The sequence below is a fragment of the Mucilaginibacter sp. Mucisp86 genome (assembly GCF_047324315.1).
Classification (GTDB): Bacteria; Bacteroidota; Bacteroidia; order Sphingobacteriales; family Sphingobacteriaceae; genus Mucilaginibacter.
The window spans coordinates 1,498,751-1,556,421 of sequence record NZ_CP168503.1; the positions used below are offsets into that span (position 1 = coordinate 1,498,751).

General features: G+C 41.7%; 40 protein-coding genes and 1 tRNA gene (1 of these 41 cut by a window edge). 21 read left to right on the plus strand and 20 right to left on the minus strand.

Annotation, left to right across the window (positions count from 1 at the left end; translation table 11 throughout):
* Nucleotides 1–150: 150 nt before the first annotated feature.
* Together ACEN9X_RS06140 and ACEN9X_RS06145 are read right to left on the minus strand one after the other, a co-directional pair.
* On the minus strand, nt 151–2,580 hold the full coding sequence (locus ACEN9X_RS06140; protein WP_413669557.1) for an FtsX-like permease family protein: 2,430 nt from the start codon (nt 2,578–2,580) through the stop codon (nt 151–153).
* A 410-nt stretch (nt 2,581–2,990) separates the two neighbouring features.
* Entirely contained in the window at nt 2,991–5,771 is a 2,781-nt protein-coding gene (locus ACEN9X_RS06145) for an ABC transporter permease (protein ID WP_413669558.1), read from the minus strand.
* Nucleotides 5,772–6,298: 527 nt separating this feature from the next.
* On the opposite strand from ACEN9X_RS06145, the gene ACEN9X_RS06150 reads away from it, so the two are divergent.
* Nucleotides 6,299–8,797, plus strand: a complete 2,499-nt coding sequence (locus ACEN9X_RS06150; RefSeq protein ID WP_413669559.1) for a M1 family aminopeptidase — start codon at nt 6,299–6,301, stop codon at nt 8,795–8,797.
* A 133-nt stretch (nt 8,798–8,930) separates the two neighbouring features.
* On the opposite strand, the gene pyrH is transcribed toward ACEN9X_RS06150, so the two are convergent.
* The 11 genes from pyrH to ACEN9X_RS06205 all read right to left on the minus strand — a co-directional run bounded on the left by pyrH (nt 8,931) and on the right by ACEN9X_RS06205 (nt 19,065).
* A complete protein-coding gene (gene pyrH, locus ACEN9X_RS06155; RefSeq protein ID WP_413669560.1) occupies nt 8,931–9,635 on the minus strand; it encodes a UMP kinase in 705 nt (234 codons plus the stop codon).
* Between the two features lie 125 nt (nt 9,636–9,760).
* A complete protein-coding gene (gene nagA / locus ACEN9X_RS06160) occupies nt 9,761–10,885 on the minus strand; it encodes an N-acetylglucosamine-6-phosphate deacetylase (RefSeq protein ID WP_413669561.1) in 1,125 nt (374 codons plus the stop codon).
* 183 nt (nt 10,886–11,068) lie between these two features.
* Complete coding sequence (gene tsf / locus ACEN9X_RS06165; protein ID WP_413669562.1) at nt 11,069–11,920, minus strand: translation elongation factor Ts; 852 nt, start codon at nt 11,918–11,920, stop codon at nt 11,069–11,071.
* Nucleotides 11,921–12,092: 172 nt separating this feature from the next.
* Nucleotides 12,093–12,935: a 30S ribosomal protein S2 gene (gene rpsB / locus ACEN9X_RS06170; RefSeq protein WP_413669563.1), complete on the minus strand. Its 843-nt coding sequence runs from the start codon at nt 12,933–12,935 to the stop codon at nt 12,093–12,095.
* A gap of 18 nt (nt 12,936–12,953) precedes the next feature.
* On the minus strand, nt 12,954–13,340 hold the full coding sequence (rpsI, locus tag ACEN9X_RS06175) for a 30S ribosomal protein S9 (RefSeq protein WP_090529485.1): 387 nt from the start codon (nt 13,338–13,340) through the stop codon (nt 12,954–12,956).
* Between the two features lie 25 nt (nt 13,341–13,365).
* Nucleotides 13,366–13,803, minus strand: a complete 438-nt coding sequence (gene rplM / locus ACEN9X_RS06180; RefSeq protein ID WP_091220406.1) for a 50S ribosomal protein L13 — start codon at nt 13,801–13,803, stop codon at nt 13,366–13,368.
* Between the two features lie 276 nt (nt 13,804–14,079).
* Entirely contained in the window at nt 14,080–14,454 is a 375-nt protein-coding gene (locus ACEN9X_RS06185; RefSeq protein WP_413669564.1) for a hypothetical protein, read from the minus strand.
* Nucleotides 14,455–14,706: 252 nt separating this feature from the next.
* Nucleotides 14,707–15,492: a hypothetical protein gene (locus ACEN9X_RS06190; protein ID WP_413669565.1), complete on the minus strand. Its 786-nt coding sequence runs from the start codon at nt 15,490–15,492 to the stop codon at nt 14,707–14,709.
* A 993-nt stretch (nt 15,493–16,485) separates the two neighbouring features.
* Nucleotides 16,486–17,268, minus strand: a complete 783-nt coding sequence (locus tag ACEN9X_RS06195) for a hypothetical protein (protein WP_413669566.1) — start codon at nt 17,266–17,268, stop codon at nt 16,486–16,488.
* Nucleotides 17,268–18,521 (minus strand): MBOAT family O-acyltransferase, encoded by a 1,254-nt coding sequence (locus ACEN9X_RS06200; RefSeq protein WP_413669567.1) that lies wholly within the window; start codon nt 18,519–18,521, stop codon nt 17,268–17,270. Before ACEN9X_RS06200 ends, ACEN9X_RS06195 begins: the two co-directional genes overlap by 1 nt.
* Nucleotides 18,522–18,992: 471 nt before the next feature.
* A tRNA-Phe gene (locus ACEN9X_RS06205) sits at nt 18,993–19,065 on the minus strand.
* A gap of 206 nt (nt 19,066–19,271) precedes the next feature.
* On the opposite strand from ACEN9X_RS06205, the gene ACEN9X_RS06210 reads away from it, so the two are divergent.
* Together ACEN9X_RS06210 and ACEN9X_RS06215 are read left to right on the plus strand one after the other, a co-directional pair.
* Entirely contained in the window at nt 19,272–20,570 is a 1,299-nt protein-coding gene (locus tag ACEN9X_RS06210) for a 4Fe-4S dicluster domain-containing protein (protein ID WP_413669568.1), read from the plus strand.
* Nucleotides 20,571–20,677: 107 nt separating this feature from the next.
* Complete coding sequence (locus ACEN9X_RS06215; RefSeq protein ID WP_413669569.1) at nt 20,678–21,475, plus strand: (Fe-S)-binding protein; 798 nt, start codon at nt 20,678–20,680, stop codon at nt 21,473–21,475.
* Here ACEN9X_RS06215 and ACEN9X_RS06220 read toward each other — a convergent pair.
* Entirely contained in the window at nt 21,470–21,952 is a 483-nt protein-coding gene (locus ACEN9X_RS06220; protein ID WP_413669570.1) for a hypothetical protein, read from the minus strand. The genes ACEN9X_RS06215 and ACEN9X_RS06220 overlap by 6 nt on opposite strands.
* A gap of 45 nt (nt 21,953–21,997) precedes the next feature.
* On the opposite strand from ACEN9X_RS06220, the gene ACEN9X_RS06225 reads away from it, so the two are divergent.
* Both ACEN9X_RS06225 and ACEN9X_RS06230 read left to right on the plus strand, forming a co-directional pair.
* Nucleotides 21,998–22,483, plus strand: a complete 486-nt coding sequence (locus tag ACEN9X_RS06225; RefSeq protein ID WP_413669571.1) for an ABC transporter ATPase — start codon at nt 21,998–22,000, stop codon at nt 22,481–22,483.
* Between the two features lie 118 nt (nt 22,484–22,601).
* Nucleotides 22,602–23,000 carry a hypothetical protein gene (locus ACEN9X_RS06230; RefSeq protein ID WP_413669572.1) on the plus strand — a complete coding sequence of 133 codons (399 nt, stop codon included), beginning with the start codon at nt 22,602–22,604 and terminating at the stop codon, nt 22,998–23,000.
* Nucleotides 23,001–23,057: 57 nt separating this feature from the next.
* Here ACEN9X_RS06230 and ACEN9X_RS06235 read toward each other — a convergent pair whose 3' ends face one another.
* The gene (locus ACEN9X_RS06235; protein ID WP_413669573.1) at nt 23,058–23,744 is read right to left on the minus strand and encodes a PAS domain-containing protein; all 687 of its coding nucleotides are present in this window, start codon (nt 23,742–23,744) and stop codon (nt 23,058–23,060) included.
* An 88-nt stretch (nt 23,745–23,832) separates the two neighbouring features.
* Nucleotides 23,833–25,122: a BamA/TamA family outer membrane protein gene (locus ACEN9X_RS06240; RefSeq protein WP_413669574.1), complete on the minus strand. Its 1,290-nt coding sequence runs from the start codon at nt 25,120–25,122 to the stop codon at nt 23,833–23,835.
* A gap of 193 nt (nt 25,123–25,315) precedes the next feature.
* Here ACEN9X_RS06240 and ACEN9X_RS06245 point away from each other — a divergent pair, with 193 nt between their 5' ends.
* Entirely contained in the window at nt 25,316–26,107 is a 792-nt protein-coding gene (locus tag ACEN9X_RS06245; protein WP_413669575.1) for a CHAD domain-containing protein, read from the plus strand.
* Between the two features lie 3 nt (nt 26,108–26,110).
* Here the strand turns inward: ACEN9X_RS06245 and ACEN9X_RS06250 are convergent, their stop codons facing one another.
* Nucleotides 26,111–28,897 (minus strand): substrate-binding domain-containing protein, encoded by a 2,787-nt coding sequence (locus tag ACEN9X_RS06250; RefSeq protein ID WP_413669576.1) that lies wholly within the window; start codon nt 28,895–28,897, stop codon nt 26,111–26,113.
* Between the two features lie 352 nt (nt 28,898–29,249).
* On the opposite strand from ACEN9X_RS06250, the gene ACEN9X_RS06255 reads away from it, so the two are divergent.
* The 11 genes from ACEN9X_RS06255 (at nt 29,250) to ACEN9X_RS06305 (ending at nt 48,055) form a co-directional block, all read left to right on the plus strand.
* The gene (locus tag ACEN9X_RS06255; RefSeq protein ID WP_413669577.1) at nt 29,250–30,575 is read left to right on the plus strand and encodes a sugar porter family MFS transporter; all 1,326 of its coding nucleotides are present in this window, start codon (nt 29,250–29,252) and stop codon (nt 30,573–30,575) included.
* A gap of 12 nt (nt 30,576–30,587) precedes the next feature.
* The gene (locus tag ACEN9X_RS06260) at nt 30,588–31,499 is read left to right on the plus strand and encodes a carbohydrate kinase family protein (RefSeq protein ID WP_413669578.1); all 912 of its coding nucleotides are present in this window, start codon (nt 30,588–30,590) and stop codon (nt 31,497–31,499) included.
* A 29-nt stretch (nt 31,500–31,528) separates the two neighbouring features.
* Nucleotides 31,529–34,669, plus strand: coding sequence for a SusC/RagA family TonB-linked outer membrane protein (locus tag ACEN9X_RS06265; RefSeq protein ID WP_413669579.1), 3,141 nt, complete (start codon nt 31,529–31,531; stop codon nt 34,667–34,669).
* An 18-nt stretch (nt 34,670–34,687) separates the two neighbouring features.
* Nucleotides 34,688–36,394 (plus strand): RagB/SusD family nutrient uptake outer membrane protein, encoded by a 1,707-nt coding sequence (locus ACEN9X_RS06270; RefSeq protein ID WP_413669580.1) that lies wholly within the window; start codon nt 34,688–34,690, stop codon nt 36,392–36,394.
* Between the two features lie 108 nt (nt 36,395–36,502).
* Nucleotides 36,503–38,032 (plus strand): glycoside hydrolase family 32 protein, encoded by a 1,530-nt coding sequence (locus ACEN9X_RS06275; RefSeq protein ID WP_413669581.1) that lies wholly within the window; start codon nt 36,503–36,505, stop codon nt 38,030–38,032.
* A 420-nt stretch (nt 38,033–38,452) separates the two neighbouring features.
* Nucleotides 38,453–39,016, plus strand: coding sequence for a dihydrofolate reductase family protein (locus tag ACEN9X_RS06280; protein ID WP_413669582.1), 564 nt, complete (start codon nt 38,453–38,455; stop codon nt 39,014–39,016).
* A gap of 92 nt (nt 39,017–39,108) precedes the next feature.
* Nucleotides 39,109–42,405: a hypothetical protein gene (locus ACEN9X_RS06285; protein WP_413669583.1), complete on the plus strand. Its 3,297-nt coding sequence runs from the start codon at nt 39,109–39,111 to the stop codon at nt 42,403–42,405.
* The gene (locus ACEN9X_RS06290) at nt 42,398–44,320 is read left to right on the plus strand and encodes a DUF3857 domain-containing protein (RefSeq protein WP_413669584.1); all 1,923 of its coding nucleotides are present in this window, start codon (nt 42,398–42,400) and stop codon (nt 44,318–44,320) included. The genes ACEN9X_RS06285 and ACEN9X_RS06290 overlap by 8 nt, the downstream gene beginning before the upstream one ends.
* A 4-nt stretch (nt 44,321–44,324) precedes the next feature.
* Nucleotides 44,325–46,292 carry a DUF3857 domain-containing protein gene (locus ACEN9X_RS06295; RefSeq protein ID WP_091220318.1) on the plus strand — a complete coding sequence of 656 codons (1,968 nt, stop codon included), beginning with the start codon at nt 44,325–44,327 and terminating at the stop codon, nt 46,290–46,292.
* Between the two features lie 309 nt (nt 46,293–46,601).
* On the plus strand, nt 46,602–47,426 hold the full coding sequence (locus ACEN9X_RS06300) for a family 16 glycosylhydrolase (protein ID WP_413669585.1): 825 nt from the start codon (nt 46,602–46,604) through the stop codon (nt 47,424–47,426).
* Between the two features lie 230 nt (nt 47,427–47,656).
* The gene (locus ACEN9X_RS06305) at nt 47,657–48,055 is read left to right on the plus strand and encodes a response regulator (protein WP_413669586.1); all 399 of its coding nucleotides are present in this window, start codon (nt 47,657–47,659) and stop codon (nt 48,053–48,055) included.
* Nucleotides 48,056–48,306: 251 nt separating this feature from the next.
* On the opposite strand, the gene ACEN9X_RS06310 is transcribed toward ACEN9X_RS06305, so the two are convergent.
* The 3 genes from ACEN9X_RS06310 to ACEN9X_RS06320 all read right to left on the minus strand — a co-directional run bounded on the left by ACEN9X_RS06310 (nt 48,307) and on the right by ACEN9X_RS06320 (nt 50,699).
* Nucleotides 48,307–48,726, minus strand: coding sequence for a hypothetical protein (locus ACEN9X_RS06310; RefSeq protein WP_413669587.1), 420 nt, complete (start codon nt 48,724–48,726; stop codon nt 48,307–48,309).
* 136 nt (nt 48,727–48,862) lie between these two features.
* Nucleotides 48,863–49,138, minus strand: a complete 276-nt coding sequence (locus ACEN9X_RS06315; RefSeq protein WP_413669588.1) for a hypothetical protein — start codon at nt 49,136–49,138, stop codon at nt 48,863–48,865.
* A gap of 76 nt (nt 49,139–49,214) precedes the next feature.
* On the minus strand, nt 49,215–50,699 hold the full coding sequence (locus ACEN9X_RS06320) for a glycosyl hydrolase family 28 protein (RefSeq protein ID WP_413669589.1): 1,485 nt from the start codon (nt 50,697–50,699) through the stop codon (nt 49,215–49,217).
* A 590-nt stretch (nt 50,700–51,289) separates the two neighbouring features.
* Here ACEN9X_RS06320 and ACEN9X_RS06325 point away from each other — a divergent pair.
* The 4 genes from ACEN9X_RS06325 to ACEN9X_RS06340 form a co-directional block, all read left to right on the plus strand.
* Nucleotides 51,290–53,170 (plus strand): glycoside hydrolase family 97 catalytic domain-containing protein, encoded by a 1,881-nt coding sequence (locus tag ACEN9X_RS06325; protein WP_413669590.1) that lies wholly within the window; start codon nt 51,290–51,292, stop codon nt 53,168–53,170.
* Nucleotides 53,171–53,172: 2 nt separating this feature from the next.
* Entirely contained in the window at nt 53,173–54,195 is a 1,023-nt protein-coding gene (locus ACEN9X_RS06330) for a substrate-binding domain-containing protein (RefSeq protein WP_413669591.1), read from the plus strand.
* Between the two features lie 277 nt (nt 54,196–54,472).
* Nucleotides 54,473–54,616 (plus strand): hypothetical protein, encoded by a 144-nt coding sequence (locus tag ACEN9X_RS06335; protein WP_413669592.1) that lies wholly within the window; start codon nt 54,473–54,475, stop codon nt 54,614–54,616.
* Nucleotides 54,617–54,624: 8 nt separating this feature from the next.
* Nucleotides 54,625–57,671, plus strand: partial view of a two-component regulator propeller domain-containing protein gene (locus ACEN9X_RS06340; protein ID WP_413669593.1) — the 5' portion only. The gene runs 1,156 nt beyond the window's last position; 3,047 of the gene's 4,203 nt are visible here — the first part of the coding sequence; it begins with the start codon at nt 54,625–54,627; its stop codon lies off the right edge, out of view.

The following is a 57,671-nucleotide window of genomic DNA, read 5'->3' on the forward strand; positions in this document are numbered from 1 at the left end:
CGACCGCGTTGCATGGCGTTTATGCATTGACAACGAGATTGCCGCGTCGCACCCACGCACTACCCGACCGGCGCCTCGCAATGACATGACTTATTATCTCTTTTTAATTCCGAAATCTTCCTAACCTCTAATCTCCAACCTCTAACCACTCTACTCTGCCTTCAAACTCTTCACCGGGTTCATCCTCGCGGCTTTTATGGCTTGTGTACTTACTGTTAACAGGGCTATTATTAAAGCCAACACCCCAGCCAGGGCAAACATCCACCAGCTTACAGGCACCCGGTACTCAAAAGCCTGCAGCCATTTGCTCATCCCCCACCAGGCTATCGGGGTAGCAATAATAAGGGCTATCAAAACCAGCTTTACAAAATCTTTCGATAACAGTTGTACTATGCCGGTTACACTCGCACCTAATACCTTGCGTACACCTATCTCTTTACTGCGCTGTTCGGCACTAAAGGCAGCCAGACCGAACAAGCCGAGGCATGAAATTACTATGGCCATCAGGGTAAAGGCATTGATAATTTGAGATAGCGTAACCTCGGTTTCGTACTGCTTTTGCACTTCGGTATCTAAAAACGAATATTCAAATGGGGCGTCAGCTACGTCTTTACGCCACAGAGCTTCCATTTTGCTCAGTAATGACTTATAGTTTTTACTGTCGGTTGATACCACTATTATATTAAAGCTCCGCGGATCGTTGCGGTAAACCAGCATAAAGGGCTTAACCTGCATATGCAGCGAGTTATAATTGAAATCTTTCATTACGCCTGCCACCTCTACAAAAGTTACCGGATCAGGTGCATATTGAGTATATAGGCGGGTGCCCGGGGCCGTTTGCGGGTTCAATCCCAAACGTTTACACAGCGTTTCATTGATAAGCACGCGGGTGGTGTCACCTATCCTGAAATCCCTGCCGGCAATAATTTTGATGCCGTTGGCTTTAGCAAAAAACTCGTCAGTTTCTATATTTTGCGCATCGGTGGCCGTGGTCATGTTGCCTCCGGCTGTGTAAACCCCATGATCATGCGGTACAAATTGGCTCAGGTAATTATCGGCCTTGCTTACTATTTTTACCTCGGCTAAGCCTCGTAAGTCGTTGGCAAAATCATTCATTTTGCCTTGCGTGGTATTGGTATAAAAATTAAAAATGAGTTTTTGGTCGGGATTGAAGCCCAGATCTTTGTTCTTTACAAAATTGAGCTGACTGTATATCACAATAATACCCGTTATCAATACAATTGATAGTACAAACTGAAATACCACCAACGATTTACGGATCCCCCCTGCCGAAATATGATTGGTAAAATTGCCCTTAATAACCTTGATGGCCTTAAATGCCGAAAGGTAAAACGCAGGATAGCTACCAGCTACCAAACCCGTAACCAGTATCATACCCGCCAACATTACCCAAAGTTTATAATTACTGAAAAACGTAAGTTTGATATCGCTGTGCGTTACATGGTTTAAATAGGGCAGTAATACCACTAATAAAGGCAATGCTATTGCTACTCCCATTAGCGTAAGCATGAACGATTCACCTAAAAACTGTTTCATCAAATCGCCCTGACCCGCACCTATTACTTTGCGTACGCCTACTTCTTTGGCACGTTTTGACGCACGTGCGGTTGATAGGTTCATAAAATTGATACAGGCCACCACCTGGATCAGCACGGCCACCAATATCATAATATATAAAAATGACGGATCAAGCGTTTTGGTCAATTCATGTTCGTGCCCTGGTGTAGTATGAATACTGGTTACCGGTTGCAGGTGCAGGGCCTTTTTCATGCCGATGGCTTTTAGCTGATCGGCACCATATTTATTCAAAAATTCAGGCAGCTTTTTTTCCAGGGCAGCCGCATTGGCATCGGGCCGAAGTTTTACATAAGCATACAAAAAGTTATTACCCGCCCAGGCATTGTTACGCCTTACATATTCACCTGCACCACCGCTGTTCATGGCCATAAACATGTTGGTTTTAATATGCGATTGGCCCGCGCTTTCGTCAACAACACCAGTAACCTTAAAATCATGCTTTCCGAAAGCATTATCCATCAATATCATTTTACCTATTGGATCCTCGGAACCAAAAAGCTTATCGGCAACCGGTTTCAGCAGTACAAGCGAATAAGGTTCATTCAGCACTTTACCAGCATTACCGGCAACAAAATGATAGTTAAACATCTCGAAAAAAGTCGAATCGACATACACAGCATTCTGTTGGTAAAACGACTTTCCCTTGTATCGTAACAAATGCTCTTTAGCGCCCAGGCCTTCGGCATCTACTACACGGGTAAACTGCAAAACCTCGCCAAAATCATTTTTCATGGCCGGTGCAATAGGCGGCGAACTTGCAGCCCCATCGTGCTTATCGCCGGTTAGCTCAAGCGTTGTAGTGATGCGGTACAAATCTTTAACATCTTTATGCTGCTTATCATAGCTGTACTGTTCCTGTACATAAAGCAAAATGTAAAGGCAGCACAAAGTACCTGTAGCCAGGCCCACAATGTTGATAAGGCTGAATGTTTTGTTTTTCAACAAAAACCGCCATGCTGTTTTTAAATAACTTTTTAACATACTATTCGTTCAATGGTTCACTTGTTCATTATTACTTTCAACCATGTCGTTGCGAGCGATAGCGCGGCAATCGCACGGAAGCAGAGCCCCTTTGTATAGCATGAGATTACTTCGTCGTTCCTCCCCGCAATGACATAAATGCTATTTATAAATTCCGAAATCGAACATCCGAAATCTCAAATCAATATTGGCGTTACCTTCGGCCCGGGCTTTACGCTCATACTGCGCAAGGCCTTAGCCACATGGCCGGTATCCGCTTCAATCCCTAACGCTGTCTGAACCGGGATTTGGGAGTATTTTGTTGATTCGCGCGATTTTCTGCCCTGATCAACAAATCCTGTAATCCGGCAAATCCAATAAATCCAGGTTCAGACAATTCCGAAATCGAACATCCGAAATCCCAAATTCTATTATTCCGTTTTCAAACTCTTCACCGGGTTCATCAACGCGGCTTTAATACTTTGATAGCTTACTGTTAGCAGCGCGATCATAATTGCTGCTACACCGGCGAGGGCAAACATCCACCAGCTTAATGGCACACGATAAGTAAAATCCTGCAGCCATTTGGTCATTGCATAATAGGCTATAGGTGTTGCTATCACAATGGCAATAAATACCAGTTTTACAAAATTCACAGATAACATAGTGGTGATATTACCAACGGTTGCACCCAACACCTTACGTATCCCGATTTCCTTGCTGCGCTGCTCGGCCATAAAGGCGGCTAAAGCAAACAGACCAAGACAGGCTATAATAATGGCCAATACCGCGAAACTGGTAAAGATGCGGCCCATACGCTGCACATCGGCATACATACTGGCAAAACGCTCGTCCATAAAAGTGTACCTGATGGGCTGATTGGGTGCAAACTGTTTCCAGGTTGCAGTGATTTGGCCGAGCGCTTTTTTTACATCGCCGGCTTTTATTTTTACTGATACTATTGATTCGCTTGGACTTAAGTGCATCACCAAGGGTTCAATACCATCGCGCATGGAATTAAAATTAAAATCCTGTACCACGCCGATAATGGTTTTAGCCGGCCCGTAGTTAACTATCTTCTTTCCTACCGGATTTTTAAGTCCGAGTTTGTTAGCCATCATTTGATTAATGATCACCGCCTGCGAATCGGTTTTCATATCGGGGATAAAATCGCGGCCGGCTACCAGTTTAATACCCAGTGTTTTGAGATAATCATGATCCACATCCCAAAACTGACCGCCTACAGTCGGGTCGATCTTTTCCCTTCCCTCAATATAAAATTGGTTGCCATTACGTTTGGTGCCCGATACCGGGAGAAAATCGCTGATTGAAGCGCTTTTTACGGTAGATAGCTTCAGCAATTCATTTTTAAACGGTTTCACCTGGTTATCGAGCGTGTTGGTACCTTGTATCATCACCACCTGGTCTTTTTCAAAACCTACTTTTTTGTTAAGCAGGTACTGCATCTGGTTATAAATAACTACAGTACTGATGATGAGGATAATAGATGTAGCAAACTGGAAAACTACCAGCACATTCCGCAATACCGAACTTTTACTTCCGTTACTTAAATTGCCTTTAAGTACTTCGGCAGGTTTAAAGCCCGACAAGTAAAACGCAGGGTAAATGCCCGCCACAATACCAATTAAAAATGCCGATATCAATATAACCGGCACTAACCACCAGGCAGCCCATGGCATAACAAGCGATTTGGATGCCAGTGTATTAAAATATGGCAGCAAGGCCCAGGCGAGGATCAAGCCTAATACAAACGAGAAAAAGCTATACAATAACGATTCGGACAAAAACTGCCGAATCAATCCGCTTCGCTGCGAACCAACAACCTTGCGTAAACCCACTTCCTTTGCTCTGTTAGCCGATTTGGCTGTGGACAGATTAACAAAATTGATGCAGGCAATAACCAGGATAAAACCTGCCACAGCTCCAAACAACCATACAAAACGGATATCCCCGTGCGACATGCCATCATGAACATCATACGAACGCAGATTGATATCCTGTACGTTCTGTACCATCAAATTAAACATACTCATTACCCTGCTGGCCCGTTTATCGCCGTTACGTGTCATATTGGGGATGTAGTAATTTTTCAGGATGCCATCGTTAACCTTTTTACTAAACTGCGCTATGTTGGTGCCGGGTTTCAGCGCCATGTATATATGGTAGTTATTGGCATCCCAGGTAGCCTGTTCGCCATTCCAGAATTCAACACCGGCAAGGGTGATGAAAAACTTAAAGTCGTGCAGATGCGAATTGCCGGGGATATCCTGCATTACCGCAGCTATTTTAAAAGGCCTGGTTTTGTTATTATTAAGGTACATCACCTTACCTACCGGGTTTTGGCCCGGGAAATATTTATCAGCCTTGCTTTTTGAAATTACCATGCTCAATGGCTCGCTTAAGGCATGTTTTGGGTCGCCGTAAACCATGGGCAGGTTCAAAATATCTATCAGGCCCTGGTCGGCATAGGCAAAACCTTCTTCGTGGGTATTATCGGCCTGGTCTGCACGCTTTAACTCATTGGCACCTGCACCCCAAAACAGCGAATTTGGCATTAAGCGACCTGATTTCTCTACTTCCGGATAGTCCTGTTTAATCACCTTGGCCATCACCGAAGGCCAGTCAACACCTTTTTCATCTATCGAGCCATCGTGGTAATGCCCAAGCAAACGGTAAACATTAGCGGCATTAGGGTAGCTTTTATCAAAGCTTAACTCATCGCGAATGTAAAGGGCAATTAAGAGGCAGGCCGCGATACTAAACGCAAAGCCGCCGATTTTAATAGCAGCATACATTTTTTGTTTACTCAGCTGCCTTAAGGCTACCTTCAGGTAATTTTTGATCATGGCTATATTGTTTGAAAACGGTTTATGTTGTCTTGATTTTTTGATGTTATAATTGTGCTGCGGGGCTTTCACCTGTTTGGCGGAAAGCGAATCCCCTGTTGCGGCTTCTGATGGCTTTTCCTCCTCAATATCTTTAATTTTTGCCTTGATTTTGCTGAACAAAGCCGAACCATTGCCCGCCGGCTTTTCCTCTCCGTCATCCCACCATTTCGACATTAACTTTAAGTGGCTATGCAGTTCAGGATTTTTGGCCAGCAAAGCGTTTAGCTCCTCCAGTTCCTTTTCCGAAGCTTCGTTGGCTAACTTCTTTGAAGCCAGGTTCCAAACGCGGTCATCTAAGTTCATATCTCAACAGGCATTTAGTTTATCAAAAGGCAGTACACTACTGTTTTGGTAGATAAAAGCCATGCCACTTATGTAAACAATTAAAAATCAGAATTTTATATAAAACAATCTACAATAACTGTACGAAAGCGTACATCTGGTGTTCGGTTTTAAGCAGAGTTATTCTTTAGCATGAGCGGGTATAAAAACATCCACTACAACCAAATATTTTTAACAAAAACGGGGTTAACACTCATTTTCTGTTAAAAATCTGATTGTCATTTATTTAGCTAATAAAAACCCAAATTTATGTTAACCCTGTTAACCCCTCTGCTGCCTGCTGGCCCAGGTATTGTACAACGGTTAAATTCCGGCTTATTTGTGCCTTCCATCCTTAAAGTCTGTCAAAAAACCAGTCACTCCCCGTAACATAATACCGTCCTGCGCGTCATAGGTGATTTACGCACAAAACATTTTCGCTGCGGGGATGTATATTTGAAAATTAACTATCCTTACAGCTTGTAAAAAGCAAACTTTTTGTACTATATATGACTGATCGCAAATTAATTACAAAACTCATGCTGTCGTGTGTGCTTACCACAGCTATGGCAACTGCTTACGGGCAGCAAACACCTCCCGCCGAAAACCCGGCTCTAAAAATTTACCGGGCCGTACCAACCAAAATCAACGACCTCATTCACACTAAACTTGATGTTCGTTTCGATTACAAAAAACGTTACCTGTATGGCAAGGAATGGGTTACGTTAAAACCCCACTTTTACCCAGCCGACAGCTTAAGGCTTGATGCCAAAGGCATGGACCTTAAAAACATTTCGGTAGTAAAAAACGGCAAAAACGTTCCGTTAAAATTCACTTATCAGGATAGCCTTTCTGTAGCCATTAAACTGGACAAGGTTTACCACAACAACGAAAACTATACCATTTACATTGACTATACTGCCAAACCCAATGAGCTGAAAGAAAAAGGCAGCGCGGCTATTAACGATGCCAAAGGTTTATATTTTATTAACCCCGATGGCACCGAGAAGGATAAACCAACCCAAATCTGGACGCAGGGCGAAACCGAAAGTTCATCAGCCTGGTTCCCTACCATTGATAAGCCAAGCCAAAAAACTACCGAAGAGATCTCGATGACCGTACCGGCAAAATACGTGACCTTATCAAACGGTAAACTAACCGCTCAAAAAACTAACGCCGATGGTACCCGCACCGATACCTGGAAACAGGAATTACCGCATTCGCCATATTTGTTTATGATGGCCGTTGGCGATTTTAAGATCTATAAAGACAAATGGAAAGATAAAGAAGTAAGTTATTACCTTGAGCCTAAATACGCTCCTTACGCTAAAGAAATCTTCGGTTTTACACCGGAAGCTATCGACTTTTATTCAAAAACTTTAGGCGTCGATTTCCCGTGGGTCAAATATTCACAAATTGTAGTACGCGATTACGTGAGTGGCGCTATGGAAAATACGTCGGCTACCCTTCACGGCGATTACGTACAGGCTACCCACCGCGAACTGATAGATGCTAACTTTAACAATGGTCGCAGCACCATTGTTCACGAACTTTTCCATCAGTGGTTTGGCGATTATGTTACCGCCGAAAGCTGGAGCAACCTTACCGTAAACGAATCATTCGCCAACTTTAGCGAAACCATCTGGGCCGAGCACAAATACGGCAAAGACGAGGCCGATGCTCATAATTATGCAGATATGCAAAGCTATCTGCGTTCGCAGGGTGCAAGCACTAAAAACCTGGTGCGTTTTTATTATGCCGATAAAGAGGATGTTTTTGACGCCGTAACCTACCAAAAAGGTGGCCGTATCCTTAATATGCTCCGTAACTATTTAGGAGATGCCGCGTTTTATAAAGGACTCAACATTTACCTGAAAACAAACGCTTTCAAAAACGGCGAAGCACAGCAATTACGTTTAGCGTTTGAAGAAGCCAGCGGCCAGGACCTAAACTGGTATTTTAACCAATGGTATTACGGTGCCGGTCACCCGATATTGAACATTAGTTACAAATGGGATGAGGCCACCAAAACCGAAACTGTTTACCTGAAACAAACGCAGGATGGGCAAACCTTTAAACTGCCTATGGCTATTGATATTTACCAGGGTGGCAAAAAGGTGCGTCATAAAGAATGGATGAATGACAAGGTAGATTCAATCAGCTATCAACTGGCCGGCAAACCAGACCTGGTGAATGTTGATGCCGATAAAATCCTGCTAACCAAAAAAACTGACGCAAAAACCATTGATGAGTTTTCATTCCAGTATTTCAACGCTCCTAATTACCTCGACCGCTTTGAGGCAATAGATGCTGCTGCATCAGATCAAACCCGCCCGCAAGCGCAAAAGATCCTGATTGCTGCTTTAAAAGATAAATACTATGGCTTGCGCATCAAAACCATCAGGGCATTAAACCTTACTAAAGATGATGTGCGTAATGCAGCTCAGCCAATATTGATCTCATTAGCACAAACCGATAATAACACGCTGGTAAGGGCTGCTGCTATTACTGCTTTAGGTAAATTGAAGGCAAGCGGTAATATGACCTTGTTTACACAGGCTATGTCAAGCGAATCATATGCAGTGCAAGGAGCTGCTTTAAATGCTATAGCACAACTTGATCCGGCCAAAGCGTTAAGCTTAGCCAAAGGCCTCGAAAAAGACAATAAAGGCGCGTTAACAACCGCTATTACCAACCTGTACACCGCTAATGGTAATGATGCCGAGTGGCCATTTGTTTACCATGCATTTACAGAAGCCGGCATCCAGGAAAAATTCAATACGCTTAAAAACTTCGCCGATATGACAGCTAAGGTTAATAAGCCCGAATATGCTCAGCAAGGTATTGACCAACTGAAAGAGGCCGGCATTAAATTTAAAGTTTACGGTGCAGCACCTTTTATAGTTACCCAGTTGGAAGGGATCAAAGCCTCACGTACTACCATGAAAGATGATGCATCGGCAAAAGCTGCTGATGACGCCATCAAAGCTGTCAATGACGCTAAATAAGAGTTAGCCGCTAAAAATAAAAGGACGCCCGGTAAAAGGCGTCCTTTTATTTTTAGCTTAAAGCCCAAAGCTAAAGGCTGAAAGCTCTAAAGGATTAGTGTTTTCACGCTTTTCGCCTTCGGCTTTCAGCTCTTTATTTCACCAGCGTACCAATATCTTCGCCTTTGGCAATTTTCATGAAATTGCCTTCTTTGTTCATATCAAATACGATGATTGGCAGTTTGTTTTCCTGGCACAGGGTGATGGCAGTCATATCCATTACGTTAAGGCCTTTGTCATATACTTCCTGGAATGTGATCTCATCGTAACGGGTTGCTGTCGGGTCCTTTTCCGGATCGGCAGTATAGATACCATCAACGCGGGTACCTTTCAATACCACGTCGGCTTTAATTTCAATTGCACGTAATGAAGCGGCAGTATCGGTAGTGAAATAAGGGTTGCCTGTACCTGCACCGAAGATTACGATCTTGCCCATCTCCAGGTGGTGCATAGCACGGCGACGGATGTAAGGCTCGCAGATCTGCTCCATTTTGATGGCCGATTGCAGGCGGGTTTCCACGCCAATACTTTCTAAAGCATTTTGCAGCGCCATACAGTTAATCACTGTTGCAAGCATCCCCATATAATCGGCCTGGGCGCGTTCCATGCCCGATTTTTCGGCACTCAATCCCCTGAAAATATTACCGCCCCCAACAACTACCGCAATCTCAATACCGGCATCATAAACGTTTTTAATGTCATGAGCATACTGCAAAACCTGGTTATTATCAATACCATATTGTCTTGCGCCCATCAGCGATTCGCCCGAAAGTTTCAGTAATATTCTTTTGTATTTCATTTGGTGTGATTTGCTAATAATAGAAATAGATGAAACCTGCTTTTGTTGATATCAAGAATTGATAAAGCTCTGTTCATACGGGAGTAGTTCGCCAAAAATAGCGAATAAATTTCAGTGTTAAAATTTTATGTTGTCTTTGTTAAAAAATTGCCGCTTAATATTGTTTCAAGCACCTCAAAATCAGCATTAAAAACAACAAGGTCGGCATCAAAGCCTTTTTCGATTTTACCCTTCTTTGTTTGTGAAGCCAGCTCGGCAGGATATAATGATGCCATGTTTACAGCCTCGACCAAATCAATACCAACCTTTTTTACGCAGTTTTCTACCGCTTTAAGCATCGTAAGGCATGAGCCTGATAGCGTACCATCGGGCATTGTATACCTGTCGCCCCTTAGCTCGTGCTGGTAAGCACCTTCTTTAGTTGATGTAACCGCATCGGTGATCAGGAAAAGCTTATCACCAAGTTCGCGTTTAGCTAAACGCACCATGGCAAAATCAACATGGATGCCGTCAGCCACGATACTGGTATAAGGCCTTTCTTCAAAAATCGCGGGGATATAACCGGGCTCACGGTGGTGCATAGATGGCATAGCGTTAAACAGGTGTGTAACTGCCTGCACCGGTTTCTTTAAAAACGATTTCCCTTCGGCATAAGTAGCATTACTATGCCCCGATGATATGATAAGGCCCTGCTCATATAAATAATCAATCACTTCCTGGTCCTGCAGTTCGGGGGCTATGGTGATCATTTTAATTACGCCATCAGCTTTTTCAATCCAGCTTTTGACCTCGGCCAAAGTAGCCTTTTTGATAAACTTTTCGGGATGGGCACCTTTTTTGGCAGGGTTTAAATAAGGTCCTTCCAGATGTAATCCCCAAAAAGCACCTCTACTCTTTTCGCGATAGATCTTAGCGGCTTCAATACCGGTTTCTACAATATCATTGGTGTTGGTGCCGATAGTGGCAAATACACCAATGGTTCCCTGGTTCAGCAAATCATTCTCTAACTGCTCAAGTGCCTCAACAGTTGGCGTACCGGCAAAAAGTTTACCGCCGCTGCCGTAAATCTGCAGGTCAATAAATCCGGGGGCAAGGTAGGCACCGTTGAGGTTTTTCTTTTCGATATCTCCGGGGATGGTGGTTTCCTCAATAATATCGGTGATGACACCGTTTGAAATTAAAACGGCTTTGCCTTCGGCGATGGTACCGGCCGAGATGAGTTTGAGGTTGTGGAGGGCGAGGGTAGACATGATTTAATAATTACGTATTTAACCATTATGTCATTGCGAGCATAGCGTGGCAATCGCCAACTGTGCATGAACGCCCCGTATAGCGTGCGATTGCTTCGTCGTTCCTCCTCGCAATGACATGATTTTGAAGGCGAACCAACAGGGCAAAAAAAATCCCCCGATTTTCATCGGGGGATAATATAATTAAGCTCCTAAAGCTACTCGCTTAAAGGCGGTTACTGTAAGGCCTTTTTCAACCGAGTCAAGGAACTGTGAAATGCTCTTAGACGAGTCTTTCACAAACTCCTGGTTTAACAGGGTTGAGTCTTTGTAAAATTTGTTCAGTTTACCGGCAGCAATTTTTTCAACCATTGCTTCTGGTTTACCTTCTGCACGGATTTGCTCTTTAGCAATTTCAAGCTCGCGCTCAATTACTGAAGCGTCAACACCATCTTTATCCAAAGCGATAGGGTTCATGGCAGCAATTTGCATAGCTACGTCTTTACCTGCATCTTCGGCACCTGCACTATCAGCGCTTAATGCTACCAATACACCTAAACGGTAGTTACCGTGGATGTAAGCAACAACTTTCTCGCCGTTAACTACTTCATATTTAGATACGCCGATTTTCTCGCCGATTTTACCTGTTTTTTCGATGATCGCATCACCTATTTTAACGCGGGCAGTTTCAACATCAATTTCAAGAGCGTAAAGTTCTTCAATTGAAGCTGGTTTTGCTTCAACAGCTTTGTTAGCAATTTCGTTAGCAAAAGCAATGAACTCAGCGTTTTTAGCTACGAAGTCAGTTTCGCAGTTAAGTTCGATGATAACACCGGTTTTAAAATCTTCAGAAGTACGTGCAATAACAACACCTTCGTTTGATTCCCTGTCCTGACGGCTTGCTGCAACTTTAGCACCTTTTTTCCTTAAAAAATCGATAGCTGCTTCAAAATCACCGTTAGTTTCGGTTAATGCTTTTTTGCAATCCATCATACCGGCACCGGTTTGCTGGCGCAGTTTGTTTACGTCGGCTGCAGAAATTTGTACTGTAGACATGTTTTTTTGAGTTTTAAGATTTTTTATATCGGGTTACAAGTTACCGCTATGGTGTTATGCTACTGTAACCTGCAACTATTTTTAATATTAAAAATCCTCCCTGATGCTTTTAACGGAATCAGGGAGGCTTTAAATATTTGTTCCTTGTTCCCCCTTCAGGGGGTTAGGGGGCTTATTCTTCTGTTTCGGCAGCCGGAGCTTCAGCTTCGCCTTCAGCAGCTACTTCAGCAACTTTGCGGGTTCTTTTGCCGCCTTCGTTAGCTTCAGGAGCATCAGCTTTAGATTTTGCAGCTACTGCTTCTTTTTCAGCTTCGTCTTCTTTTTCGCGTTTACGCTCTTCTAAACCTTCTTCGATAGCTTTGATGATGATGCTGGTGATCAATGAAATTGATTTGGTAGCGTCGTCATTTGCAGGGATCGGGAAGTCGATGTTTGAAGGATCAGAGTTGGTATCAACCATAGCAAATGTAGGGATGTTCAACTTCAATGCTTCTGAAACCGCGATGTGCTCTTTCTTAACGTCGATCAGGAATAATGCTGCAGGTAAACGGTTCAGATCAGAGATACCACCTAAAAGGGTTTCTAATTTGATACGCTCACGCTGAATCATCAGACGCTCTTTTTTAGAAAGGTTGCTGTAAGTACCGTCTTTAGTCAATTTATCGATGTTTGACATCTTTTTGATCGACTTACGTACAGTAGCAAAGTTGGTTAACATACCACCTAACCAACGCTCAGTGATGTATGGCATGTTTACGCTTTTTGCATAATCAGCAACGATATCTTTCGCTTGTTTCTTTGTAGCTACGAATAATACTTTACGGCCTGATTTTACAATTTGTTTTATAGCTGCAGCAGCTTCTTCAACCTTAGTTAAGGTTTTATTTAAATCGATAATGTGGATACCGTTACGCTCCATGAAAATGTACTGTGACATTTTCGGATCCCATTTGCGGGTAAGGTGACCAAAGTGTACACCAGCGTCCAGTAAATCCTGATAAGTTGTTCTTGCCATTTTGTTGTCCTCCTTTGATTAACGTTTACTGAATTGGAATCTCTTACGTGCTTTCCTGCGACCTGGTTTTTTACGCTCAACCATACGGTCATCGCGGGTCATTAAGCCTTTAGCACGTAATGCCGGTTTCTTTTCAGCATCAAGTTCAACAATAGCTTTAGCGATAGCTAAACGAACGGCTTCTGCCTGTCCTTTTACACCACCACCTGCAACGTTTGCTTTAACATCGTATTTTCCGGTGCTACCAGAAACCTCAGTGCTCTGAGTTACGATATATTGCAATGGCAAAGTAGGGAAGTACTCTTTGTAATCTTTACCGTTAACGATGATCGCGCCATTTCCTTCTGTAAGGTAGATGCGGGCAACGGCTGTTTTTCTTCTGCCTGAAGTGTTAGTTGTTGGCATTTTTTTTCTCCTTAAAAATTAAAAATTAAATGGCTTTTGGGTTTTGTGCAGCATGAGGATGCTCAGCACCTGCATATACATGCAAATTGCCGAATAATGCTTTACCCAAACGATTTTTAGGTAACATACCACGTACCGCTTTCTCGATGATGCGGGTTGGATGTTTCGCCAATAACTCCTTAGGAGAAATAAAACGCTGACCACCTGGATATCCAGTGTAACGAACATAAACTTTGTCGCTTAGTTTGTTGCCGGTCAGTTTTACCTTGTCTGCGTTGATAACGATCACATTATCACCACAGTCTACGTTTGGGGTGAAATCAGGCTTGGTTTTACCACGAATGATCATTGCGATCTTCGTAGACAAGCGCCCCAAAATCTCGCCTTCGGCGTCAACAACAACCCATTGTTTGTTAACGGTTTTTTTGTTGGCTGAGACAGTTTTGTAACTTAACGTATTCACTTGCTTTAAATTAAATTGTTTAAACGTTTATTATACCCCGTATTTTCGGGACTGCAAAGATAGGGTTAATTATCTTATTAGCAAATAGTTTTTAAGGAAATTTTACAACGCTTTAAGAGCAATCTCAGCTCAGGCTTTTTTCCGGGGAAGTCGATTAATCGCGATACAAAATAGAAGATGCATTTTATTACTCAATCATCTGTTACCAACGTTACCTGTGCATAACTTTATGATCTTACTTAATTGATCCGAAGGCACAGCTATCTTACATGCTTTTCATCTTTTTGTTTTTTTGATTCCAGTCCAGTATATATCCGGATTCCCTGAAATTTCGTTTCTCAGATGCGTATCAATAATTATAACAGTATCACCTAAAACCGAATCGCGTTTAAATGACTTACAAACGTAAACATCCGCACATGGTGCAGCATCATCCTTTACTTCAGGCAAAGCTTTACATAAATAAACTGATAATACCGACGCCCCCATAACAGAATCAACAATGTGGCCATCCGCTTCTATCATTTCCGAGGTATTTAAATTAACTACCCTAATTGCCTTTTGTGCTCCTGGATTGCACGCAACTAAAAACAATCCGCCAGATAAACTAATTAATAGCAATGCTCTTACAATCAAACTTAAACGTTGCATTATTCCGATTTTTATTTAATACCAGGCACTGCAAAAAGTAACCTTTAAAACAAGAAGAAAACACAACACAGACAGAAATGTAACAGACAGGCAACACAAACGAGTAATTAACAAAATTTTATTAAAAACCACATTTATGGCTTCCAATAGCAACTTCAAAGCAAAAATCCCCTTAGTGTTAACTAAGAGGATTTCTTTTTCTGTGGTACCAACAGGGACCGAACCGGTGACGCAAGGCTAAATAAGGAATTTTTATTTGACTCGCTTATATATTTCTACAGATTGGCCATTTGTAGCACTATTAATCACCTGAGTATATTCGTCATGGCCATTCATCGTTACTTTAACAGTAAATTTATTACCCTGAAGAAGCTTATAATTTGATATTTGCTCTTCTTCCCTAAGCGTATCATTACTAAAAGTAAATACCCCGGTACCAAACCCATTTTTAAAGATGTTTTTTTCCTTATTCTGAACGAACCTGTGGACGAAAATAAAATGCCCTCCCCAGAATATTTTATACTGCGTTACATCAGTGGGGATCGTGTCTTTGCCTTTTACTGTATAGGTTCTTTCCATTTTCCATAAACCATCAAGCGCAGAACTATCCGCCGGCGGGAATTTTTTATAATCTTCCTTCAATGCATATTTCACACCTTTTACCGTGGCAAAGTCGGGAATGACTTGACTATAACCATCAGGCTTCTTTGTAACCTCAAGATTATACGTTAGGGATGAATCAAGCGCTCTGCTGGTGTAAATACTATGTTCCTTAAGCCGGTTAGCCGAGTCAAGCGTATAAGTGCCTACACCAAACCCAACAGATGAGTCGGGTACTATACTGGCATATAAATAGTTATGATCCGTGTAGATTTTAATTTGCGTTCGTTTAATAACAGAGTCTTTGCCTCCGCCATCAAGTACTTGTTTTTCAAGTTCATATACACCCGACAGGCCTGCCTCGGACGACTTCTCTTTTTTCTTACATCCAAAAATCAAGAAGCTAAATAAAGCTGCGAAAATTAAAATCTTATTCATAATGCTTAAGGTTTAATATGATATAGGAATTTATTTCGTCTGGTGGAGTTTTTTATTTGGCGGTTGATAACTTAAGTAAAAGGCCAAGTAAGGACAAAATAAATGCCTAAAATTTTACCACCATAAATAATACAATTGGTTACCTAAACTTACAAATAATATATATGATAAACAATTTGTTGATAAATTATTAATAGCTTGTCAGTGAGTTATTTAATAAATTGAAATAAAATCACCTGATTAGATAAGGAGTGACGTGAATGAGAATCAATATTTGGCTTGCAATAGCATTTAAAACAAAAAATCCCCTTAACGTTAACTAAGAGCATTTCTGTTTCTGTGGTACCAACTGGGATCGAACCAGTGGCACAAGGATTTTCAGTGGAATGCTCTGCTTTTATAATTCGCTTAAGATCAATAGACTATTCAGATAGCTGCCTTAGATCCTCAATTATTTCTCGATTTTTAGTCTCGAAGGCGTCGATTATACCCTTTATTTTCAATCCCATTCCCTGGTTCAAGCCCAGTCAGGTGATGTTAAAAGTGTTCTTATTCGCTCAATACACGCATTTGATCCAAAATATCGTTCGAATTCCGTACTGTCTGGGCACAAAACTTACAAAAGCATATGATTAGACCCCTAATCAGGAGGAGTTGCATAAATTTGAGCTTATCGCCGACTTTCAACGAAAGCGGGATATTGACGCAGTAGACTTCTATGGAATGATCTGGCAAACCAATTTGTCCAATCCTCCTTATTTTAATGGTGGTAATCAGGTACAGCTACCTATTTATATTTTGTTGACGAGCTTAGCTTTTATGTAACGTCCTATACTATTTGAAAACTCTTCCGATCCTTGTTTATTTAAGTGAAATACATCAGAGAACTTTTCGGGCCGAAAGTTAAAGTTGGGATCTGACGAATAATCCAAAAACGTTACGTTAGGATATTGTTTGGTAAACTTCACGATCAGCTTCTTTTCTCCAGCCTGATTATCCAGGTAAAAAGGATTTTTTTAAGACAGTTGGTGAAATGACAACCAATGTTTTAATGTTTCTTTTGGCGCTATTATCCAAAAAGGCTTTAAAATACCTGACACCCTTTTCTTCCGGAATATCTTTACGCTTTTTGATTTTTAAATAGCGTTTATTCATTCTTAAACTATAATCATCTACCTCGGGTTTAGTCATCTGACCTTCCAGCGGTAAATACCCGTTATCATCTTTTTTTACAGTTTTAGAAAACAGGGTATTAGTGGCCAGTATAAACGCCGAGGAATTGAAAGGATAGGTTTGGGATAAAAGTTTGTAAGGCTCAAACGGACTAATTTCCTGAATGTATTTGATAAATTCAGGGTGTTTATTGCAATAGGGTAGCAGGATGCTTAATTTATCGTATTTGGATTGATCAATCCCTAATTCTCTGGGACTAATATCTAATATGATGAATTTTGGGGTATGCCTGTTTAACGAAATTTCTTCCATGGCGGTTGAGTACGGTATCATCAGTCCGTCCCGACCCGAATCATAACAAGTTAGTCCTGTTATTTTAGATATAATGGATGGCGAATAATGACGCACAGCCCTTGAACTGCCATAAATCATAATGTCTTGTCTGGCACTGTCAATAGCGTAGGTAGTTTGACTAAACTGCCCAACCCGCTGGCTGAAATAGATTTTTCTGAATCCGGCTCCCACTACAAAGTCAAGTAATATCAATACCACAAGAAAGCCAACCGGTTTAATCAGAAATTTAGCAAAAGACTTAGTTTTCATCAAAATTGAAAATATATAAACTGACCACCGTTAAACACTCCCAACAACAATATTAAAATAATGGTGAAGGCTACCGCCCCCCATCTTAAGGCAATATTGGGTGAAGTAAAGAAATTGAATTTTTCAGGGTAATATTCCATTTTGTACTCCACTGCAAACAGCAGAAATATGGCCAAAATGGAATGAGCAAAATTGCTTATACCATCGCCAAAAAATGGTTTAGCTCCAAAACTCTTTAAATCACGAATCAGTGTCAATGCATCTGTAACGCTATTAGCCCTGAAAAATATCCAGGCAAAGGTTATGAATAAGCCGGTCAAAGCCATATTTCCTATTCGTATTACTGTAGCAGTTACTTTACTTTGCGGCTCTTTGCGTAAATATGGTTTAATGATCATATACACAACAGAATATAAACCATGCAAAATTCCCCATATGATATAAGTGTAATTGGCACCATGCCATATACCGCTTATTAAAAATACTATAAACAGATTAAGGTATTGTCTTTGTTTTGTTACCCGGTTTCCTCCAAGTGGGATATACAAATAATCACGGAACCAGGTTGATAAAGAGATGTGCCATCTGCGCCAAAAATCCTGAATGTTGGTTGCAAAATACGGGCGTTCAAAATTTTTCATCAAGTCAAACCCCATTGTTCTGGCGCAGCCAATGGCTATGTCGGTATAACCGGAAAAGTCACAATAAATTTGCACCGAAAAAAATATAGATGCGATTACAATGGTCGTTCCGTTATGCAGCTCTGGATTGTTATATACCGAATTTACAAAAATGGCAAGGCGGTCGGCTACGACTATTTTTTTGAAAAAGCCCCAAAGCATCATTTTTAAACCGGATTTCATTAACTCGTAATCAAAACGATGTTCGGTATGCATCTGGGGGAGTATATTCTGAGGCCTTTCTATCGGACCGGCAACCAGTTGCGGGTAAAACATCACATACAGACTGTAAATATCAAGGTGCCTTTCTGCCTTTTGATTACCCCGATACACCTCGATGGTGTAGCTCATGGCCTGAAAAGTATGGAACGACAAACCGATAGGTAATAAAATAGTTAAATAAGATATCGGATCATGATAGTTAAACTTTCCCATAAACCTATCTATGTTAAGATTCAGGAAGTTGAAGTATTTGAAAAATGCGAGGATACCTATATTGGCTGCTAAACTTGCTGCTAAAAGAAGCTTTCGGCGCTGTTTATCTTGGGCTTTTTCAATGTATATGCCTGCCATGTAATCAATTATGATAGTAAAACCCAATATCAGAATATAGATGGGTACAAAGGCCATATAGAAGTAACAGCTTGCAAGTAATAGTATGATCCATCTGAATTTATGGGGAAAGGCAAAATACAGTGGCGTGACTACTATATAAAAAAGTATGAAACTTACAGAGTTAAACAGCATATGTATATAAATAAGCTATGCTAATTAGTAACACAGAATATATTTCACCTATGCTTATGTGATAACAAGGTAAAGGTGAAATCGACACAAAAATATTAATGTATATTTTTAATCAATAAATATTTATTAAATAATCTTGAATCTATTTTATCAAACCCAATGATGCGAGACGCAAACAAAATCACAGAAGAATCAAATTATTAATCAGCAGAATAGAAAAACCGCATTTAGACATCGTACGGGCACTTTTAAAGCAAAAAATCCCCTTAGAACTAACTAAGAGGATTTCTGTTTTTGTGGTACCAACTGGGATCGAACCAGTGACACAAGGATTTTCAGTCCTTTGCTCTACCATCTGAGCTATGGTACCAAACCGTTCCCGTGTTTGGGGAGTGCAAATGTAGGTTTTTTTTTATGTTTGAAAACTTTTTTTTGAAAAAAGTTTCTATTTAGCCGTGTTTTTTAAATAAGTGTACAGGTAATCAGCCAATTAATTTTCAAATTTTTTTTCGATCTCAAAACATTTTGCACTTAGAACAATTCATTTAACTTTGATAAAATTACTATGCACGCATAATGATTGCTCAATTTATATTTATTATCATCCTGGCGGCCGCTGTTTACCTGTTTAGCAAAAATGTGGCTAAAATAAGGCGCAACATTTTATTGGGTAAGGATACCGACCGTAACGACCAGCCTGCCCTGCGCTGGAAAGTGATGGCTAAAATTGCCCTGGGACAAACCAAAATGGTGAAGCGCCCGGTGGCGGCCGTAATGCACTTTTTTATCTATATAGGGTTTATCATTATCAACCTCGAGGTACTGGAGATCATGATTGACGGAATTTTTGGCTCGCACCGCATCTTTTCGCACCCACTTGGCGGCCTGTACGGTTTCCTGATAGGCGCATTTGAGATATTGGCAGTGCTGGTGCTTACGGCCTGTATCGTTTTCCTGTGCCGGCGCAATGTTGTACGCCTGAAAAGGTTTACAGGTACAGAAATGACCCAATGGCCAAAGTCGGATGCTAATTATATCCTTATTACCGAGATTTTGCTCATGACGGCCTTCCTGACCATGAATGCCGCAGATTATAAATTACAATTACTGCACTTTGGCCATTATGTGACTGCCGGAAGTTTCCCTGTAAGCTCATTACTGGCGCCGTTGCTTCCCGATGGAGCTTCGGCATTGGTAATTACAGAACGGGTTTGCTGGTGGTTTCACATTGTAGGGATCCTGTGTTTTTTAAATTACCTGCCCTATTCAAAGCATTTTCATATCCTGCTGGCGTTCCCCAATACGTACTATTCAAACCTGAACCCTAAAGGTAAATTTACGAATATGGCATCGGTTACTAATGAGGTGAAAGCAATGCTGGATCCCTCGTTCGTGCCTGAAAATACCGGCGAACCAGCGCGCTTTGGTGCCAAGGACGTAACCGATCTTACCTGGAAAAACCTGATGGAGGCTTATACCTGCACTGAGTGTGGCAGGTGCACGTCAGTTTGCCCGGCAAATATTACAGGAAAACTGCTTTCGCCGCGCAAGATCATGATGGATACCCGCGATCGGATCACCGAAATCGGGAATAATATTGACAAGCATGACAAAGATTACAACGACGATAAATCGCTGCTTGATAATTACGTTACCCGGGAAGAGCTTTGGGCTTGTACCAGTTGCAATGCCTGTGTAGAGGCTTGCCCGGTAAATATCAATCCGTTGGAGATCATAACCGAAATGCGCCGTTATATCGTAATGGAAGAATCGCAGGCCCCGGCAAGTCTAAACAATATGTTTGGCAACGTTGAAAATAATGGAGCCCCCTGGAAATACAGCCAGGCCGACAGGTTTAATTGGGCGGAGGAATAGTTTTTACAGATCATAGTTCATGGTTCATAGATCATGGCTGTGAAGGAAAATAACAAAATAATTAACAATGGTCCATGGACTATCGACCATAAATAAAACCATGAACTATGAACAATGAACCATTGGCCATCCCGACCATGGCCGAAATGGCTGCTGAGGGCAAAGAACCCGAAATTTTGTTTTGGGTTGGCTGTGCCGGCAGCTTTGATGAGCGTGCCCGCAAAATTACCCGCGATATTTGCAAGATACTGCACCACGTGGGCATCAGCTACGCTGTTTTAGGCACGGAAGAAAACTGCACCGGCGACCCAGCCAAACGTGCAGGTAACGAATTTCTGTTCCAGATGCAGGCCATGATGAACATCCAGGTGCTGGATGGTTATAACATTAAAAAAATAGTTACAGGTTGTCCGCATTGTTTCAATACCATAAAAAACGAATACCCTGGTTTGGGTGGTAATTATGAGGTGATTCATCATACACAGCTTATTCAGCAGCTAATTGACGCCGGTAAGCTAAAAGCCGAAGGCGGTGAAAGTTTTAAAGGAAAGAGGATCACCTATCATGACCCCTGTTACTTAGGTCGTGGAAATGATGTTTATGAAGCGCCACGGGCAGCACTGGAGATCCTGGATACTGAGCTGGTGGAAATGAAACGTTGCAAATCAAACGGTTTATGCTGCGGTGCCGGCGGTGCTCAGATGTTTAAAGAGCCGGAACCCGGCAAAAGGGACATCAATATTGAACGCATTGCCGATGTTATTGAAACTAAGGCCCAGGTGGTAGCCGCCGCCTGTCCGTTTTGTATGACCATGCTTACCGATGGCGTAAAAAACCACGATAAAGAACAGGAGATAAAAGTGCTGGATATTGCCGAGATTACAGCAAGGGCTAATGGCTTATAAACTCTTCATCCTCAAATAATTCAACGCACTCTTCAGGCTATCAAACCGGGCCAAATTCATATTGTGTACCGGTAAGCCAAGTGTAGTAGCCATTGAATCGATATTACCCTCAGGGTCTTCGTAGGTTTGTACAATGATATCATCAGCTTGCGTATTGAATTTTACTGTACCCGCCGTGTCGCTGCCCAGGTAATCAACATTGGTTAAGCGGTGCAGGTTAAAGGAAAAATATTCCTTTTTACCCTGTTGATAAGTTTTTCGCAAACGTAAAAAATAATCGCTGGTAAGGGTTATCTCCCACTTTTTGAGGTTGATATCAGGCGTGGGGTTAAATGAGCCGTTGAGGCATTTATTACTCCAGTTTAACCATTCCTGTTCGCTCATTTCGGCTTTAAAACCGTAATTTAGCACACTAAGGGCTAAAAGTGATGTAATGAGTGCGGTTTTTCCAATTGATGGCAGAATTGATATTTTCATGACAACAAAATGTAACCCGAAGTTAATAAATTGATATTTTTGGAAATGAAATTTTCTCCACAGTCAAGAGTTTGGATCTATCAGTCGGACAGGAAATTAACCGACCAGGAAGTACAGCAGATCCAGCCTGAGCTGGATAGGTTTGCCACCAACTGGACAGCTCATAATAACCAGTTGAAAGCCAAAGCCGAGATCAGGTATAACCGTTTTTTTATTTTGATAGTTGATGAAAGCCAGGCTGGTGCCAGCGGATGTTCTATCGATAAATCGGTTCATTTTATGCAGCAGGTGCAGCAGCATTTAGGCATCAATCTTTTCGACAGGTTTAACCTTGCCTATCGCGAAGGCGAGGAAGTGCTTTCATTGCCGCGGCATGATTTTGAGGCTAAGCTGAAAGATGGCAGTATCAATAAACAAACCATAGTTTATAATAACCTGGTACAAAATTTAACCGAGCTCGAAACCAAATGGGAAGTGCCATTTAAGGATAGCTGGCATATCCAGCTATTTCGTGACCTGGTAGCCAATTAATTAACCCGCTGATCAAATTTTTTAAATTTACTGTACTTAAGCCGTGCAAATGTTTACCTTTGGCACAAAATTTAGATATAAATCATCTATATTGATACTTTATAAATAAGCTATAAAAATGAAAGGCTTCATCTCAACCAGAACTTACGGATTTTTAAACTACGTTGTAGCCCTGTTAATGATTTCATCATTATGGACTTTTGATACAATTCATGTTGGCGGCGCTGCTTTATTCCTGCCTTTGATCATTGGCTGGTTACAGTTGATCATGGCTATCTTTGCTAAAAACGAAATGGGTTTTATCAAACAATTCCCGATGGTTATGCACAATGCCGGTGACGTACTTATGGGCTCGTTTTTGTTTTGCTCACCTTGGGTTTATGCCTTTTCTGATAAATTGGTAGCTCCGCAATTGATTTTTGGTGCTTACCTTTTAATTGTTGGTTGCTTTACCAAAGGCTCTCCATTTATTAACGTGCAAAAAGAAGAAGATCACGGCGTAAGCTATAACGCATAATTTTTTTTCTAAAAAGATATAAAACAAAGAGGGCGCTCAGTGAGCGCCCTCTTTGTTTTATATGCCAAGTTCTTTTGCCTGTTGTTCTTCGCGCTGGTTACGCATTATTTTGGTGAAGCCGCGGTGATTATGTTCTTCATCAAACAAAGGGAAAAACAATCCGCTCCCCCAAAAACGGGTGCCGTCCTTACGCACATGGTAGCGTTCATCAATGGCACGGCCCAGGCTCAGTGCTTTTTTTAATTCAATTTCGGGCTTGCCGGCAGCTATATCTTCAGTAGTAAAAAAAATCCGTGCATTAAGGCCTAAAGCTTCCTGTTCGGTGTAGCCAAGAACTTTCTGGGCACCGGTATTCCAACTATTGATATTCCCGTTTTTATCGGTGGTTATTACCGCGTAATCTTCAAGGCTATCCAGTACCTGTCTAAAAAATTCTTCGCTCATCCTAAAATAGGTATCATCAAAAATATCTTTGTCGGTTACCTCATCATCAAATGATTGATATTCTATAAAAATACTGGTTTTGTCAACGCCGCATACCAACTGCATAGGCTCACGGGTTATGCGGTAAAATGTTTCAAAGCCTGCGGGCAAATTGTTAAGCTCTGGCTTAGCTTTAACGGGTACAAGGGTGATATCAACAACCTCTTCGGTTTGTTGGTTTACGGTTACTTTTACCAATACATATTCGTAGCCCTTTTCAATCAGGTCGCCAAGTAGTTGCGAGGTTAACGGAGTGCGCATTTGTGATAGATTACTTAATGAAAAACATTTTTAGAACAAAAATGACACCATTTATAGTAGAACAGCCCTTAACCCGGGGCAATTACAGTTAAAACACTTCGTTAAGTCCTAAAAAGAAACCGCTTGAACCATAAGTTCCCCTGGCATAATCAATACAAAGATTAGAGCGCGTGTATTTATTAAACAACAATCGCAAGCCTGCACCGCCGCCGGGTTCCCAATACCTGAACAGTTTTATGCGTTGCTGGTTGTTAGCTGTTTCGGCATTAACAAAAGCAACGCCACTAAGCAACTTATTACTTGTTAGTGGAAAGCGGTATTCGGCCTCATTATACACAAAGGACATACCTTTAAAACGCCCTATGATAAACGCTCTGCCAATGCGGCCATAAGCATCGCTGCCGGTGCCGGGCAGTTCAAGGTAAGGCAGCGCCCCGCTTAACAAGTAGTTTGACCAGTGCCACAAGGCAAAAACATGTTCGGGGTGGGTTGATGACAGGCTCCAGTATTTCCTGAATTCAAACTTTACCTGCATGGCATCGCGGTTGCTGCCCAGCCAGGTTTGGTTGCTCCGCAAAACTATATCGGCATAAATACCCCTGAACGGGCGATTAGGTTGATCGCGGTTGTTGAACTGAAAATTGAACAACAAGCCATTAGCCTGATACGAGCTAACCGGGAAACCATTGCGGATGCTATAACGATAATTGTGGGTTTGGGTTATGGGAATATCTCTGCGGTCGTCATCAATGTGGCTGTAATAATTGAAGCTTAGCCCGGCACCTATATATAAGTGATGTGCCAGTTTGCGGTAGATGCGTTCATTGGCTTTGATATACAGGTAGCGAATAGGGAAAGCATCGGGATTGTTTTCAAAGTGGGTATTGTTCATGAAAAAACTGCCTTCGCCGAAGCTGCGCCTGCCGGTGCCAAGGCCGTTATCCATGGCAACAGTTTTCCCTATTTGTACGGTGCCCTGCAGGTTCCATTGATTTTGTGCCGAAAATGCATTCTGCTTGAATTCAAAAGTAGAAAGTCCGCTTGTTGACAAGTAAAAACCTGCATTGATTACCGAAAGGGTTGTATTAGCAGGATCACCAAAGTATTTTCCTCCGGATGAAATTACCCCTACAGCAAAACCCACACTTGGATTATAAGCGGCAGAAGGCAGTACCGACCAGTAAGTACGGTTTTGTGCTTGTGTAGTTGCTGCCGAAGGTTTACTGCTTTTGCCACTGAAAAAGGCAGCCAAAATACCGTTGGCATCAACCTGTGATTGTAAGGAGTCAACCGGATCGGCCAGGGTTTGGGCAAATAGCTCGCAGGTACTTAAAAGTACAAATAAGGTTAAGGTAAGCCGGTAAACAGCGCGAGCCAATTGATCAGGGGTTTATAAGTGTTCCTGCTAAGATATTTATATCATCTGAATGTAAAAAACTTATTACAAAATAAAACAGTACTGCATTTCGCTTTTGATTCCGCGTGTTTAAATGCTTTTTTCGGCTTTAAAATATGTTGTTTTTAAATTGTATTTTTGAAATAAGGCGAATAACAACAAGGCGCCAGCCGTTATGAAAAAGGAAACAGAACGGAAATATGTAATGAAAATATGGCGGTCAATGAAACGCCATCTCCGCTCTTTTATCAAAAACGGCAAACAGGAAGACTTGCATCATTTTCGTACCGGGGTAAAAAAATTGCGGGCGCTTTTGATCCTGGCCGATAGCGCAGAAAAATCACCCGGGCTGGAAAAACGTTTCAAACCCGTTCGTAAAATATTTAAGCAGGCAGGCGAAATCAGGAATGCCTATATAAACCGGGAGCTGGGTAAAACAGTAGGTGAAAACACCGATTTTATGAGGGAACAACAGCAGATCATGGAAACCGCTACCCTGGCATTTAATGCAGATAAAGACCAGCACCGGTTGAGCCTCCGAAAAACACGTCGCAATATATTAAAGCGGATCAGGTCGGTTAGCAAACTACATCTCACTTTATATTACCATCAACAACTGGAAAGCATTGCAGCAGGCTTAAACCAGCTGCGCTTTGACGAAAGTCTGCATACCTGTCGTAAACAACTGAAAGTACTGTTATATAATTATGCGCTGGCCGGTCCGGAATTAGAGATTTCTTTTAATGAAGCTTATATTGACCAGGTGCAGGAAGCTATTGGCAACTGGCATGACAATCAACTGGCTATTGAACTTTTTACAACCGGCGAAGCCAGCGATGGCAACGAAATAGCCAGGGGCCTGAAGAAACAATCGGCCAAACTCAAAAAACAACTCACCGTGCTCACCCGCAATTTTCAGGAACAGGCAACCACTGTAACCGAACTGCCCATTCCACAGGTTGATTAACGCTTATATCTGTTGTTGTTTGCGCTTGTACTCACTTGGCGTGCAGCCGTATTTAGCTTTAAAAACAGTAGAAAAGTAATTAGGAGTAGAGAATCCTACCATGTAGGTTATTTCCGAGATTGGGTAACCCTCGTTCATTAATAAATACTTTGCTTTTTTCAGCCTGCGGTTTAATATGTAATCAGATATGCTGCAGCCAAGCAGCGCTTTAACCTTGCGGTAAAGCTGGATTCTTGAAACACCTATCAACTTACAGATCTCATCAACGCTAAAATTTTCATTGGCTAAATTTTGCTCTACGATACCAGCAAAATCATTCAGGAACTTTTTATCAAGCGCCTTGGATACGGGCACGGTGGATTTACTTACGTCGCTGGTAAAATGTTCTTTCAGCATCACCCTGCTTTTAATTAAATTTTTCACGGTGGCAAACAGGTATTCAAAGTTAAAGGGTTTAACAATATAAGCATCGGCCATACAGGTTATACCGTCAATCTGCTGTTCAACGCTGCCTTGTGCTGTTAAAAGAATAATGGGGATATGCGAGGTACGGATATCCGTTTTTAATTTCACCGTTAAAGTTTTACCAGACATGCCCGGCAATACCACATCAGATATGATCAGATCCGGAACGCGCTCAAAGGTTTCATTTAATCCGCTAATTCCGTTATCCGCCGTAAATATCTCATAAGTTGCGCCCAGTTTTTCGGTAAGATAACTCAAAAGGTCTTTGTTATCTTCGATGATCAGGATAGATTGCTCCCTCGGAGCTCCGAATGTTTGCCCTTCATCCGCTACGGCAATGGGTGCGGCCAGGTCTGTAACATAAACTTTCGCCCGTTCCTCAATATCTGTTTGTGTGGTGTTAGCGTGCCCCTGCACATCGCGGTCAAAGTGGTTATTACCCAATAATAAGTTAATGGTAAACGTAGTTCCCTCCCACTTTTTGCTTACTACATCTATACTGCCCTGATGCAAAGAAATAATTTCTTTTGACAAAGCAAGCCCCAAACCTGATCCCCCCGACAAGCTATTCTCGGCCTGGTAAAACTGCTCAAATACATGAGCGGTTTCCTGTGGTTCCATGCCAATCCCATTGTCCTGTATGGCAATATCAACCGAGTTATTGTCTTTCCTTTTGAAACTTACCTGGATCCTGCCATTATCGCTGGTAAATTTTAAGGCATTAGCTATAATGTTAAAAAATACCTTATCTAACAAATTGACGTCATACCAAACCACTATCTGTTGCTCATCGCTTAACAGGCTGATGCTGATATTGCGTTTCTGCGCATTTTCCTGAAAGCTGGTTATGATTTCCCTGGCAAACTCAACAATATTGTTAGGCGATACATTGATCTGCTGTTTATCGTATTCTATTTTACGATACTCTATCAGCTGATTAACCAGACGCAACAAACGGTATACGTTTTTATGGATCAGTTTCAGACTTTTGCCGGCCACAAGGTTCAGTTTTTCGTTGGCCATCATATCTTCTACCGGCGAGAGGATAAGCGTGAGCGGGGTGCGGAATTCATGGGAAATATTAGTAAAGAACTGCAGTTTGGCTTCTGTTGCCACCTCAGCTTTTGCCGACATCTCGATCAGCTGGTTACGCTGCTGCAAAATTTCGTTGTTTTTAACTTCCAGGCTTTTGTTGATCTTCCGGTTTTCCATGAGCCAGTAAAATGCAAGGCCTCCAAAAACAATGGCCAGCACCAGCGATATTACAATTACATTTAAAACCAATTGCTGGCTATTATACACTTCGCGCTGCTCTGCCAATAACGATTGTTGCCGCTCAATATCCTTTTGCTGGCTGTTTATTTTGCCCCATTGCATTTTCATTAACTGCACGTTTGAAGAGTCAATAACAACCGACTGCAACAGGTTTTCCCGGGCAAAAGATTCTTTATTCAGGATCCTGAAGGCAGTCATAATGGCTTCCTTACCTCCAGTGGGATATATCATACTGGCGTTGATGTTTTTTGAAGCAACCATTTGCAAGCCTCCACCATGGCCTGGTAAGGCATCAACCCCCAATACTTTAACACCCCGAATTTTAAGCTCATCGAGCACCTCCCTTGTGCCATGGGCCATAACATCATTATGGGCAAATATCACATTAGCATTTTTTATAACTGGCGCTATCCTTATCAATTGCTTTTTAGCGCTATCCTTCAACCAATCACCATATACCCTGGCAGCTATAGTTATACCCGTATATTTCTTAAGGCCATCAGAAAAGCCGCGGTCCCGCTCAATCGCCGGAGAAGAGCCTGGCAGCCCCATTACTTCTACAATATTTCCGCTGCCTTTTAATATAGAGCCGGCATATTCACCTGCCATTTTACCAATCTGGTAGTTATCAGCACCAACATAAGCCGTATATAAAGCCGATGACGTTTTGCGATCAATCACAATTACCGGAATCCCTTTACTATAGGCCTGCTCCACTATTCCGGTAAGGGGTTGTGCCTCATTGGGCGATATGATCAGCAGGTCGATACCGTCGTCAAGCATCTTCTTTACCTGTTCAACCTGCCTGGCGCTATTACCATCGGCATCGGCATAAACGAACTGCGCATCAGGATGTAATGAAAGTTCCATTCTCATTTCATCAAGCATAGTACGACGCCACAGGTCAGAGCCGATACACTGTGAAAAGCCAATTGTATACTGCGATGTTTTATCGGTCTTTTTACATCCGGCAGCAATAAGCACCATAAAACAGATCAGCAGCATGCCGGTCAGTAAGTTTTTAGCATGCCATTTGTTGAAAAAGGCCATAACATTAGTTTGGAAGAAACGGGTAATTAACAGGATTACTTATTGGTTTATTTTTTCCCTTTGAGGGTTAAACAAAGTAAAGATATCTATAAACGTTCCTGAAAAACAAATTTAAGGGGGCAGGCAGCCTTCGCAATAACTGTGGTAATGTAACCAAATTGAAAGTAACGGGTAACATAAACAAACATCGGGCTACAAAATAGCGACATCAATAATTTTATCTAACTAAAAATCAACAAGTTAAATACAGATTGATTTTTATACTTTATTGATACGAAATCAATAACCCCTGCACGGCCTATTGCCCTACTTTGGCCTCAATAAATCCAATATAACACCTTTTATAATTATTATGAGAAAACACTCCGTCCTGGCCTGGTCCATGGTCGTGGCCCTTGGTGGCTTCCTTTTCGGGTTTGATACCGCTGTAATATCAGGCGCCGAAAAATCTATCCAGCAGTTCTGGCACTTATCCGTAGTAGAACATGGGCTTACCATATCTATCGCATTAATAGGAACGGTTATCGGCTCATTATTAGGGGCCCGGCCTTCAGATCTGTTTGGCCGCAAAAACACACTTTACTTTGTAGCCGCAGCATATTTACTATCATCATTAGGTACAGCACTGGCCGATAGCTGGTATGTGTTCCTGGTTTTCAGGTTATTGGGCGGTCTCGGTGTTGGCATATCATCTGTTACGGCACCTATCTATATTTCGGAAGTTTCACCGGCCGACCGCCGGGGCAGGCTGGTGGGCTTATTCCAGTTTAACGTGGTATTAGGGATACTGATCTCGTACCTGTCCAACTACCTGATAAGCCAGGTTGGCGAAACTTCATGGCGTTGGATGCTTGGTGTGCAGGCCTTTCCTTCAGCATTGTTTTTTGTGCTGATCTACTTTATACCCGAAAGCCCGCGCTGGCTGATCCTTAAAAAGGGCGAAATGGCAAAAGCGCTCGGCATACTACGGATCATTAACCCGCTCAACTGCGATCAGGAGCTGGAATCTATCAAAAATTCAACTTTAAATGATACGGCTTCAAGCGGCAGCCTCTTTTCGGGTCAATATAAAACCCCTGTTGTACTGGCTGTACTGTTTGCCTTTTTTAACCAGGTTTCGGGCATAAATGCCATCATTTACTACGCACCACGCATATTTGAAATGGCTGGTTTGGGTGCCCATTCATCTTTATTATCAACAGTGGGCCTTGGGGCAATCAACTTTGTATTCACCCTTGCAGCCATTAATATTATTGATAAAGTAGGGCGCCGGATCCTGATGCTTATTGGCTCGGTTGGCCTTATCATTTCCCTGTTCCTGGTAGCCTATACCTTTTACTCGGGGCACATGAGCGGCTTTGCCGTACCTGCTTACATGATGCTGTTCATCGCATTCTTTGCGTTTTCGCAAGGGGCAGTTATCTGGGTATTTATTTCAGAAATATTTCCAAACCAGGTACGGGCAAAAGGCCAGACACTGGGTAGCTCAACCCATTGGATCATGGCAGCATTGATCGCTTTCTCCTTTCCGTATTTCGCCGAAAAACTTGGCGGCACAATAACATTTTCCTTTTTCGGCACCATGATGATATGCCAGTTAATTTTTGTGTGGAGGCTGATGCCCGAAACCAAAGGCCGGTCGCTGGAGCAAATTGAAACTAACATGGTAATGCATTAATCAAGATCTGCGATGATGAACTTACATACAAATACCTTAACACCGGCCATTTGCTATGGCGAAATACTCTGGGATGTTTTGCCAGATGGCCCTCAACCCGGCGGCGCATTGCTTAATGTTTCATACCACCTTAATAAACTGGGCATGCCCGCCAGCCTGGTAAGCAAAATAGGTAATGATACCGATGGCCAAAAACTTGAAAACCTGCTCGACAACTGGGGTATAAAAAAGCACCTGCTGCAAACAGACACCGAACACCCAACCAGCCAGGTAATCGCTAAAATGAATAATGGCAACGAGGTATCATATGAAATTATTTTTCCCGTAGCCTGGGATTTCATCAATGACAGCGAGCATATTAAAACACAGATCAGGCCTTCAACCTATTTCGTTTTCGGTAGCCTTGCATCAAGGAACAGCGTATCGCGCAATACTTTGTTTGAGCTGCTGGAAAGCGATGCTATCAAAGTATTCGACATTAATTTGAGGCCGCCTTTTATAAGCCGCGATCTGCTGGCCGACCTGCTGCACAAAGCCAACATTGTAAAATTCAACCAGGCCGAACTTGAGATGGTGCAGGGCCTGTTCAGGGGTTCGTTCTGGAAAGAATCGGAACAGATCAAATTTATACAGGATCATTTTAACATACCCGAAATCATAGTTACCAAAGGCGAGTTCGGTGCTTCCTATTATAAAGAAGAAAAAGCCTGGCACATTGCCGGGCGCGAAGTAAAGGTAAGGGACACCATAGGCAGCGGCGACTCATTTTTAGCAGCATTCATAGCCAACCATTATCGTGGCGCATCGCCCGAAATATTATTAAAAAATGCAATAGCGATGGGCGGCTTTATTGCAACAAAGAAAGGAGGTTGTCCGGATTATAAAATCAAAGAATACCAAGACTTTACAAACAAAATGTTTTAACCAAACCAATTACACTTAAACAAAAATCAATGAGAAAATTATTACTTATCTGTTCCTTTCTTATACTGTTAATAAGTGAAGGATACGCGCAATCCCGAACCATTACCGGGACTGTGTTAGATAACTCCTCGAAACCTATAGACGGAGTTACCATAGTGGTTGTTGAAACCCAAAAATCAACACTATCAGATGCCAGCGGAAAATTCAGCATCGCAGTAAAAAACGGCCAGTCGGTACGGTTTTCGTACGTGGGCGCAAAACCAATAGTCATAACTATTACTGCCGATACCAAAACACTTGATGTAGTATTTAAAGATGCCGAAAACAAGCTTAACGAAGTAGTGGTAACCGGCTACACATCTGAAAGAAAGAAAGACCTGACAGGCGCAGTTGCAGTTGTGGATTTGGCGCCGGTAAAAAACAACAGTTCGGGAAATACCATGCAGGCGCTGCAGGGCCGTGTTGCCGGTTTATATATCGAAAAAGACGGATCGGCAAGTGGTGCAACCAGCAGAATCCTGATCAGGGGCGCCAATACTTTAGGTAACAACAACCCACTATATATTATTGACGGAATACCAACCACCAGGCCTGAAGTATTTCAAAACCTGTCGCCTTCAAATATAGCATCGGTTCAGGTATTAAAAGATGCTTCGTCCGAATCGATTTATGGTTCACGCGCATCTAACGGCGTCATTATCGTTACCACAAAAAACGGCGGCAATACAGATGGAAAGGTTCAGTTTCAGTTTAACAACAGCACTTCCATCCAGTCCGAAAAATCGTTACGGTTTAAAATGCTGAACGCTGTTGACAGGGGCAAAGCTTTGTGGCAAGCTTCGGTAAATGACGGGCAGGATCCGGCCGCAGGTTACGGAGAGATTTACAATTTTGACTGGAATAATAACTTCAATAACCCTGTTTTAAACAGCGTTACGCCCAAACCATACGTTGGCGGCGATCAAAATACTCCCGTTGGCGATACCGACTGGCAAAGCGTGCTGTATAAAACAGCCTTTGTTTACAACAATGATTTCACGGCTTCGGTAGGTAATAAAAACTCTTCTATCCAGATAAACTTCGGAAACATAAAAAATACCGGCCTTGTGCGCTTTACCAAATACGGACGTACCACCGGGAGCATCAACGCCATAACCAAAGCCTTTGACAGCAAAGTTACTTTTGGCGTTAACATCAAAATCACCAACTCAAACGAAACCCTTACCACTAACGATCTGGGTGGTGCCTCAACTCCATTCCTGGCAGTTACGCTGGCACCAACCATCCCTGTATATCAAAAAGATGGTGTAACCTATGCCGGCGAATCGGGTGCAGGCTACTCTGACAGGAACAACCCGCTGCATATGCAGGACCTTGCAAAATGGAATAACACCAACAAGTTAAACACATTTGGCAACGTATTTTTAGAAATACAGCCCATTAAGAATTTATTCTTCAGATCAAATTATGGTGCGGATAATTCCGACTACCTGAGCAAGGTGATTACACCAACTTTTTCGGAAGGTGCGTTAAACCGTACTACCAACAGCTTATTCTTTGATCAAAATCACTATTTAAGCACCACGCTTTCAAACACTTTAAGATATAGCTATGATTTAAACAACAAGCATCACTTTAAGATATTAGTGGGTACAGAGTATGTTAAAACCTTTACCGATTTCCAAACAACCTTAAAACAAGGGTATGCCATTCAAACAGAAGACTATTTTACGTTAGATGCCGGCACAGGAAATACCATTGTTACCGGCAGATCAACCGGTAACAGGTTGTTTTCACAGTTTGGCCGTTTTGATTACAACTATGCAGGCAAATACCTGGTGTCGGCTACCGTTCGTCGCGATGGTTCATCAAGGTTTGGTGCAAATAACCAGTACGGTATTTTCCCTTCTGCCTCACTTGGCTGGAAAATAGACCAGGAAAATTTCATGAAAAACGGCAGCCTTTTTTCTGAACTGAAATTAAGAGCGGGCATAGGCCGTGTTGGTAACCAGGAAATCGGCGACCTGTCGCGTTATGCGCTTTACAACACCCGTTATGGCACTACCCAAAATCAGCTTACCCCCGGCTTTTGGGAACAATATATGAATGTGGGTACTGCATATTCATTATCTGGTGCTAATACAGGCTCGTTACCATCCGGCTTTGTTCAAACCCAGGCAGATAACCCTGCCCTTAAATGGGAAACTACCGACGAGCTAAACACCGGTCTTGACTTTGCTATATTAAACGGAAAGATTTCCGGTTCATTCGATTATTTCACCCGGAAAACCACCGGAATCCTGATCACCCCTCCGGTTGCATCAGCATTGGGCGAAGGACAAGCCAAAACCGTTAATGGTGCCTCAAAAACCAATAAGGGCTGGGAATTTTCAGTTACCTATCACGGTCAACATGCGGGCGACTTTAATTACAACGTTACTTTGAACTTTTCTCATTTCAGGGACAAGATCACCGATTTGCCGGAGAATGTTAGGCCAGCTTACCCTGGGAATATTGACAATACCATCATAGGACATTCGCAGTTTGACATATTTGGCTATAAAACGGCTGGTCTGTTCCAATCTCAGGCTGAAGTTGATGCAGCACCAACACAGATCGGAGCAGGGCCGGGCAGGATCCGTTATGTCGACATCAATCACGACGGAAAAATTGATGCCAACGATCAAACCTGGATAGGTACTACGCTGCCGGCCTTAGAGTATGGTGCGAGAATTGACCTGACCTACAAAAAGTTCGACCTTTCTATATTTGGATCAGGCGTTGCCGGCCGCAAAGGGTTTGATGTATATACCTTGTATAATAATTTGATGCATAGCCGCGAAAATGTAGGCCCCGGCGTATTTGACGGCTGGACACCGCAGCATACCAACACCAATGTGCCGGCATTAACACTGAAAGACAATAACAATGAAGGCCGTACTTCCGATTACTTTATTGTTAACACGTCTTATTTCAAATTAAGGAACATTCAACTTGGATATACCATTTTACCTAAAGCTGTATTTACCCGCTTAAGAGTGTTTGCCATGGCCGAAAACATCTTTACTGTAAAAAGCAGCAAGTACCTGAGCCCCGATCCTGAGCGGATTGATCTTAACCCCATCCCAATTCCAAGGATCTTCAGTTTTGGCGTCAACGCATCATTTTAACGAAAAAAAATATTCAATATGAAAGCGAAAATATTAGTAACAACTATTTTATCGGGGCTGATCATTTTAAGCTCCTGTAAAAAAGCATTAGATTATACACCCAAGGGTGTACTGTCTTCTTCAGATTTAAAATCACCGGCAGCTGTTGAAGGTTTGGTAACTGCAGCTTATGCAGCTATCGGAAACGGCGATATGATTGGGCCGATATACAGCGACTGGGCTTACGGCAGCGTTCGCTCAGATGATGCCTACAAAGGCGGCGGCGGTACAGGCGATGTTGGCGAGGTGGATGCTTTGGAGCATTACAACCTGGTAACCCCCTCTATGGATTCGTTTGTATCACGAACCTGGAAAAACCTGTTCAAATCAATTTCGAGGGCAAACGTAGCGCTTAGGGCGGTTAATTCACTTTCGGATGCTGATTTCCCAAACAAAAAGATTCGTTTAGCCGAATTGAAGTTTTTGCGTGCTCATAGCTATTTTACTATGAAACTGCTGTACAAAAACATTCCAATTTTTGATGAAACTGCAACAGCTGCCGATATCCTCAAGGTTTCAAATACTTTATCAAATGATGATTCATGGAATAAAATCGCAGCCGATTTTCAATATGCAGTTGATAATTTACCAACCACACAGCCCGATCTGGCGAGGGCCAATAAATTGAATGCCCAGGCTTATTTAGCCAAATTAAAATTGTACCAGGCATATGAGCAGGATAATAATCATCATGTGATCAATATCAATAAAACAAGGTTACAGGAAGTTGTTACACTTACGCAAGCAGTTATAGCATCTGGTAAATACTCGCTAAGCCCTGATATTGCTGATAACTTTTTACCTGAAACAGAGAACGGCCCCGAATCAGTATTCGCCATACAATTTACCATCAATGATGGTACTACCGCCGGGCGTTTAAACTTTGAAGACGGGTTGAACTATCCGCACGGGGCACCTCAATATGGCTGCTGCGGGTTCCACGCTGCAAGCCAGAATTTAGTTAATGCCTATACAACTGATGCCAACGGCCTGCCCAATTTTGATACTTTTAACAATAGTATAGCCGATTTATCAAAAGTTACCGTAGATCCACGGTTAGATCATACTGTTGGTATAGACGGGCATCCGTATAAATATGACAACACCAAACCATTCAGCAATAGCTGGGTGCGTGATCCGGGTGTTTACGGTAATTTCCATACCATGCGTAACCAGCAATTAGCCACAAGCTCATCTTATTTTAAGCTTGGCCCATTTATGGGTTCGGCTAAAAACTACGATATCCTGAGGTATGATGATATTTTACTAATGCAGGCCGAAGCTTATATCGAGTTAGGCCAGCAGGCAAATGCACTGCCGTTAATAAATCAGATCAGAAACAGGGCTGCCGCCAGTACCGGACGACTTAAAAAACTGGATGGAACCTTCCCATCATCTTACAATTTAAAACCCTACACCCCGGCAAACTGGACCCAGGATTATGCCCGTAAAGCGTTACAATGGGAAAGGCGATTGGAATTTGCAACCGAAGGCGCACGTTTCTTTGATTTAGTTAGATGGGGAATTGCAGAAAAAACTTTAAACGACTATATTAACGTTGAAAAAGTTAGAAGGCCATTTTTAGCAACGGCTAAATTTACTGCTGGTAGAGATGAATATCTCCCAATTCCACAATCAGAAATTACATTCACCAACGGTTTATATAAACAAAACCCTGGATATTAAACTATAATAAAATAACGGAAGACCCGGCCTGATATAGCAGGCCGGGATTTTCGCTATTAAAGTTTTTGCATTACCCTGCTCAATATAAAACCAATAAAAGCTTAAATTATGAAAACAAAATGTTGCATATTAATGCTGATGGCATTTACTATCGCAAATGGTATCTGCAAAGCCCAGGATTCGCCCCAAAAAACTTACACAGAGCAGCACCGGCCGCAGGTACATTTTTCGCCCGCCGCGCATTGGATGAACGACCCTAATGGTATGGTTTATTATAACGGTACCTACCACCTGTTTTTTCAGTATTATCCAAAAGATATTGTGTGGGGGCCAATGCACTGGGGCCATGCTGAAAGCAAAGATCTGATCCATTGGAAACAATTACCTATCGCTTTATACCCCGATAGTCTTGGATATATTTTTTCAGGTAGTGCTGTTGTTGATGCCAATAATACATCCGGTTTCGGTAAAAATGGTAAAACACCCCTGGTAGCCATATTTACCCACCATGACCCTAAAGGCGAAAAAGAGGGTATCGATAAATTTCAAAATCAAAGCCTTGCCTACAGCCTGGACGGCGGCAGCTCATGGACTAAATACAGCGGCAACCCGGTGCTCAAAAACCCGGGTATCAAAGACTTTCGCGACCCTAAGGTGATGTGGTATGCTCCGGAAAAAAAATGGATAATGACCCTTGCGACGCAGGACCATATCTCTTTCTATTCGGCTCCCGATCTTAAAAACTGGAAAAAGGAAAGTGAATTCGGGCTTAAAGAAGGTGCACATGGAGGTGTATGGGAATGCCCTGACTTATTTCCGCTAAAAATGAACGGAAAAACCTATTGGATCCTGATCGTAAACCTTAACCCCGGCGGTCCCAATGGCGGTTCGGCTACTCAATATTTTGTAGGGAATTTTGACGGGAACAAGTTTAGTCCACTTGATTCAGACACCAGGTGGCTTGATTATGGACCGGACGAATATGCGGGTATCACCTGGAGCAATACCGGCAATCGTAAAATATTTTTAGGATGGATGAGCAACTGGCAATATGCCAACCAGGTACCAACAAAAACATGGCGCAACGCGGCAACTATTGCACGTAAACTCAGCCTGCAACAAAGCAAGGGCCAAATTTTACTGGCTTCCAGGCCGGTAGCCGAGCTAAAAAACATCGAGACAAGACCTATTGCATTAAGCCAGCTTGCTGTTAACGGTTCTCTTGATCTTTCTTCAAAAATCAATAAGCTCAAAAGCCGCTATGTTTTAAAACTAAACCTCAATACTTTGAAGGATTATAGCATCAGGCTATCAAACGCCAAAGACGAAGCATTGCTTATAGGTTATGACCAGACGAAGGAGCAATATTATATTGACCGTACCAAAGCCGGGAAAATGGATTTTCAAAAAGACTTTTCGGGCCGCTTTACTGCACCACGGTTAAGCATAGCTAAAAATTCGGACCTCACTTTGGTAATCGATAAATCATCTGTAGAGTTGTTTGCAGACGGTGGCTTAACCACCATGACCACAATTTATTTCCCAACCGAAGATTTCAGCAAACTTGCCATTAAAACAACCGGAAAATTGATGATTGATAACCTTAGTATTTCGGGCTTGAAATCTATCTGGAAATAACAGTTAACACAGAGCCAAAGAAGAAAAAAGTTTGAAACAGAATTGCACTCTCCAAGTGGAGGTGCAATTCCTACAGATTCATTCTCTGTGATATGGTTTAGGTAAAAGATTATTTATTCTGAACTTAATCAGTGTATTACTCCGTTTTGTTCAATACAAAAATACTAATATTTTTAGCAAAACAAGATCAAATCTTAAATTTTCTTCGCCAATCTGAAGTCTCTTCCGATAAAGAAAGTTCAAAAACAGCAGGCCTTCTTCCCCCAAAAGCTTGCTGCTTTTATATACACTGTATAACATTAGCTATTGGCAACACATAATCCCTTTATCTACATTTGTTTAGCTGATAGCACTTCTTGAATAACAATCTTGCTAAAGAATTACAGCCCACAACACTTTTTCTAAATAAATAATGCACCCATGGCAACAGATTCATTTAAAATAACCATACATATGGTTTCAAGTGTTGACGGCTATATTGCCAAAAAAGACAATAGTGTTTCCTGGTTTGAAACATCCGACAATTATGAGCAGGGAGTTAGTGTTACAGAAGAGGATGTAAAAGAGTTTTTAAAAACGATAGATTGCTATATAATGGGTGCCCGTACCTATGAACACGCCTTAGAACTTTCAAAATCATATGGCTGGGCTTACGGAGATGTACCAACTATTGTATTAACCCACAGAAAACTGCCCGTTGACCGTCCGAACATTAAAATTTACTCTGGCGATCTGCACAAATTTGTAGATGAACAACTGAAACCAAACTACAAAAATGTTTGGCTGGTAGGCGGCGCCAAACTTGCCAAAGATTTCATCCGGTTAAACCTGGCCGATGAAATAAGACAATCAATCCTGCCGGTTATTTTAGGTGAAGGCATTCCGTTTTTTGATCAGATAGGGCGGGAACAGGCATTGCATCTAAAAAGTGTAACAGCCCATAAAAGCGGCATGGTAGAACTATGCTATGAAGTAAGAAAATAGATGTAAACCGTTAATACACAAAAACACTTTATTTGTTTGCGAATTTATTTTATTTTCACTCTTGCAAATAGAATTGATTTGCCCCTTATCACATGAAGTATTTTTTTTTCTCGTTTTTACTACTATTTGTTTTATCTAAAACATCATTTGCGCAAAAAGTTGAACTCATAAATTCAGGCGAACTGATTGATAAAGCCGCAACGCTTTACGACTCCAGTCAGTATAAGCCCGCGCTTAAATTGCTTAGCAAAGTAAACCGCAGCGACACCAATTACGTACGGGCCATTTATGAAAAAGCTATCAACTGCGAAGCCGACAGCCAATTTACCCAGGCAATAAAATATTGCAAGGAAGGCCTTTCCCTGAAAGAGCAGCGTGAATTTGAACCCGACCTTTATAACACGTACGGAAATACGCTGAACGATATGCAGCAACCCGAAAACGCTATCAAAGTTTTTGACACTGCCATAGCTAAATATCCGGCTTACTCCCTCCTGTATTTTAATAAAGGTGTTGCGCTGATTGCATTAAAACGTTATGCCGATGCCGAAGCTCAATTTCAAAAAACGTTACTTATAAACCCGTATATGTATAGCGCTCATTATCAATTAGGCTTGATGGCATTACAACAGGGCAAAATAATACAGGCCTTTTTAAGCTTCACGGGTTATTTAATGGTTAACCCCGAGGGTAAATATTGGTCAAAGTCGATCAATATGTTAGATAAAATAACAAAAAGTACCGATGATATACTTGAATTGAAAAACAAGCGCTCCGGCCCACAGGATGAAGCTTATGCAGAAATAGAAGAAATAGTGCTTTCAAAAATAGCGCTCGACAAATCATATAAAACCATTATATCAATTGATGATCCTATTTCAAGGCAAATGCAGGCCGTTTTTGAAAAAATGGAATATAAAAAAGAGAGCAGGGACTTTTGGGTACAGTATTATCTCCCTTTTTATAAAAAAGTTTACAGCGAAGGCAAATTTGAACCTTTTGTATTCCACGCCTTCTCCAACGTAAATATCCCACAGGTGCAGAACTACAATAAAAAGAATAAAAAAGTTCTTGATGCCTTTGTTAGCGATGCAGCAGCCTATTTTAACCTTGTGAGAAGCACCCGCGAACTGAATTTTACTAAACGGGATTCAATTAAGGTTAAATATTACTTTGAAGATGGTAAATTTATAGGAAGGGGAACCTTAATTAATAATGGCCAAACAGTAATTGGACTCTGGGAATCAGATTACCCTGCAGGCAATAAAAAATCAAACGGTAATTACAGTTCTGCCGGTAAAAGGGAAGGCCTATGGACTTATTATTTCAGAAACGGAGACATCAGGGCAAAGGAACTTTTTAAGGAAGGCAAGCTAACCGGCGTGCAGGAGTATTATTACGATAACGGCAATCTAACCTCGCGCGAAAGTTATGTAAACGGAGTTGCGGAAGGGCTGGTTACCACCTATTACTATAACGGCAATACACGTTCATCTGTTAATTATAAACTTGACAAAAAAGAGGGTGAAGAGAAACAGTTTTACGAAAACGGTAACCTGGAAATAGTTAACCACTATACTGCCAATGTACTTAATGGCCTGGTAACAGAATATTTTAAAAGTGGCAAAGTTAAAAGCACTACGCATTATGTTGCAGGAAAAATAGATGGACCTTACAAAGCCTATTACGAAAACGGGCACACGGATACCGAAGGGCAATTTATAAAGGACAACCCGGAGGGTGATTTTACCTACTATTATGCATCGGGCAAGGTTAAAGAAAAGCGGCATTACATTGGTGGCGCCGAAGACGGGCCGCATCAGGAGTTTTTTGAAAACGGGCAGATACTGACCAGTTATATCCGTAAAAAAGGAAAAATAGACGGCGAAGCCATAACTTATTATGAAAACGGTAAAGTGCTTTCAAAATACGTTTATAATAACGATGTTCCACGGCTGGTAGATTATCTTAACCAGGCGGGTAATAAAATTTATACAGCCAATATAAAAAGTGATGCTATTAACATCATTTCGTACCATACCGATGGTTATAAAAACGCACATGCTTACTATAACGCAAAAGGTGAATTGGATGGGCCAGATACTATATTTTATCCATCGGGTAAAATAAACCAGATAAACCAGTATAAAAACGGGGTTATGAATGGCCCTTCTGTTACTTATTTTCTTAACGGAAAAATTAAATCAGAAATTAACTTAACAGACGGCAAGCATGACGGGTATTTAACTACCTTTTATCAAAATGGCAACCCCGAATCAGAAGGCTGGCTTCGGGAGGGACAGCACCAGGGCGAATGGCTTTTTTACGACGAAGGCGGCAAATTAAGTAACCGGTCATACTATTTAAACGATGACGTTTATGGTTATAAAGAAAGCTACGATCACAATGGTAAAAAAAACATGGAAGAAAAATACCATTTGGGCTGGCTCGAAAAAATAACCCAGTATGATACCTTAGAAAATGTAATTGCGGTTGATACATTTCCAAAATGTACGGGAAAATACCGCCTGCTATATCCCGGAGGGCAGTTAAGGGTACAGGGCAATTACGTTAACGGCAACTTTGATGGCCCTTTTAAATCATACTATCCCGATGGCTCAACAGAAATCTCTTATTTCTACAAAAAAGGCAGCATTGACAGCACTTATGTAAGCTACTACTACGGAGGCAAAAAATACAGCGAAGGACGCCTTCGCAATGGCGATAAGATTGGTGAATGGAAAGCATACGATGAAGACGGCAAATTGAGCAGCACGGCTAATTATGCTGCGGATGAAATAGACGGAGAAAAAACCTACTTTTTTGAAACCGGCATAAAAGATTATATAGGCAATTATAAAAACGGTATCCTTGACGGTATCTCAAAAAAATATGACCCCGATGGCAGCCTCGCTTACCAGGTAAGATTTAGCAACAATCTTGCAGTATCCTATTCATATTTAGGGCCCGATGGTAAATTGGTACCCGAAAAACCAATTGACTTTTTAAATGGCTCAATAAAAGCATATTTCCAAAACGGGAAACTCTCCCGCGAATGTACCTATAGTGATGGTGTTAAAAATGGCAGCGACGCTATTTATTACACTAATGGTCAGGTACGCTCTACTGATAAACCTACATATGGCATCTCCGAAGGTTTAGCAAAAACCTATTTTCCCAACGGAAAAACAGAGCTGGAATACTATTATGTAAATGACAACCCTGATGGCACTTGCAAAGAGTTTTATAATAACGGGAATTTGAAAAAGGAAATACACTATATAAATGGGATAAGCCATGGCCCAACCAGGTATTTTAATGAAAACGGTAAGCTGGTTAAAACACTGAACTACTATTATGGTAAACTTTTATCTGCTAAAAATGAATAGGCCGCTGCTGTTGTTTTTTCCTTTATGTCTGTGTTTTTCTTTGTTTTCGGGTTTAGTAAAGGCCCAAAGTTTTGACGCCTTACGTAAACAGTTCCCTGATGAAAAAGCCGTGCTTTTAAACCGTGTTTATGAATATAACATTGATTTAAAAAACGGCGAACCATATGTAACAAGTAAAGAGTTGCAGCAGATAGAATACCTTTTGGGCAGCGCCACGGCCTATATGGGCAAATTTGGTTTTTCGCACAGTGATTTTCATCAACTGGTATCATATGAGGCATTCACCCGAACTCCCGACGATAAAAAATTAAAGGTTAGCGAGTTTAAAACCAATACTGATAAGGAGGGATTTGTTTTTTACGACGATATTAAAGAAACAACCTTTCACTTCCCCTCGGTTGAGCCCGGCGCTATAGGAAACTTACAGGTATCATGGTTTAATAAAGATCCGCATCTTTTATCGCCTTTTTATTTCACAAGCAACATACCTACCATTAACAGCGAATTAAAATTAACCGTATCTAAAGATATATCGTTAAAATATCAGCTTATAGGATTAGATACCAGCAACATAACGGTAAGCGTAAAAACAGAACATCGTAATAACGTTTATACATTTCAGTATAAAAACTGCCCGGCCGATAAAAGTTACGATAATGCGCCCGGTTTTGCATGGTATTCGCCCCATGTGGTTTTTTACATCGGAAGCTATAAAAATAACCAGGGAAGCAACACCTCATACTTATCCAATGTAAACGATCTGTACCATCTGAGTTATAATTACATAAAAACTGTAAATAACCAAACCAGCCCCGAGCTTAAACATATTGTAGATTCTTTAACAAAAGGGATAAACGCTGAAGAACTTAAGGCAAGAAACATATATGCATGGGTTCAAAATAACATTAAATATGTTGCTTTTGAAGATGGAATGGGCGGTTTTATACCCCGTGATGCAGGCTTAGTGTGCAGCCGGCGTTTTGGAGATTGTAAGGATATGGCCAGCATCCTTACCGAAATGCTTAACGTGGCAGGTGTAAAAGCCTACTTTACCTGGATAGGTACGCGCGACTTACCGTACAGCTTTATCAAAACCCCACTACCGCTGGTTAGTAACCATATGATTTGCACTATCAAACTTAACGATAAGTTTATTTTTTTGGATGGCACAGACCCCACCTGCGTTTTCGGAATGCCATCGTCGGCCATACAGGATAAAGAAGCTATGATAGCTGTAAACGAAAAAGATTTTCAGATTTTAAAGGTGCCTGTTATTGAGAAAAGTAAAAATGTGCTGATTGATTCAACATGGTTAACGCTCACCCCTACCGGCATAAAAGGCCACGTAAAAAAGGATTTCAAGGGATACTTTGCCATGGAGATGCATGGCAAACTTATTTACTGGGACAAAAAAAACATGGCTGAAATTATGGAGAACCAGCTTGAAAGGGGATCAAATAAGTTTAAGCTCGACACCTTCAATATTGATAAAAAGAAAAGCGCGGGAGAGTTTTCTATGTCGGCTGATTTTAGCTTACCCGATTATGCTAAAAAGCTGGGGAATGATTATTACCTGAACCTTAATCTTTTTAAGTTTTTTCAGAGTTCACGCATCGATTATCCTAAACGAAAAGTACCTATAGAACACGATTTCAACTTTGAAACTAAATATGTAACCTTATTTAAAGTACCTGACGGTTATAAGGTTTCATACTTGCCGCAAAGCAAAAGTTTCCATAATAAAACCTGGGGTTTTGATTTAAAGTATGAACAGAAAGACAATTATGTAATACTAACCCAGGAGTTTGATAACGATCACCTGATGACTACAAATGATGAATTTGAACAATGGAATAAGGTACTTGAAACCCTGTTCCCCCTATATAAAGAAACCTTAAGCCTCACAAAAATTTAGTACAATGATAAAGCAAACCCTGTGCTTGTTGACAGCAGTACTGTCAATTGAGTATGCACAAGCTCAAACCGGCCAAGTTGAAAAAGAAAAATGGGCCGAAAAACCTGTAATTAATAAGGTTGACAGTAAATATGATAAAGAAGCAGCAGTGATAATCTCAGATAAAAGGCGAGTTGAATTCGTGGATCAGCCCAAAGATATGATCGACGAGTACTATACCATCCACAAGATCATCCATATCAACGACGATAAGGGTATCGAAAACTTTAATAAAATATATCTCGGAGTAAGTGAAAATGCGGATATAGTTGAAATTAAAGCCCGCAATGTACTTCCTAACGGAAAGATCATCGAGCTCGATAAAAACAACATCAAAGACATTAAAGATAAAGACGACGAGGTTTACAAGATTTTTGCCATGGATGGTCTTGAAAAAGGCTGTGATGTTGAATACTACTACACCTACAAAAAAACAACTTCATTTTTTGGTCGTGAAGTACTGCAACAAAGTTTCCCGATACTGGAAAGCTCTTTCCAGATCGTTGCCCCAAAGCGTTTAAAGTTTGAAATCAAGCCTTATAATTTTGAAGTTCCTGTTACGGATACCGTGATTAATGAAAAACGGTTTACGCAATGCAACTTCAAAAACACGGCGGGTGCCGAGGAAGAAAAATATGCAAGTTACTATGCAAATTTGAGGAGACTTGAATATAAACTCTCTTACAACCAGGCAACAACCAATGGCGAACGTCTTTTTACCTGGAACATCCTGGCTAAAAGGCTATATGGGGTATACACAGGAAATACCGATAAGGAAGTAAAACTGATTGCCGACCTTGTTAAGAAAAATGGCTGGGATGCAATTGGAGACGAAAAAAGCAAAATAATTGCTGTTGAAAATTATATAAAAAAGAGTTTTTCATACAACGAGGATTTAAAAACCGAAAATGACAATGTTGTTGAGAAAATCCTTCAGAATAAAAATGCAGGTACAATAGGTATTATGCGCCTTTACAGCGGTATATTCCAAAATCTTGGTATCAAATATCAGTTTGTTTTAACCGGTAGCCGTGATAAGTTTTTGATAGATAAAGAATTTGAAAATTGGAATAACTGCGACTATCCGATATTTTATTTCCCAGCCGAAAACAAGTTTATGGCCCCTACCCGGCCCGATCTTCGCTATCCGTGGATAAATCCTGTATGGGGTTCAACAAATGGTCTTTACTGCAAAAGCACTACGCTCGGTACTTTCTCAACCGCAATTGCCGAAGTAAAGGAAATTCCGCTGGAAGATTATACAAAATCTGCCCAGAACATGGATGTTAAGCTTGCGTTCAGCAATGACCTCGATTCATTGATTATTGATGAAAAACAAATTTTTTCCGGATATCCTTCTATCGGTTACAGAAATGCATTCAACTTTTCAAACGATGAGCAAAGAAAAGATATCATTAAAGATATTACCCAAAGGTATTCCAATTCTGAAAACCTGCTATTCTCCGAAATATTAAACCAATCTTTCGAAAGCCAGGGCAATTTGCCGGTTATATTACATACAAAGGCAAAAACCGGCACATTGATAGAAAGAGCTGGTAACAAACTGCTTTTAAAAATCGGGATGGCCATTGGCCCGCAGATTGAAATGTACCAGGAAAAACCACGACAGGAGTCGGTAGATACCGGTTTTGGGCACACTGAAGAAAGGAAACTTGAGGTTACCATTCCGGAAGGCTACCAGGTGAGTAATTTGAATGATTTAAAAATCAGCCAAACCTACAAGGATAACGGCGAACTAACCATGGGTTTTGTATCTGATTATGAATTAAAAGGCAACCTGCTGGTTATTCATATTATGGAAGAATACAGAAAAACAGGTTACCCACTTAGCCAGTTTGCTGATTTCAGGAAAATCATCAATGCTTCTTCAGATTTCAATAAGGTTGTTTTAGTACTTGAAAAAAAATCATAAGCTCCAGGATGGCAGCACTAAACTGCTGAGCAAAAAGCATATACTGAAATAATCAAAGGCACTTATTAAGGCCCCAAGTCAAAAAAGGTTGTTTTCGAAAAGGAAACAACCTTTTTTTATTATCAGGCATATTTTCGGACAATATCCCCTATTATTTTATCCGGGTCATATATAATAATAACCCCTATAAATTCCAGTTTTGTCCCCCATCCGTAGGGTTTTAAGTATGTTAATTTGTGTCACCAATTAACCAAAACTCTCATTAACTATCGGGAGAAGAACACCTATTAACCTAAAAAAATCTTTATTATGAAAAATTTAACTTTTGTTTTAATTGCATTTATTGCGATTACATCGTTTTTTGCGTGTAGAAAAGATAATACGGGCACCGCTAACTCTGCCACAAATACTTCGGCCAGCCGGCTTACAACAAATACTGTATCGTGGGTAAATGTTATTCCTGCAACCTCCTTTAACTCATACAGCACCTACTGGAATGATCTGTATCCATGGGGATCAGACCATAACGGATCTGCCCGTATGCGTTCTCAAGATATTTCAGTTTCCGGGGGCGTGCTTACCTTAACCAGCGAACCCAGCGGAAGCGTTGGTAACAGCAGTAAAGACCCGTATCTACCCATCCACTATTACTCAGGAACGGTTTATGCCAAAACAATACCAGTAGTAACCGACTCATGGCCTAAATGGCATTTTAAAGGCGAATTTCAGTGCGAATCACAAACCGGGACATGGCCCGCGTTTTGGGTTACGGGTGCCGATTCATGGCCACCCGAAAGCGACTTTATGGAATTTAAGGGAAGCGCCACCTGCTGGACAAATACCTACAAAAATGCAAGCGGTGGCTGGTCAAGCGTGGGCACGGCAATTTCCAGTCCCGGCAACTGGCATACCTATTCGGTTTACATGACTAAAACCAATACAACCGATGTATCAATCGAATACTGGATAGATGGTGTTTTAAAAAGCACGCAAACAGGCGCTAACTTTGTTGGGAAAAACCTGAATATCATAATTGATTACCAAATGGAAGGATCGTCCGGATCACCGGGCCCTACCGGCACCACTTATATGCGCGCAAGGAATGTGATAGTTGAAAAAAGTGCTACATTATAATTTCAACCAAACTATAGGTTTGCTTCTCCGGTAGTGGTAATGTTCATGGTTCATTAAACTAAAAGAGGTATGTATTAAGCGAAAGTAAAATACATACCCTTTTGATGTATTTGCTATAATATCCAACAACTCCCCCTGGTTGTAAGTTTAAGTATATCAATATCATCCGTTTTTTTTTAGAAAGCGGATAATATATCTTAACTTATGCGGCTACATCATAACAGCCTATCATGTTCAGATTACTCTTTATTGACGACAGTAAACTTGACCATATTATCCTGGATAAACTTATTGCCGGGATCAAAGAATTCAACCCTGTATTACATAGCTACGACGGCGAAGAAGCGTTAAAATCATTTTTAGATAATCCTGCAGATCAGCCCGACGTTATTTTTCTGGATATTCGGATGCCCAGGTTTGATGGCTGGGATTTTTTGGAAGGTTTTATTGATTTGCAATCCGCGCTGCCGGTTAAACCGCTGCTCTATGTGTTTTCGTCGTCAATTGACCCTACCGACAAGGAGCGGGCGCTCAGCTACGATTTTGTTACCGGCTTCTTTAGTAAACCGGTTTCACGGCCGGTGCTTGAACATGTATTGGCGGCTTGTATTGAGCGCACGAGATCATAAAGACATTTGTTCATTTCACAAGTGTTCAATTTTTAAAAGTGTGAACACCTGGCATTTTTCACTAAACAGAAATAACTAATAATCAATAATTTACATTTGTATCAAATTACACCAAACCGCGATTTGAACAGATCATTATTGATAATCAACTAATTACCAAATTACATTTTCAAAAGTTGAACAGCTGCTTTTTGAAAATTGAACACTGACAAGATATTGTCACTAATCACTCCTAACCATCAATAAAAAAGTCAGCACTCCATAATTTCGTTAAATACGTGTTCATTCAGATAAATGGTCTTATATAAAAAGGGGAGCGCTAAAGCAAGGGAGAAAACAATGGGCATAATTATGTTATTCGTGTAGATACCAAAGGCACAAACTAACATCACAAGGACGGCATAATAAGATGTTGATGTAAGATAAATTAGTTCTACACTTGTTTCCTGATTGCCTGTGTAGTTAAATACAAATTTGCCCTCTCCAATCCTGGTATGAAAATCTGATCTGGATTTTCTTCTGTCACTAAATTCATCTTCAGTAAAAATTATATACCCTTCACCCCTTTCTGTAATCCTGTAAGAGTTTCTCGTTAGGTATTTGCTAACTTTTTCTTCTAAAACATCCGCTGGCACTTGGAGTGTTCTTCTGATTTTATGTTTAATTTTCATATGTAAATCATCTCGGCTCGTCCGAATGTCGTAGCTGTCGCACAACGTATCGCGTGTTTTAATCACCTCCAACAACATATAAAATATTCACTTACTTTTTGCCTCTATCTTCTTAATAAAATTACCTATTCCAAAACTATCCATGAAAAACACGAGCCGTCTTTCCTGTCGGGCAGGGCACCGGGGCATCGGCCGAGCTTAGGCTACCTACCCTGATCAAATCCGGGTCTGAAAACTCATCATAAAACAGGGGATTGGTAAAAGTACCGTTTCCATTATCGGAAATCCATGTTGTTCCCTTTTGCGGTTCGCCTGTCTTTGCCGCGCTTTGCTGTGCCCCACCAGTTTTAATAAACAAACAAAGGCTTAGTATTAGTGCAGCCGGTATTTTAAAACAGTAAAAATATCTCATAAATTTAGTGTAGGTAAATAGGTAATGAATGCTGTAAGAGATAAACATTCTGATTATCTCTTTAACAGATTCCCGCTCAATCCTTCCTCAAAAATTGGATCTCATCCACATGTTCGCCCACAAATATGTTAGCCATATCGCCTGTTTTATAAAAGGCCGGTTTGCCCGGCATTTGATCATAGATCAGGGCGCCATTTATCTTTAGGTTTTCAAATATAATATTCCTGATCTTGTGTTGATCGTCATATCCGGCTATAACAGACATGTTAGCGTGGGTCCCGTTATAATTAACATTTCTGAACAGTATATTCTCAATCCCCATCCCCGGAGAAGTGTTATACTTATGGTTATACATCACCCTTAAATTAAATAATTGACCCTTACGGATATCCTCAATCTCCACATTTTCAAAGCTCGCGTTCCTGATCAGGTTGCTGTCGCCGGCATTAAGTGATAGGCAGCCCTGGTAATCTACCTGGTTCTCGTGATGGTCAAGTATAGTCATGTTTTGAACCTTGATGTTTTGTAAAGTATCGGGATGATCGGTATCTCCATGCGTGCCTATCAGCAGCGGGTGGGCTACATCTGCCCATAAAATGGCGTTGTTGATGGTAATATCCGAGGTATTACCGTAATAGTTCCACCGGTGGCCGTAAATGGCGATGCAATCGTCAGAGTTCCGCATGTATATATGATCGAGTTTTATATCCTCGCTGCAAAAAATATCAATGCCATCGGCATTACCGCTGGAGCTGAAGGCCTTGAAGTTACTTATACTAACATGCTTCGACTCGCCCATCAAAATAGAATAACCCGTCGGGAGCTCAATAATCCCGTCGACACTGATATTATTGCTGTACTGGATGATTAGATGGTCGTTCCTGAAATTGGTAGGCGTTGCTGTAGTTTTCTTTAAAGCACTGCTGTCGTTTTGTACAGGATGCTGGGTAAGAATACCGCGACCACAGATCCTTATATTCTCCGCATGGTCAATAACTAATGATCCTTCAACAATGGCGCCACCGGCTACATAAATTGTTTTACCTGAAGGAACCACCATTCGGCCAATTTTATGAATACCCGGACCAAAATAAAGTGTTTGCGCATCGTTTTTTACGGGATGGTTGCTTTCAATGGGATTCGCAAAAATCTGCAGGTTTTCAAAAATGTTTCCGTTCACTTCTAAAGAAACGTACTGTGAAGGGTTTAGTTCAAATTCAATCATATTGCCCTTAACCTCGGGTTTGATACCGTATGCTGCAGGCCTGATCCTAACATTTTTGACAGTGCCCCGGTTCAGCTTAACCCGCAGCCTTACCGGGCCCGAACAATCAAAATAGGTAAAGGCTGTTTTTTTAATAATTGGCTTTGCATCAAAACGGGCTGCAACATTGGCATTGTATACGTCTACCGGCTGCCAGTTGCCTTGGTCTTGCCGCACATCTACCTTAATTGTATGGTTAACTAAACTACTTTCGGGTGCTTTATAGGTTATGATCTCTGCTTTAACTGTTTTTAATAAAAATAAGGTTGCACATGTCAGTACCAGGAGTTTGTTCATATAAGTTTTTATAATGTATAGTGAAAGACAGTGAAAACGACTATCTATACTCATTGAAAAACTACATGTAAAAAATAAGCGGGTTTGCCGGAAGCTGGTTAAAAACGATCCGATAAAAGCATAATAAAGAATCGTCATTGCGAGGTACGAAGCAATCCTAAACTTTACAGGGTGAATCGGCATAGCTACTCTGCGTATTAGGGATTGTTTCGTTCCTTATAATGACGTCATTGTAAGTTATTGATTGTTAGATATATTTTCTTTGATCGATTTATAAATATGGGCGTTGCCTGCGGCCGTGCTATCCGCTCATACTGCACAGGCATTATCCGTTGGCTAACGGACGGTATCCGCTACTATCACTAACGCGGCCCGCGCGCGCCATCTCTAAATATATTTATACGTCATCACGATTTTTTCAGGTTCCCTGATGGTTTCTCGCAATGACATTTTTTAAGTTTTAAACAGCTTCTTAGAGGCAATGGGATATATATGTGGGTTTTAAACGATCTACACAAATCATTGCCCCTTTGAGTATATTTAAGAGTATTACTTGTCCTTATTACTGTTGTCATCCCGGATTCTGAACAATGAAGAAAAAAAACCTATTTGTTGTCCTTTTTTTAACTTTTACTTCCTTTTATGGTGGTTCTGCATTTGCAAAGCAAAAGATTGTCGCCCTACTATATTCACCGGATAACCATACGCGGGCGCAATTTTCACTGGATGGGCAAGGACAACTGTATTACCGTTTAATTTTCGATACCCGGATCATCATTAACTGGTCGCGTTTGGGTATTGAAACCACAGGTCCTTCGTTGTTCGATGGTATCACAGTAAAAGGGACGGCCAAAAATGAAATTAACGAAAAGTTTTTGTGGCCATTGGGAGAAGATGCGAGCCTGGTAAACCACTGTAACGAGCTTACACTCCACTGTACTACAAATAGGGGCAATTTTGATGTAATTGCAAGGCTCTACAATGGAAGCCTGGCATTTAGGTATGTTTGTAGCCAGCTCGGCGACCGTACAGTGCAACTCAAGTCAGAGCTTACAGAATTTAATCTTACCGAAAGTTATCGCATTTATCAGTATCATGAAGAATCAGTTTTCCGGCCGGTAAAAGTTGATTCGTTGCCAGGGACCAGTGATCTGCCTTCAACCCTCACCGCACCAAAATCATACATAAGCATTGGCGAAGCAGATAACCGCAACTATACCAAATGTGTGTTGGTTAAAGGGAATCGGCCCAACAGCCTCACATTACAATTTTATACCGATACCATTTACCGGGACCATCGCGTACAGGCTGTTCGCAAGGATACATCGATCCAATTTTCGGATAGCCTTGTTACTCCCTGGCGCACCATCAGCTGCAGCAGTACCGCTGTAGGTCTGCATGAGTTTAGCCAGCTTAACCTTAAACTGGTTAAACCACTCAATAACAAGGTGCCGGATTATGTAAAACCCGGAAAGGTTTACCGTGTACCCATCAATACACAGGGCGCTTTGAACGGAATTGATTTTGCTCAAAAAATGAATTTTCAATACATTTTGATTGATGCAGGCTGGTATGGCGCCGAATTCAGGACGGTCTCTGATCCTACCAAATATTTGCCCGATTTCCATTTGCCGGATATTATCGCCCATGCAAAGAAAAAAGGGATTGGCGTTATTTTATATGTCAATTACGTGGGGCTTAAAGCTAAAATTGATACCATATTGCCGCTTTATAAAAAGTGGGGCGTTAGCGGATTAAAGTTCGGCTTTGTAGATGGCGGTACCCAAAAAGGCCTTAGCTGGCTTGATTCGGCTATGAAAAAGGTAAATGATTATGGCATGGTGCTTAATGTTCATGATCATTATAAACCCACTGGCTTGAATCGCCGGTATCCTTATGTGCTTAGCCAGGAAGGGATCAGGGGCGACGAGAACAGCCCCGATGCTTTCCATAACACAGTATTACCATTTACACGTTACCTGGCTGGCGCTGCCGATTTCACTTTTTGTTACCCTAACAAAGTAAATGATTACAGCAAAAACATCCGGGTAAGCAAGGCCCAGCAAATGGCCCTTACCATTGTATACTTTGATCCGCTGCAGGCTATTTTCTGGTACGGGCAATCGCAGGATTACAAGGATGAGGCAGATATTGAATTTTTTAAATATGTGCCAACGGTATGGGACGAAAGCAAGTATGTGCTGGGAGAAATAGGCGAAGGCATTACAGTAGCCCGCCGTAAAGGCCGTACCTGGTACCTGGGCAGTGCTGCCGGCCTTCAAAAATGGGGAGGAAACTTTAAACTTGATTTCCTGGAAAAAAATCAAATATATGTTGCCTCCATTTATGAAGATGACGGGCATGGCGGCATACATGCGAAAAAAGTCGAGCTCAGGCACAATGATCCTTTTGTAGTGAACCTGGATGCAAAAGGAGGACAAGCTGTTATTTTAAGACCGAAGGAAAGGTAACGATGGCAAAAAAATTAGCTTTAAAAGATATTGCGGGCGCATTGAAGGTGTCAGAAGCATCCGTTTCCTATGTTCTTAACGGCAAGGCGAGGCAATACGGCATCAGCATAGCGCTGGAGAATAAAATATTGAAATTTGTTGAAAAGGTAGGATATCAGCCTAACCGACTGGCAGCCAGTTTGCGCACGGGAAAAAGTAAAACAGTGGGCATGATTGTGGAAGATATCAGCGATCCGTTTTTTTCGGCCATTGCCCGCGTTGTGGAACAACATATTTACAAAGAAGGTTACCGCGTTATTTACGGCAGTTCTGAAAACTCCACTATTATTGCCCGCGACCTGCTGCAAACTTTTAAGAATTACCAGGTTGACGGTTACATTCTGGCCCCAACGGCCGGTTTGGAAGAGGATATTAACCAGCTTGTCCATGAAGGTTCGCCGGTGGTTGTGTTTGACCGCGCCTCGCCCGATTTGCAGTGTTCTAAAGTACTTGTAGACAACTTTCGCGGCAGCGAGGCGGCTGTTTTGCATTTGATAGATAATGGCTTTCGCAACATTGCCATGGTTACCCTTACAAACGGGCAGGATCAAATGAATGAACGTGTTAACGGTTATCACACAGCACTTCAAAAACACGGCTTGCAGCCAATAATAAAAGAAATCATCTATAACGAGGATCCGCAGAAAACGATACAGAACCTTAAAAACCTGCTCAAAAGCAAAAAGGAAATTGATGCCGTTTTTTTTGCAACTAACTATCTTGCCCTAAGTGGCTTGCAGGCCCTTAAAGAATCAGGCCTGATTATTACCAGGGATATTGGCGTTGCCGTATTTGATGATATTAACAATTTTGCCCTTTTTAACCCGGCCATCACCGCCGTAGCCCAACCTATCACAGAGATAGGGCTCAGGGTTACAAAGATTTTACTGGAGGAGCTACAGGATAACCACATGATCGATTCGCAAAATATTTTATTGAAAACCAAACTGATCATCAGGGATTCATCTGCAAGATTGCCGGCATAGCTTATCCCCCAAAAAAGTTGAGAAGAAATGAGTATCAAATCTATAGGCGCTTGTCTTTGTAGTAACTCTTCCCCTAATAAACCGTCCGGTTTACATTAAGTTGGTTATAATAAGGCTTCTGAAAGGAAGCCCTTTTTATTAGGGGGAATAGCAGGGATATTGGGGGAATACGATAAGCAAAAGCACAGATACATTACCTGCTCATTATTTGTTAGATAATTATATTTTTGTTTTGAATAAAATGCTACAGGGCGCAGAAAAGATAGTATATCGATTTATGAAAAAAAAGCGGAACGAAGCAGAACCCTCAGCGCTATTTCAGATAAAGAAACCGGAAGTAGACGAACAAACCATCAAAAAAAGCTGGAATTCAATTGTTCAGAAAATAAATCAGGAACCTAAAAAGAAACGCCAGGAATAAATAAAGACATGCCCGACAGGCCAGTTTGCGGCATTAACCCCATGCTTTACTGCATACGTACATTCAAATTGAGCAATATTCAACAACCGGTACCTTCTTTTATGCAGCCATTTAAGGCGGCCGTGTTATGGTATTATACAGTTATTGTTGTGGTGCTAATGTTAACCGGTAATGTTGCTGTGTGTGCATTACCAAATGTTCAGCGCCTTGGCCTTAAAGACGGGCTTTCCAACAGCGAGGTACGATGTATTTTCCAGGATCATTCAGGCTATATGTGGTTTGGCACCTATGATGGGCTGAACCGTTTTGACGGATATGATTTCCTGATCTACCGCAATCAGCCCGAAAACCAGCATTCAATCGTTCATAATTTTATTAACTGCATTGCAGAAGACGCTGCTAACAATTTGTGGGTAGGTACGCGCCAGGGTATAAGTATCTTAAACCCCGTAACTGAACAGTTTTCTCCGGCCTATGTTATCTCGGCCGGCGATAAGGCCGCACCGGTAACAGTCTTTATAAAAGATATAAAAACAGATCACTCGGGTCACATTTTTATTGCCACGCTATCCAACGGCCTCATCGTTATGGACAAGGGTAAACGAACGGGCCGCGTTATACCATACTATAGTAATGGAAAAGCTGTACGGAGTTACAATGTCAGCGCATTGTATGTGGGGCCGGGCAGCCAGGTTTATGTATTAATCAGCGCCGCAGGGCTATTTACATACGATACTGTGCATGGTGCTTTGAAGTTACTGAACTCATCAGTTACCGGGGCTACCTGCATTTATTCTGAAGGTACCAGCTTATGGGTAGGTACAACCCAGGGACTGCACCATTTTAATGTTAAGACCGGGCAGTATGACCGCCTTTTTGATGAGTTTAACGGCCGATTCAAATCGGGCAGGATCACAAGCCTGCAAACCATGCCTGATAGTACCCTATGGGTAAGCACCGATGGCGGAGGAATCCAGATATTGGATAAAAAGCGCGACAAGATCAGCTACCTGCAGGCGGGGAGTGATGAGCATTCCCTTTCGAGCGATGCTGTTTACTCATTGTTTTTAGACCGGGATGGCAGAAAGTGGATTGGCACGCTGCGGGGAGGGATAAATGTTATTGATGAAGTAAAGGAGCGCTTTGTAAATATCAGGCATAATGATCTGAACAGTAACAGCCTTATCAGCAACTTTGTTAAATCCTTATATGAAGCGCCTGATGGCCGGTTATGGATAGGTACCGATGGAGGAGGATTAAGTATTTGGGACCGGCAGGCACATCGATTTACCAATTTCAGGCACGATGGTTCACAGCCCGGCACGCTGAGTTCAAACTTTGTTACCAGCATTACCGGCGACAAGGATGGCCGGACCTGGATTGCAACCTACGGCGGCGGTATTGACCTGTACCAGCCCGGCTCCAACACATTCACTACCTTCCATGGAATTGACAAAAAAGGAATTGCCAACCGCATTGTGTTCTGGTACCTGTACCCGGATCATACTGGAAACCTATGGGCCAGCGGTCTACAGGATGGTTTGTTCCTGTATGATAAGCCCAGCAATCAATTCAGGTTGTATGATGCAACATTAACCAATATCCTCTCAATAGGTGAAGATCGCCTGGGGAACCTCTGGGCAGGAAATTTTGAAGGAGTCTATAAGATTAACCTGCAGGATAATACACATAAGTTTTACCCTGTAGGTAAAGCGGTACGATCAATGCACTATGCCGACAACGGTGATATGTGGCTGGGTACAGAGGCCGGTTTGATGTATTTTTCGGCGTCTGATGAAAAAGTAGTTCGCCGGTATACTACCGGTAACGGCCTTAGTAATAATATGGTGCTGGCTATTCTTCAAGATCAGCAAAAGCGTTTGTGGCTCAGTACCTACAACGGGCTTTGTCGCTTTGACCCTAAAGCTATTAGTTTTACCAGTTTTTTTGAAGGTGATGGCCTGGCAAGTAACGAGTTTAACTTTAATGCAGCCCTAAAGTTAAACAATGGCGAGCTTACGTTTGGCGGCATTAATGGCCTTACTATATTTCATCCACAGAGAATTCTCCCGTTGCATGACGCGCCTAATATTGTCATAACTGATATTAAAATTAATAATAAACCGATAAGCAATTATCCCAACTATGTTAAAACAGATATTGGTAACGCTATTCAATCGTTAGAAATACCTTACGATAACGCATCTGTTGCCTTCAGCTTTGCCGCCATTGAGTTTACTGCTCAGGACAGAATTGCTTACCGTTATATGCTTCAGGGCTGGGACAGGGGATGGATTAATGCAGGTAAACAGCGTAACGCACTTTATACCCGCCTGGCACCCGGTACTTATACCCTAAAAATTAACTGTACCAACCCCGAAGGACGATGGATAAGTCGCGAAATCCTTCTTCGTATCATTATTTTACCTCCATGGTACCGTACCATCTGGGCTTATTTGATTTATGCGTTGTTGCTGACTGGAATTGTTTACTGGTACCTGCGTTATAAGTTCCGCGAAACACGGCTTAAATACGAGGTGCAACTAGCCAATGCCGCAGCTGCGCACCAGCGCGACCTGCAAGAAAAGGAACGCGAGTTGAATGACCGGCGTGTGGAGTTTTTTACAGGCGTATCACATGAATTTCGTACACCTCTCTCGCTTATCATTAACCCGCTCAGGGATCTGCTCGCAAAAATAGCACCTGAAAACCGGGCCGAGCTTAATATTGTTTATCGCAATTCAAGACGCCTGCTAAGCCTTGTTGATCAGTTACTGCTGTTTCGTAAGGCCGATGCCGGTTCCGGCATCCTGCAAATTGCGCCGATGGACATTACCCTTGTTTGCCGGGAGGTATTTTTGTGTTTTGTACAGCAGGCCCGGCTTTCGGAGCTTAGTTTTGAATTAAACGTACCAGAAGAGCCGGTGCTGATTTACGGCGACAGGGAAAAGATCGAAATCATCCTGTTTAACCTCATATCCAACGCAATTAAATACACCCCGGCCGGGAAGGCTGTTTGTGTAAGCCTGAAATCGGGGGAACACGAGGTGGTGAT

Excerpts from the sequence above, each read along its gene's own strand:
- ACEN9X_RS06140 (WP_413669557.1), bottom strand. The coding sequence starts at position 2,580 with ATGTTAAAAAGTTATTTAAAAACAGCATGGCGGTTTTTGTTGAAAAAC.
- ACEN9X_RS06145 (WP_413669558.1), bottom strand. The coding sequence starts at position 5,771 with ATGAACTTAGATGACCGCGTTTGGAACCTGGCTTCAAAGAAGTTAGCC.
- ACEN9X_RS06150 (WP_413669559.1), top strand. The coding sequence starts at position 6,299 with ATGACTGATCGCAAATTAATTACAAAACTCATGCTGTCGTGTGTGCTT.
- pyrH (WP_413669560.1), bottom strand. The coding sequence starts at position 9,635 with ATGAAATACAAAAGAATATTACTGAAACTTTCGGGCGAATCGCTGATG.
- nagA (WP_413669561.1), bottom strand. The coding sequence starts at position 10,885 with ATGTCTACCCTCGCCCTCCACAACCTCAAACTCATCTCGGCCGGTACC.
- tsf (WP_413669562.1), bottom strand. The coding sequence starts at position 11,920 with ATGTCTACAGTACAAATTTCTGCAGCCGACGTAAACAAACTGCGCCAG.
- rpsB (WP_413669563.1), bottom strand. The coding sequence starts at position 12,935 with ATGGCAAGAACAACTTATCAGGATTTACTGGACGCTGGTGTACACTTT.
- rpsI (WP_090529485.1), bottom strand. The coding sequence starts at position 13,340 with ATGCCAACAACTAACACTTCAGGCAGAAGAAAAACAGCCGTTGCCCGC.
- ACEN9X_RS06185 (WP_413669564.1), bottom strand. The coding sequence starts at position 14,454 with ATGCAACGTTTAAGTTTGATTGTAAGAGCATTGCTATTAATTAGTTTA.
- ACEN9X_RS06190 (WP_413669565.1), bottom strand. The coding sequence starts at position 15,492 with ATGAATAAGATTTTAATTTTCGCAGCTTTATTTAGCTTCTTGATTTTT.
- ACEN9X_RS06195 (WP_413669566.1), bottom strand. The coding sequence starts at position 17,268 with ATGAAAACTAAGTCTTTTGCTAAATTTCTGATTAAACCGGTTGGCTTT.
- ACEN9X_RS06200 (WP_413669567.1), bottom strand. The coding sequence starts at position 18,521 with ATGGCAGGCATATACATTGAAAAAGCCCAAGATAAACAGCGCCGAAAG.
- ACEN9X_RS06210 (WP_413669568.1), top strand. The coding sequence starts at position 19,272 with ATGATTGCTCAATTTATATTTATTATCATCCTGGCGGCCGCTGTTTAC.
- ACEN9X_RS06215 (WP_413669569.1), top strand. The coding sequence starts at position 20,678 with ATGAACAATGAACCATTGGCCATCCCGACCATGGCCGAAATGGCTGCT.
- ACEN9X_RS06220 (WP_413669570.1), bottom strand. The coding sequence starts at position 21,952 with ATGAAAATATCAATTCTGCCATCAATTGGAAAAACCGCACTCATTACA.
- ACEN9X_RS06225 (WP_413669571.1), top strand. The coding sequence starts at position 21,998 with ATGAAATTTTCTCCACAGTCAAGAGTTTGGATCTATCAGTCGGACAGG.
- ACEN9X_RS06230 (WP_413669572.1), top strand. The coding sequence starts at position 22,602 with ATGAAAGGCTTCATCTCAACCAGAACTTACGGATTTTTAAACTACGTT.
- ACEN9X_RS06235 (WP_413669573.1), bottom strand. The coding sequence starts at position 23,744 with ATGCGCACTCCGTTAACCTCGCAACTACTTGGCGACCTGATTGAAAAG.
- ACEN9X_RS06245 (WP_413669575.1), top strand. The coding sequence starts at position 25,316 with ATGAAAAAGGAAACAGAACGGAAATATGTAATGAAAATATGGCGGTCA.
- ACEN9X_RS06250 (WP_413669576.1), bottom strand. The coding sequence starts at position 28,897 with ATGGCCTTTTTCAACAAATGGCATGCTAAAAACTTACTGACCGGCATG.
- ACEN9X_RS06255 (WP_413669577.1), top strand. The coding sequence starts at position 29,250 with ATGAGAAAACACTCCGTCCTGGCCTGGTCCATGGTCGTGGCCCTTGGT.
- ACEN9X_RS06260 (WP_413669578.1), top strand. The coding sequence starts at position 30,588 with ATGATGAACTTACATACAAATACCTTAACACCGGCCATTTGCTATGGC.
- ACEN9X_RS06265 (WP_413669579.1), top strand. The coding sequence starts at position 31,529 with ATGAGAAAATTATTACTTATCTGTTCCTTTCTTATACTGTTAATAAGT.
- ACEN9X_RS06270 (WP_413669580.1), top strand. The coding sequence starts at position 34,688 with ATGAAAGCGAAAATATTAGTAACAACTATTTTATCGGGGCTGATCATT.
- ACEN9X_RS06275 (WP_413669581.1), top strand. The coding sequence starts at position 36,503 with ATGAAAACAAAATGTTGCATATTAATGCTGATGGCATTTACTATCGCA.
- ACEN9X_RS06280 (WP_413669582.1), top strand. The coding sequence starts at position 38,453 with ATGGCAACAGATTCATTTAAAATAACCATACATATGGTTTCAAGTGTT.
- ACEN9X_RS06285 (WP_413669583.1), top strand. The coding sequence starts at position 39,109 with ATGAAGTATTTTTTTTTCTCGTTTTTACTACTATTTGTTTTATCTAAA.
- ACEN9X_RS06290 (WP_413669584.1), top strand. The coding sequence starts at position 42,398 with ATGAATAGGCCGCTGCTGTTGTTTTTTCCTTTATGTCTGTGTTTTTCT.
- ACEN9X_RS06295 (WP_091220318.1), top strand. The coding sequence starts at position 44,325 with ATGATAAAGCAAACCCTGTGCTTGTTGACAGCAGTACTGTCAATTGAG.
- ACEN9X_RS06300 (WP_413669585.1), top strand. The coding sequence starts at position 46,602 with ATGAAAAATTTAACTTTTGTTTTAATTGCATTTATTGCGATTACATCG.
- ACEN9X_RS06305 (WP_413669586.1), top strand. The coding sequence starts at position 47,657 with ATGTTCAGATTACTCTTTATTGACGACAGTAAACTTGACCATATTATC.
- ACEN9X_RS06310 (WP_413669587.1), bottom strand. The coding sequence starts at position 48,726 with ATGAAAATTAAACATAAAATCAGAAGAACACTCCAAGTGCCAGCGGAT.
- ACEN9X_RS06315 (WP_413669588.1), bottom strand. The coding sequence starts at position 49,138 with ATGAGATATTTTTACTGTTTTAAAATACCGGCTGCACTAATACTAAGC.
- ACEN9X_RS06320 (WP_413669589.1), bottom strand. The coding sequence starts at position 50,699 with ATGAACAAACTCCTGGTACTGACATGTGCAACCTTATTTTTATTAAAA.
- ACEN9X_RS06325 (WP_413669590.1), top strand. The coding sequence starts at position 51,290 with ATGAAGAAAAAAAACCTATTTGTTGTCCTTTTTTTAACTTTTACTTCC.
- ACEN9X_RS06330 (WP_413669591.1), top strand. The coding sequence starts at position 53,173 with ATGGCAAAAAAATTAGCTTTAAAAGATATTGCGGGCGCATTGAAGGTG.
- ACEN9X_RS06335 (WP_413669592.1), top strand. The coding sequence starts at position 54,473 with ATGAAAAAAAAGCGGAACGAAGCAGAACCCTCAGCGCTATTTCAGATA.